Raw genomic sequence first — 57,671 nt, 5'->3', positions numbered from 1 at the left:
CAGCGGGTGCCGGTCGTGGATGCACTTGCCGAGGAACTCCGCGGCCACGTGGCTGGCGATCGCGGCCGAGCCACCGTTGCCCGCGACGAGCAGGGTGCGCCCGGACTGCAGAGCGGCCACGACGACCCGGCCGGCGGCCTCGACCTGCTCGCGCACCGTCGGCTCCGCGACCTGGCGGGCCAGCTCCGCCCAGGCGGCGATGCCCTCGTCGAGCTGCTGCGTCACCAGGGAGGCTGCTGCCTCGGTCGCTGTCATTGCTGTCCCTTCCAGGTCGTCACGCCGTGCTTGGTGAAGGTGAACTCCGAGACCGACAGCCCCAGGGTGATGAGCTCGTCTGCGACGAGGTGCCTCTTCTCGAACTCGCAGATGAAGATCATGTGACCGCCGCCGCCGGCACCGGTCACCTTGCCCCCCAAAGCGCCCCGGGCGAGGGCCCGCTCGACGGCCTCGGAGATCAGAGGGGTCGTGATGCGCGAGGACATCCGCTGCTTCTCCTGCCAGGCCTGCCCGAGCAGGTGGCCGATCTCGTCGACCCGGCCGCGCAGCAGCGCGACGCGCATGGCATCGGCGAGGTCACGCTGGGCGCGCAGGCCCGCTACGGCGTCCTCGTTGCCCGTCTCGTAGCGGGAGACCTGGTCCTCGATGATGTGGTCGCTCACCCGGGTGCGCCCCGTGTACGCGAGCAGCATGTTGTGCTCGAGCTCGTGCACGGTGTCCTGGCGCACGCGCAGCGGGTTGACGACGACGTCGCCGTCCTGGCGGAACTCCATGAAGTTGAAGCCGCCGAAGGCCGCGGCGTACTGGTCCTGGTAACCACCGGGGATCTGCAGGTCCTCCCGCTCCAGGCGGTAGGCGAGCTCGGCGATCTCGTGCGGACCGAGGTCGAGCCCGCAGTGCCGGGCGACGAGGTCGATGACGGCCACCATGACCGCGCTCGAGCTGCCGAGGCCGGACCCAGGCGGTGCGTTGGTGTGCAGGAAGAGGTCGAAGCCGTCGGAGCGGATCGCGCCCTCGAGGGTCATGATGCGCGCGATCGCGGCCTTGGGCAGGTCGAGCGTGCCGTCGAGGACGAAGGGGGTCCCCACGTCGTACCCGATGGAGGTCCCGTAGTCGTGGGACTCGACGGTGATGTGCCCGTCGGTGCGCGGCCGGAGGGTGGCGTAGGCGTAGCTGCCGATGGTGGCACTGAGCACGGCCCCGCCCTCCCGCTGGGGGAAGGGGGCGACGTCGGTGCCGCCACCTGCGAAGCTCACCCGCAGGGGCGCGCGAGCACGCAAGACGGGACGCGCGGTCATGGAAGTCCTCTCCCCGAGTGGATCTCAGCAATTATTACTGCATGGTAGGTGACGAGATGGATGGCGCGAAGGCCCGACCGGGACGGATCCTCGGGCTCGACGCGCTGCGCGCCGTCGCGGCCTGGCTGGTGCTGCTCTCGCACGTCGCCTTCTGGACCGGCGCCGGCGCCGAGGGCATCATCGGTGGGCTGGCGGTGCGGGGCGAGCTCGGCGTCGCGATCTTCTTCGCCCTGTCCGCGTACCTGCTGTCGACCCCCTTCGTCCGGCGGGCACTGGGCGGCCACGTCGAGTGGTCGCTCCCCCGCTACCTCGTGCGGCGGGCGGCGCGGATCCTGCCCGGGTACCTGCTGGCCCTGGCCTTCGTCGTCGCGGTGGCTGCCCTGCTCGGCGGCGCCGCAGCGAGTGCGCTCGACGTGCCCACCGTCCTCGCGCACCTCGTCATCGGCCAGGGCCTGACCGGTGAGACCTTCCAGGCCTTCACCCAGACGTGGAGCCTCACGTCCGAGGTGACCTTCTACCTGCTGCTCCCCCTCGCGGCCCTCGTGGCCGCACCACTGGTCCGCGGGGTGCAGGCGGCCCCGAGCGCGCGCCGACTCCTCGGGCTGTGCGCGGTGGTGGCGCTCGTCGGGATCGGCCAGCAGGGGGTCGCGGCGCTCGTGCCGGACGCACGGTGGGGCGGTCTGCTCGCGACGAGCGCTGCGGGTCATGCCGCGTGGTTCGCCGTCGGTGTCGCCGTCGCCGTCCTCGTCGAGTCCGAGCGGGCCGGCTGCCGCCCCCGGTCGCCCCTCGTGGAGGTGCTGCGCACGAGCCCGGGGACGCTGGCCCTGCTCGCCCTCGTGCTCTGGGTGGTGGCGTCCACCCCCGTGGCAGGACCACGTGGCCTGGAGGCCACGACCGGGTCCGAGGCCGTCGCCGCAGAGGTCCTCTACGGACTCGTCGCCGCGTGCCTGCTCCTGGCGGGCACCTCGCGCGGTCTGACGGAGTCGCTCGCCGCCTCCCCCGTCGCGGGGGTGCTGCGCTGGGCCGGGGACATCTCCTATGCCGTCTTCCTGTGGCACGTCCTTGTGCTCCAGGTCGTCTTCGCGGCCCTCGACCTGCGGCTCTTCTCCGCCCCCTTTGCCTCGGTGCTGCTGCTCGTCACGGTCGTCAGCGTGGGTCTGGGTCACCTGTCGTGGACGCTGCTGGAGCGTCCGGTCCTCGATCGGGCACACCGGACCACGGCCGCACGAGAGCAGCAGCCAGCACCCCGAGCGTGAGTGCGCCCAGGAGCTGGGAGGCGTGCGCGCCGGCCGACTGCCGCTCCGCGACCCCGAGGACGGTGAGCGCCACGCCGGCGCCGACGAGCACGACCGAGACGACCAGGGCGCGGCCGCGCACGGGCACGAGCGCGCCGACGGCTCCCGCCAGGGCGCCCGCCCACCCCGCGACGAGCAGCCCGACGACGGCACCGCAGGCGACCCCGAGCACCCGGACCACCCAGACCGGCGAGGCGGACGCGCTCACGGTCTCGCCCGACCCGGGCTGGGCCACCACGGGCTCCGGCGCGCCCCCCGACACCTCGGGTGGCTCCTCGTCGGTGCCACGACGACGCAGCAGCAGCTCGACGAACCCCCAGAGGAGCAGGAAAACCACGAGTGCGGCGCCCACCGCCAGCGCGGCCCGGTGCTGCGCGTTGGGCACGAAGTCGACCTCGACCCGGGTCGCGGCCCCCTCGGGGAGGACGAAGCCCTGCCGCCAGCCGTCGACCGTCACCGGCTCGAGCTCACGACCGTCCGGGTCGGTGGCGCGCCAGCCGTCGTTGGCCCCCTGATGCAGCACGAGCACCGACTCGTCCCCCGCCCCGACGTCGAGCGTCCACGACCCCGTGTGCGCGCGCTGCGCGGAGACCGTGCGAGAGGGTGCTACCTCGGTCCGGGTCCACCCGACCGGGGTGAGGGTGACGCGCTCGGGCACGAGACCGCCGGCCGCCGCCGCGGTGATCGAGCCGTCACCGTCGGGCAGCTCGCCGCACGGCGTTGCAGGGACCGGCTCGCCCCGCACCAGCGAGCGCCGGGCCGCAGTGAGGGAGAGCCCGATCCGGCCGTCGTCACGCCCGACCTGGCCGGCCTCGTTGCACGCGAGCGTGACCTGCTCCGACAGGGCCGGCCCGCCCGCGAGCGACACCTCGGGCGCGGTCCAGTCCGCCCGACCTGGAGGTCGGCTGAAGGTCAACGACAGCGTCCGGGTCCGCTGCGTCGGGATCGTCAGGGTCCGGCCGGTGGGCAGGACGTACCGCCCGCCGTCGGTGGCCACGGTCACGGGGCCGGCCTCGCGGTCCAGCGTGATCGTCGAGATCTCGGCGGCGGCTCCCAGGTCGAGGGCGAGCACCGGTGCAGCGGCTCCCGCCGAAGGGCGCCAGCGTGTGGCGGGGTCACCGTCGAGCGCGGCGACCGGCCAGCTGGTGAGCCCCGCCGAGGACTCGCTCTCGTCGGGAGGGGTGCTGCCCGTGAGCGACCACGGTGCGGCGGCGGTCTCCTGACCGGAGGCATCGGGACGCACCCGCACCGATGCCGAGACGGTCGTCCGGGGCAGCGGACCGACGCGCCGGACGAGGTCCGCCGGGTCCTCACCGAGGGCGAGGTCGCTGCCTCCTCTGGGGTCGCGCGTCAGGAGGACCGGCCCCGGCCCCGACGGGACCTCCAGACCCGAGCCGGCCCGGGAGGCCCCTTCGAGCTCGACCTCGCGCACACCCACCGGGGACTGCGTCGTGGTCGCGGGGTCATGCGTCCCGGTGAGCTCGATGGTGATGCTGCGTCGCTCCCGCCCGTCGAGCGGGACCCGCCAGGTCATCGTGCCCTCGGGCTTGATGCCGTCACTGCCGTCGACCTCGACGGACGTGAGTGTCGCGAGGTCACCGCCCCATGCCTCGTGGACGACGACCGCATCGGGTCGGGACCCGGCTGGCAGGTCGAGCGTGATCGTCTGCGAGAGCTCGCCGTCGCCGCTGACCCAGGCGGTCCGCGGGTCGCCGTCGACCATCGCCGCCGGCCCGCTGCCGGCACTGCGCCACGCGGACGCGAAGGGGTCGGCAGCGCTCGACCCGACCGAGATCCCGTCGACGCCGCTCCAGAACCGCACCGTGCGGCCGGTCGTGGCACCGCCGGGCTCCAGGTCGCGGGTGCCCACGACGGAGGGCGACGGGTCGTCCCCCGCCACGGTGGGCCCGTGACCCCGGGCCGGGGGCCGGCCCGAGTTGAGCGGCTGCCAACGCAGGGTGTCGGTGCGCACCTCGGCGTCCGCGCCGTCGGCGAGCGTGGTGACGGCGTCGGGGTCGAGGAGCCCGGAGTCGACGAGCGCGAACCACGCCTCCGGTGAGGCGGCGACCGGGACGACCCCGGAGGTCGGAACGGTCGTCGCCGGCACCGCCGACTCGTCCAGCCGCCAGACGCTGATCCGGTCGGGTCCGTCACCCACCGAGGAGACGAGCGTGATGCCGGGGCTGGCTGCCAGGGTCTCGGCCACCTGCTCGGAGTCCACGGCGCCGACATCTGGGTCGAGGCCGCCGCGGACGACCACCCGGCTCACCCCCATGCGGCGCAGGCCGGCGGCGAGCTCGGGTTGACTGCGCCCCGTCGCCGTCATCTCGTCGAGGTGGTCGAGCACCCGGGTGGCGGCGGGGTGCCCCAGCGGGGCGGCCGCTCGGGAGAGCACGGGCGACTCGGCCAGTGCGGAGAGCGGCTCATCGGTGACCCGCCCCCAGGTGAAGTCCGCGGTGCGGGCACCCGGCAGCACGAGCGTCGTCCCGCCGTCGGCGGAGGCGAGGTCGTCGACCTCGGTCGCCACGTCCCGCCAGGCACGCGGCACCCCGTCGGTCGCCCAGGCATCGCCGACCCGGGAGGCCCAGAGCGGCGCCAGCGACCCGACGAGGGCCAGGACCGTCGTCGTCACGACGACCTGTCGGACCACGGGGCCGGCGCCGCGCTCCACACGCGTCGCCCAGTGCGCGACCAGCCCCACCCCGAGCGCGACCGGCAGGCGGACGAGCAGGTCCGCCTTGTGCACGTTGCGGAAGGGGGCCAGCGGCCCGTCAAGCAGGTCCTGCACGAGCGGCGCGAAGGGGCCCGACGAGGCCCCGCTGCGGCCGATCGCCATGGCGACGACCCCGAGGAGGACGAGGGTGATGCCCCAGCGGGTCAGGTGTCGGCCCTCGCCGTCCTCCTCCGCGCTGCCGGCAGCGCGACGCCGCACGAGCCCCGCGAGCCCGAGCCCCGCGATGGTCGTCGTCGCGAGGATGCCGGTGACGGACTGGGCCAGCAGCCACCCGCTCTGCCACGTCGGGTGGTCTCCCGAGGTGAGGATGTAGGCGATCCAGTGGTTGGCCCCGCGCAGGACGTTGGTCACCGAGGCGACCGCGGTGGTGGTCGAGGCCAGCTCGATGTGGTCGAGGAAGGGGTAGGCGTAGCGGCCGAGGACGACGAGCGGCCCGAGCCACCATGCCGACCCGAGTGCGGCCCCCGCGCACCACCACAGGAGGGCTCGTCCCTTGGCCCGACCGCGCGGCGCGAGCACGAGCCAGGCAGCGGCAGGCACCAGGGCGACGAGCGAGACCGTCGCGTTGACCCCACCGAGGCTCGCCGCGAGCAGACCGGTGACGACCGCGGCACGACGTCGGTGCGCTGGCCCGGCACCCGGTGCCACGGCGCGGGCTGCGGCGAGCAGCAGCCACGGCGCGAGGGCCTGCGGCCACACCTCGACCGAGATCTCCGACAGGACGGTGAGCACGCGCGGCGACAGCGCGAAGACCATGCCGACGAGCAGCGCAGGAACTGTCGTCAGCCCGGCCAGCCGCCGCGCCACCCGCTCGGCGCCGACGAAGGAGACGACGAGCAGGAGCATCCACCACACCCGCTGCGTCACCCACGCCGGCATGCCGACGGCGTCCCCGGCGAGGAAGAGCGAGCCCATCGGCCAGAGGTAGCCGTAGGCCTGGTTCTGCAGCTCACCGATCCCGGTGTGGTCGTTCCACGCCCACAGGGCCCGCCCGAGATAGCGCCCGGGCGAGATGATGAGGTCGCTCTTGGTGTCCGGCTGGATCATGCCCGGGGCGATGAGCCACGGCAGGACCGCGACGAGCAGGGTCGCCGTCCACCGCTGCACGCGCTCCCGGACCGCATCGACCCGTACCGGGTCCGGCGCCTGCGTCATCGGCGCCGCAGGATGAGCAGCAGGTTCCAGGTGACGACCTCGCGCAGGCCCGGCACGCGCAGGATGTGGGCCGCGGCGTCCGGCAGGTACCGCGGGCGGGCCGCGAGGACGTCGGCGTCCGCTCCCTTCGCCCACTCCAGCCCCTGGCGCACGCTGACGCGGTAGAGGGTCTCACCGACGCGGTTCTTGGGCGGGTGCCCGTGCTTGCGCTCGTAGCGCGCGATCGCCCGCTCGCCGCCGAGCCAGTGCCACGGCGAGGTCTCGTGACCGCCCCAGGGCGAGAGCCAGTTGGTGTACGACAGGAAGACCAGGCCGCCGGGCCGGGTCACCCGCAGCAGCTCGTCGGCGACCGCCTCCGGGTCGGGCACGTGCTCCCACATGTTGCTCGAGAAGACGACGTCGACGCTGCCGTCGGCCAGGGGCAGGCGAAGGGCGTCGCCCACCACTCCCCCGTCCCGCACCGACGGCACGCTGGCATCGTGGTCGACCGGCACGTACCGCGCGCCCGCCGCACGGAAGGCGTGGGCGAACTCGCTCGGGCCCGCACCGACGTCCAGGACCGTGCGCCCCCGGAGCTCGGTGTGCTCGCGCAGCAGCGCGATCGAGTCCTCCGCGAGCTCCGAGTAGAAGCGCTCGGGATCGCTCTGCTCGACGAGGAAGGCGGAGAAGAGCCGCGCCGACCGGCGCAGGCCACGGCGGGTCGGCAGGTCGGAGGTCATCGGCACGCCCCCCATCATGGACGACGGGCCAGCAGCTGCAGCGTCGGGCGGGAGCGCGGGCTCACCAGACGCTGGGCCACGACGAGCGGGAGGCTCGCGACGGCGCCGGCGAGGACGGGCCGCGCACCGAGCACCCCTCGGGGTCGCGAGCCCGGGCGCAGCGCCCGCGCGATGCTCGCGGCGTCCACGCTCAGGCTGTCGAGGAGCAGGCGACGGACCTCGACGTCGACGAAGCCCGCCTCCCGCGCCGCCCGGGCGAGGGAGGCGGCCGTGAAGAAGCGGATGTGGGTCGGGTCCTCGAGCATCCACCAGGCCGCGCCGTACCGCTCCACGCCGGAGCTGTCGCCCGCAGGCGTGATGAAGCTCGCCCGGCCGCCCGGCCGCAGCAGGTCGTACGAGGCCCGCAGCGCGATGTGCGGGTCCACGACGTGCTCGAGCACGTGGATGCCGTAGACGAGGTCCTGGTCGCCGGGCAGGCGGGAGACGTCCTCGATGCCGCCGGTGCGCAGGTCCCCCTCGGCCCGGACCCGCTCGTCGACGTCGATGCCGAGCTGATCGGGGTCGACGCCGGCCACGCTGGCCCCGTCGTCGAGGAAGCGCCGCAGCATCGAGCCGGCGCCGAAGCCCACCTCGAAGACGCGGTCGGGCACGCCGTCGCGCACGAGCTCGCGGTAGGTGAGGTCCAGCCTGATGCGGTCGAGCGTCGGCTCGCCGCCGTAGGCAAGGTCCCGGTGGTCCGCAGGGCAGCGCTCGAGGTCGCGCAGGAGGTGCCCGCAGGTCTGGCACTTCTCGAGCACGCACCCCCCGCGGATCGCCTGGCCGCGCACGTCGCTGCCGCACACCTCACACACGTTCCGGGGGCCGGCACCTACCGTTGGGTAACTCACAGCGTTAGCCTATCCGTCGGTGCCGCGGGTTCCACGCGGCCGACGAGGAGAGACGATGACGCGCAGCGTGGCCACCCCGAAGGACCGTCTTCGGGTGCTCTACCTGTCTTGGCGTGACCGGGAGAACCCGGAGGCCGGCGGGGCAGAGACCTTCACCGAGCGGACGTCCGAGGTCCTCACCGACCTCGGTCACCAGGTGACCATCTTCACAGCGTCCTTCCCGGGGGCCAGCCCCCGCACCCGGCACGGCGACGTCGACGTCGTGCGCCGCGGCTCGAAGTTCAGCGTCTACCTCCACGGCATGTGGCACGTCCTGCGACACGGCCGTGACTACGACGTCATCCTCGACGTGCAAAACGGCGTGCCCTTCTGGGCCCCCCTCGTCACCAGGGTGCCGGTCGTCAACATCGTCCACCACGTCCACCGCGACCAGTGGGACGCCGTCTTCGGTGCCAAGGTCGCGCGCCTCGGCTGGTTCCTCGAGTCGCGGGTGGCCCCCTTCGTCTACCGGCGCAGCCGCTACGTCACGGTCTCGAAGTCGACCCGCGACGAGCTCGCCACCCTCGGCGTGGACCCCGCGCGCGTCGACCTCGTCTACTCCGGCAACGACCGGCCACGCGACCTCGACACCTACGCGCGCCTCGAGCGCACCGAGGTGCCGACGATGCTCTTCCTCGGCCGGCTCGTGCCGCACAAGCACGTCGAGCAGGCCGTCGACATCCTCGCCTCCCGGGCCGAGACGCACCCCGACCTCGAGCTGCACGTCGTCGGCGGCGGCTACTGGGAGGCCGAGATCGCCGAGCACGCCCGCGCCCGCGGGGTGAGCGACCGCGTCCACCTGCACGGCTTCGTCGAGGAGTCGCGCAAGCACGAGCTCCTCGCCCGCGCTTGGGTCGTCGTCATGCCCTCGCACAAGGAGGGGTGGGGCCTGACGATCGTCGAGGCCGGCCTGCACGCGACACCGGCCGTGGCCTACAGCTTCGCCGGGGGCCCGAGCGAGTCGATCGTCCACGGTCGCACCGGGTTGCTCGCCGACTCCGTCGAGGACTTCGAGGAGCACGTCATCACCCTCGTCGACGACGCCCGGCTGCGGCGCACCCTGGGTCGCACGGCACGCCTGTACGCGAGCTCCTTCGACTGGGTCCGCGCCGGCCACCGGCTCGAGTCCGTCGTGCGCTCCGTGCTCGGTCTGACCGACCGCTACCGGGACGACGTCATCGACCTCGACGCCCTCATCGCCTCGCGCCCGGTCGACGAGCAGGCCACGCCCGAGCTGGAGGCCGTCGCGTCCTGACAGGCCCTGCCCGGGCACGACGAAGGGGGGCCCGCACCGGATCGGTGCGGGCCCCCCTTCGTGCGAGCGCTGGCTCAGCTGTTGTAGTTGATGACCTGCTGGTTTTCCTGCGGCATCGAGGCGCTGCTCTGGACCTGGACGATGCCAAAGATGGCAAGAGCCGCAAGGAGCGCGCCGAGGACGGTCCCGCCGACGTTGTAGGCGATCTTCTTCGAGCCGTTGTTCACTGGGTAGCCCTCCGTGAGCAGATGTCTTTCGCACCACTGTATACCGGCCGGTCACTTGAGGCGAGTCCGTGCGGGGTGTCGTCCACGTCTCACGTGCGGCGGTGGCGCACGACGAGGCCGAGAGCGAGCACGACGGCCAGACCGGTCCCGACGAGACCGAGGCCCCTCAGGCGATCCGGCTCGACGTCGACCTGCTGGGGCGCCCCCAGGTCGGCGACCCGCAGATCACCCACCCGCTGCACGGGGACACCGTCGAGGTCGGGCACGCTCCCGGCAGGGCTGGGCTGATCGGTCTGCACGACGACCCACCGCACCCCGAGGGCCCGGAGCACCGGCACGACGTCGGCCGGGTCCTGCGCAAGTGCCCGGGTGACCTCGTCGCTCGCCCGGTCCTCCCCCGCCACCGTGCGGTCGCGCAGCGGCAGCCGGTCGTCGGAGACGACGGTCTGCGGCAGCAGCCGGTTCCACGGGTCGAGGACCACGCGATCGTCGTTCCACGCGTACCGCCGGTAGGTGGACCACGGGAAGACCGCCACCGGCTCGCCGCTCGCGGCCAGACGTGTGCTCACGTCGCGCAGCTCGGCCGGGTACTCGACGCTCCCCCACGCCCCCGAGTGCCCCCAGGCGAGCGTAGGGAGCGTGGCCACCGGCCACGCGATCGCGACGAGGAGCAGGGGCACGGGCAACGAGACGCTGGCCATCCGGTCGACGAGGTGGGTGAGGGCCACGACGAGGAGCAGAGCCCACAGCGCGGCGAACTTCTGCCCGTCGCGCAGCAGGCCGCCACCGGGCACCCCGGTGACGACCGCCTCGAGCAGGGACCTCCCTCCGGGCAGCGCGGCGAGCGCGGCGAGCACGAGGCCGACCACCCCGGCGACGGTCGCGGCCCGCGTGCGAGGGTCCCGCCACCACTCGCGCCGGGACCACGAGAGCCCGAGGACCACGACAACGGCCACGAGCGCCGCTGCTGACGCGGGCCATGCCGAGCGCTCGACGAACCACGTCCGGTCGTTCCACAGGCCCCCGCCGAGCACGAGCGACCCCAGGATGCCGAAGGGGGTGTCCGCCGCTGCGGCGAAGGCGGTCGCCCCGCCGGGATCGGCGGCTCTGGACGCGGTGCGCAGGAAGGGCCACCACCAGGCTGCGTTGGCCAGCAGCGCGACCCCGACGACGAGGGCCAGGCTGTGCGCGCGCTCGCGGAGCGAGCCGTCGGCGACGAGCACCGCGACGGCGGCGAGCAGCGTGGCGATGACCCCGGGTGTCGAGCCACCGAGCGCGGCCACGGTCAGCGCGGCGACGAGCAGTGCTCGACGACGCGGAGATCTAGGGCCCGTGGCGGCGACGAGGACCCACGGCAGCACCGCGTAGCCGATGAGGTAACCCCAGTGCCCGATCCCCAGGCGCTCCCCCACCCACGGGTTCCAGGTGAGCAGCACCGCACCGGCGGCAGCGCCCGGCAGCGTCCGCGCGAGGGCACCCGCGCCGGCTCCGCCGACGACGAAGCACCCGAGCAGGACGAGCTTGTGCACGAGCCACCCCGGCAGCACCGTGCCGAGGAGGGCGACGACGAGGTCATTGGGGACCGCACGCGGCACGCTGCCGTCGGTCCCGAGGGTGCGGGCGGACAGCGGCAGATCCGGCACGAAGACGAGGTCGTAGTGGAGCGTGTAGCCGGGCGCGAGCGCCGGGCCGAGGACGACGAGGCCGACGAGGGTGCCCACGAGCGACCCGACGACGACCGTACGGCGGGCCCCCTTCGTCGCCGTCACGTCAGGCCCGGTGGAGGGACTCGACCTCGGCGAAGGCCTGCCCCATCGCGACGCACTGCGTCGGCAGGTCGTGGTGGGTCAGGGCGTGCTGCCGGTTGGCCCGGCCGACGTCGGCCCGCAACCCCGGGTCCCGCAGGAAGTGCAGGAGGGAGTCGGCCAGGGCCTCGGCCGAGTCCTCGACGAGCCGGTTGGGCGGCTGGACGGCCTCGTCGTTGGTCCCGCAGCGCGTCGTGACGACGGGCAGGCCGCAGGCGAGGGCCTCGAGGTAGGCCAGGCCGAGCTGCTCGGTCCACTTCCACGTGGGCCGCGGAGCCGTGGTGAAGACCGCTGCGCTGCGCATGAGGTCGGCGACGCCCGCCGTGTCGAGCGAGCCGACGAGCTCGACGCCCCGGGCCGGGTCGTGGGCGGCGGCGCGGACCATGGGCTCGAGCGGGCCACGCCCCGCCACCCGCAGGCGGGCCTCGGGGATCTCGCGGCGCACGAGGGTCATCGCCTCGAGGACCCGGTCGATCCCCTTGTTGTCGGCCAGCGGTGAGGCGAAGACGACGACGGGGTCGGTGACCGGCTCGGCGGCGGGGTGGAAGAGCTCGGTGTCGACGCCCGGCTTGACGACCCGGATCAGCTCGTCGTCGAAGCCATTGGCCAGCAGGTGGTCCCGCGCGGCGTCGACCATGCACAGCAGCAGGTCGGCGTCACGGCAGGAGTTCAGGGCCTGCCGGTAGGGCGGCACCTTGTACAAGGGCTGGTCCGGCAGGTTTTCCCAGGTGATGACCGCCTGCAGCGGCCGACGGGCACCGCCGGCCCGGGCGGCCCGCCGCCACCGCGAGGCCTGCCCCGTGACGAGGGAGCACAGCTCGAGCGAGGTCACCCAGTCGTACTCCGCCGGGTCCTGCTCGTCGAGGCCGCGGACCCACGCCAAGGCACCGGCCTCGATGAAGCGCTTGATCGGTCGCGCGTAGGTGCTCGGGATCCAGTCGAGGTCCCCCACCGGCTCCTGCTGGGCCATGGCGCGCACCCGGGTCCCGGGCATCCGGGACATCCAGTACAGCTCGCGCCGGGCCCGCTGGTCCGGGAGTGAGACCCACAGCATGCGGCGCAGGTCGTCGGTCACGACTGCGCCCGGTCCTTGCGTCCGCGACGAGCACCCAGGGCATATCCGCCGGCCTCGAGGGCGCGCAGGGCCACCATGCCGACGGCGTGGGCCGGGTCCTTGAGCAGGCGGCGGTGGTTGCGCGCGTAGGAGCGCAGGACCGCCTTGCCCTGGGCCCCGACGGCACCGTCGTGCTCGGCGGCGAAGGCGGGGATGCTGCGGCCGTAGTAGTAGCGCTTGCTCAGCACGTCACGGACGGTGAGCCGGCCCTCGTCGTGGTCGATGATGATCGGCGCCAGCTCGATGCCGGCGCCGGAGGCGCGCATCTTCATCCGCAGGTCCGCGTCCTCCGGGCCGGACATGTCGGTGTGGAAGGCCCCGTCACCGAGGAGGTAGTCGCGACGGACCAGACGCGGGTTGTGCAGCCACGGGTCGTCGAGGTAGCACTCGCGCTCGAGCGCCCGGCAGGCCGTCCAGAAGCCCTCACCGATCGTGCGCTCCGGCAGGGCGATCCCCGTGGCGCCGGTGGCCCGGGCCGTGTCGAGCGCCAGGGCCACGGCGCGGGGCGGCAGGATCATGTCGCTGTCGAGCCACAGCACCCACGTGCTCGTCGCCGCGTCGATGCCGGTGTTGCGCTGGGCCGAGCGCTCGGGACCTGCGGTGATCACCCGGTCGGCGAGCCGACGGGCCACGTCCGGGGTGCCGTCGGTGCTGTGGTTGTCCACGACGATGAGCTCGACCGGGTGGGTCTGCTCGGTCACCGAGCGCAGGCAGGCCTCGATCGTGCGGATGTTGTTGCGGGTCGGGACGACGACGGTCACCGAGTCGGGCTCAGGCTGGGCCATGACGCTCCTTGGTCGTGAGGGACTGCAGCTGCTGCTCGGACCTGAGCAGGCCACCGAGGACGGCGAGGACGAGCCCACCCCCGGCAAGTCGGTGCGGCCACATGCTCGCGGAGATGGCGTCGGCGCTGACCTCGCCGCCCGTGTTGCCGGGGCCGACGACGAACCATAGGGCCGCGGCGATGACGAGGACCACGCCGGCGTCGATGAGGCGCTCGGCCCGCACCCCGCGCAGCCGCACGAGGGCCACGGCGATCGCCGCGACGAGCAGGCCCGGCCAGCCGACGAGCAGGCCCGAGCCAAGGACGACGAGCGTCTCGACGAGGGCACGGCGGCGGGGGCGGCCGTGCCGGCCCCCGGTCGCGCTCCGGGCCAGCGGGTCGTTGACCGGGTCCTCCTCGGGCGCGACGACCTCCGTGGTCGTCGTCGCGCGGCGCGCCTCGAGGCCGTCGTCGTGACCGTCGGCGAAGTCCGTGCCCGCGCCCGTCTCGGGGGTCGGGGCCGCGGCCGCCTCCTCGCGACGTCGCTGCCGCAGGGACCACAGGTGGGCACCGACGAGGTAGAAGGCGAGGACGAGCACAGTCGTCGACACGAGCAGGGCGATGGTCGCCGAGCGCTGCGGGGCGAAGGAGATCTCGATCTCGTGCGCCTGCGACGGGTCGTCGATGATCCAGCCGACCGAGTAGCCGTCGAGCTGCACCGGCGTGCCGAGGTCCGTGCCGTCCATCGTCGCCGTCCACCGCGAGTCGTACCCCTGGCCGAGGACGACCGCATAGGACCCCTTGCCGGCACCCGTGCGCACCGTGGCTCCACCACCGGCGTGCTGGTCGATCTGGGAGGTCGGCGCGGATGCGGCAGCCGTGGTCTTCAGCCCGGACGTGTCGCGCATGGTGAGGCTGTCGAGGGTCACGTCGTCGACGGGACGCAGCCGGTGCTCGCCCCAGCTAAGGTCGAGTCGCTCGCAGCCGACCCATGCGGCACCGACCGAGTCGGAGACCGCGACGGCGGAGGCATCCGCGGGCCGCATGCGCACCGGCTTGCCGTCGAGGGTGGCCACCGTGAGGCACCCGCGGGCTGTGCCGGTACGCGCTGCCTGGCCGAGACCGGCGTCGATGGTCGTGAAGCGCGCGTTGGTCGCCTCGTCACCACCACGGGTGTCGGTGACCTCGACGCGGATGCGCTTGCCACGGACCGGACGGTCGAGGGCGACGGTGGAGGTGCCACGGCGCACCGTGCCGGTGCCGGCTGGCTTGCCGTCCACCGTCACCTCGACCTCGCTCGCGAAGCGGGTGTCGTCGGCCGTCGCGCCGAAGCCGTCCGCCTGCGTGATGCGCACCTCGTCGAAGGTCGTCGTGTCGGGGGCGGTGGCCTCCCACCACTCACCCTCCATCCCGCCCCCGGGGACCCACGCCGTCTCCGCGTCGTCGTCGGCAGCACGGGAGGCGCGCAGGTCGGCGTTGTTGAAGAAGACGCTGGCCGAGCGGAAGGTGGGCCCCGTGCTCACGCCACCCAGACGGTCGTAGACCTCCTCCCAGTCGTCGCCGAGGCGCACCTTGGCCGACAGCTGCATCAGCCGGTCGTCGGGGACGGTGAAGTCCCGACGCAGGTCCGACTCGCTGTCGTCGCGGCCGGTGGGGGTGTTGATCACCCGGTTGAGGTAGATGTCGAGGGGCACCTCGCCGAAGGACTGGCGCTCCCGCGGCGTGAGGCGGCTGTACTTCTGGTCGAGGCTGCGCGGCAGCCGGGCCGTGCGCTCGGCGACCTCGTCCGTGCCGAGGTCGATCTCCGAGATGCCGACGAGGTTGAAGCCATCGCCCTTGAGACTCTTGACCTCCAGCCGGGCGGTTCGGGCGTCAACGCCGTCGAGGTCGAGCTGCAGGTCCCCCTTCGCCGGGAAGCGACCCGTCACGGTCCGGCCGCCGGCCGTGAGCTCCACCTCGTCGATGCCCACCGGGCCGAGGTCGGCCTGGCTGATGGTCACGGTGTCGAGACGCTCGGACTGCGGCAGCGTCAGATCCAAGGACATGCCGGGGGCCCGGCGGAAGTCACCGAAGATCCACGACGTGCTCGGATTGCCGTCCACCGCGTTTTCGGCGACGGCACTGGGCATCTCGAAGAAGGTGGCACCCTCCTCGCTGGCCTTCGCGAGGATCCCCGAGCGTCGGAGGACCGTCTGGTCGTCCGGCGTGCCGAGGGCCCGGGTCAGCTCCGGTGTCTCGTCCTCGGTGAGGAGCGGTCCGTTGCCCGACGTCAGGCGGTTGGTGATGGATGCCCTGCGCCGGTTGGTGTCGGTGAGCACGATCCGCCCCGCGTCCTCCACCGCGGTGGCGAAGTCGTCGTCGTCGACATCACTCGTGTAGCGGAAGAGCGGGGTGTCGCGCAGCAGGCCCTCGTCGGTGAGCGGCGGGAGGGCCCATGCGTCCCCGGCGACGAGGAGCGAGCCCTTGGTGGGCGAGACCCGGACCGTCGACACCGGCTCGTCGACGTCGTAGAGCTGCACGGGGTGCAGCAGGCTCTCGCGGTAGTCCTCCGGCGCGATGCTCGGGGGCAGGATGTTGCGCCCTGACTCGCCGAAGTTGGCCTGGCCGAAGAGGCCGGGGTCACCGGCGAGGACCCGGGCCGTCGACCCGGGGCGGGCACCGCCGGCGTCCTCCCACACGATGTCGTGCCGCAGCAGGATCTGGTCGACACCCAGGTAGCGCGCGTAGGTCGACACCGCCGAGTTGACGCTGGTCTCCGACTGGACCGTGTCGTCGAGCGCGTTGAGGAAGTTGGCACCCCCTGCCGAGGTGCTCGACGTCGTCTCGGGGATGACGGTGTCGCGCGTGATGAGCGAGTTGCTCACGTCGTCGGGCCGCTCCTGGCTCCAGCGGTAGTAGGGACGCACCTGCCCCGGCAGCAGGAGCACCCGGTGGTCGCTCGAGGACTCGTTGACCCGGTCCGCCGCCTGGTGCCAGTAGTCCGGGACGTCGAACTCGGAGATGTAGAGGTTGCCGGTGAAGGCAGGGGCCGCCCAGGCGATGACGAGGACGAAGGCTCCCCCGACGGACAGCTGCCGCAGTCCAGGCACCGCGCGGACCCGGGAGGCGATGTGGTGGGCCCCCAGACCGATCGTCAGCGCGAAGGCGAGCGCGAGGACGGCACCGATCTTGTTGGACGTCCGAAAGGCGACTGCGCCCGGGACGTGCTCGAAGGCCCACTCCATGACGGCCCCAGCGGGCGCCGACGGGTCGCCGGGGAAGAGCCCGACCATGATGACCGCGGCGATCGCGACGCTCACGGCCGCGATGCGCGTCACGGTCGGCGGAGTCCACCTCAGCGACCAGAGGGCCAGCGCCGGCCACAGGACCGTGAGCACCACGACGAAGGCCGCGGTGATGTAGATCGCGTACTGGGGCACCCACGGCCCGGCGTCCGAGCGCCCGTAGAGGGTCCACATGCCCAGGCCGCGCAGGACCTCGAGGTAGGAGCTGACGCGGGCGATGCCGTCGAGGGTCTCCGAGCCCCGCACGACCTGGGCCCCGGTGCCCTGCGCGGCGAAGGAGGGGACGAGCCAGTAGAGCGACAGACCGAGGACGAAGGCACCGCACTTCGCCACGACGGAGGCGACCGCCGACCAACGCAGTGACCACGCCCGCCGCAGGACGAGGACCACCGGGATGGCCATGAGGAGCTGGTAGATCGGGACGACAGCGACGTTCATGCCGCTCATCGCGAAGAAGAGCAGGCCGACGCACGCCGGCCAGACCCATGACGTCGGGTCGCGCAGTGCCTTGATGAGCGCCACGAGCATCCACGGCAGGAGGCACATCGGCAGCGCGATCGCCAGGGTCGACCCCCCGGTCACCGCGTAGGGGTTGGCGAGGAAGACGACGCTCGTGACGAAGACCGACCACGGGGAGACCTTGGGCACGAGCTCGCGCAGCAGACGCCCGGCACCCCGGGCGCCGATGACCCAGAGCACGAAGTGGAAGATCTTGAAGGTCAGCTCGGGCGAGAAGCCGACGAGCCGCAGCAGGGCCGTCCACACGAGGACGGGGACGAGACCGACGTTGAAGTTGGCCGCGCCGAGGTAGGGGGTCGTGCTCCAGGAGGAGAGGTACTGCTGGAGCATCCGCCCGGGCGAGACGTAGACCTCGGGCTTGATGTCGGTGTGAAAGTGCCCATAGGCATTGCCGAAGACGACGAGTGCCAACACCGCCAGGGCTGCCAGATGGGCCGCGCGGAGCGCGGTCGATCGAGCGGGCACGGACTCTCCATCGGCAGGGGACATCGGCGGGACCCGGTGGTCCCGTGGCGAGCAGCGTAACGCGAGAGGGCCCCGACCGTACCCACAGGTAGGGTTGCCGCGTCCGCGGAGGAGAGGGGACGGATGTGAGCGCCTCGGCGGAGCCGAGGACGAAGACGGTGGGCTCGAGCGGCTGGCTGCTCGGGGTCTGCATGGGCCTGAGCAATGTCCTCGGCTATGCCTTCGTCCTCCTGGTGTCCCGATCCCTCGGGCCCGCCGACTTCGGCGCCTTCTCGGCGGTGAACAACACGGCGATCTTCCTCTCCCTGCCGGCGAGCGCCTTCCAGGTCGTCGTGGCCGCCCACCAGGCTCGTGGGCACGCCCACCGCTCCGGCATCGGGCTCTCGCTCGTCGTCGGCGGCACCCTCGCCCTCCTCACCGTGGCTCTGGCTCCCTTCGTCGCCCATGCCTTCCACCTCGGCTCCCCCGCCGCGATGGTGCTCGTCGCGCTGATGATGCCGGCGTACACCCTCACGGGGGCCGCCCAGGGGCTGCTCCTCGGGCACCGCCGGTTCGCCGCCCTCGCAGCGGTCTACGTGGCCATCTCGAGCGCGCGCGTGCTCTCGGCCATCGCCGCCGCGGCCACGGGCGCCGGCGTCGTCGGGGTCTTCGGGTGGCTCGTCCTCGCGGCATGGGCACCGGCCCTCATGTCGCTGTGGCTCGCCCGTCGACACGTGCAGCGATGGCGTCGTCTCGAGATGGGCCTCGTGCGCGAGCTGCTCACCTCGAACGGCACCCTTGCGGTCCTCCTCGCCATGACGAGCACCGACGTGCTGCTGGCCCGGCACCTGCTCACCGCGCACGATGCGGGGGCGTACGCCTTCGCCGGCCTCTTCGGCAAGGTCGTCTTCTGGGGCACCCAGTTCGTGGCGCTCACGCTCGTGCCGGTGGCCAGCCGCGGGGCCGGGCGCCGGCCGGTCTTCGCCGCCCTCGGCCTGGTCCTCGGGCTGGGCGCCGTCGGGATCCTGGTCGTCGGGGTCGTGCCCGAGCAGCTCGTCCGCGTCCTCGGCGGCACCGAGTACCTCGATGCGGCCGGGTTGCTGCCCGCCTTCACCGCCCTCGGGACGCTCTGGGCCCTGTGCCAGGTCCTGCTCTTCGCCGAGATGGCCCGCGGTCACCGCGGGTTGACCGTCGTGGCTCTCGCAGGGACCCTCGTGGGCGCCGGCGCCCTGCTGCTCGGCGACGTCACCACGGTCTCCCCGGTCGTCGGCACGTACGCCGGCGTCGCGGCACTCGTCGCCCTCATGGGCAGCGCCCGGCTCGTCCTTCGTGGAGGCGAGCCGGGCGCCGAGGTGGACCGCCCCTGAGAGGCCGGCGAACCCCGAAGGTGTCGGTCAGAAGTCGTCGTCCCGGCGACGGCGGGCGCGTCGCGGCGCCTCGTCCTGGATCTCGTCGTCGAGGAAGTCGTCCCCACGCCGCGTCGACCGCGAGGGCGCAGCCTCGCTGACCTGCTCCTCCCAGTCGTCCGTCGCGCTCGTCCGCGGCTCGTCGCGGGCGCTCGTCCGCGGCTCGTCGTCGACCTCGGCCGCACGGGGCCGGTCCTCGCGCCGGGCGCCTCGCAGCTCGCGCGACTCGGCGCGCTCGGAACGCTCGCTCCGCTCGGAGCGGGCAGCGCGCAGGTCACGTGCACCTCGGTCGCCCCGACGGGAGTCACCGTCGCGACCGAGGTTGATGTCGTCGTCCTCCCAGTCCGACCGGGGCGACCGGAAGACAAGGAAGGCCGCGAGAGCGGTCGCCGCGGCCCCGGCGAGGAGGGCGTAGGTGCGGAACTGGTTGATCACCGCAGTCTTCTGGCAGGCGCCGAACTGGAACCCGTCCTTGTCCGCGCTCGGCGGGTTGGAGGCGCTCCCGCACCCGAAGACGCCCTCCTTCGAGGCCACCTGCACCGGGACGAAGTAGTAGTAGATGGCTGCGATGAGCAGCAGCGCCGCGAGCAGGAGGACGAGACCTCGAGCGACCCGGAGCGGCGAGGGTCCCTGGGGGGTAGTGTCAGTCACCATGCGCCCATGCTACTCACGAGTTGTGTTGTGATTCGTCGAGTGCAGCAGAACGAGACCACCACCCATGAGACTCCCTGACCCCAGAGCGCTGCGGCGCCGGACCTCTCGTGCGCCCGCGCGCCTGCGGCCGACGACCCGGCAGGCGGAAGGACATCTCCGTCTGGCCTACCGACCCGCCATCGACGGCCTGCGGGCCATCGCCGTGGTCGCCGTCGTCGTGGGTCACGTCAACGAGAAGTGGCTGCCGGGCGGGTGGCTCGGCGTCGACATCTTCTTCGTCATCTCGGGCTTCCTCATCACGAGCCTGCTCCTGCGCGAGCGCACGAGCACCGGGCGGGTCGACCTGCTCGGCTTCTGGCTCGCCCGGGCTCGTCGCCTGCTGCCCGCGCTCTTCGTCGTCCTCGCCGCCGTCCTCCTGGCCGCCCGGTTCATCGGTCTGCCGGCGCGCCGTGATGCCGTCGCCGACGACGTGCTCAGCACGATCTTCTACGTGGCCAACTGGCGCATGTACGCCAGCGACGAGGCCTATTTCGCGACCCTCGCGACGCCCTCGCCCCTGCGCCATGCCTGGTCGCTGTCGGTGGAGGAGCAGTTCTACATCCTCTACCCGCTCCTGCTGCTGCTCCTGCTGCGTCTCGTCGGCAAGCGCACCCGGGTGGCGATGGTGCTCGGCGGGCTCGCCCTGGTGTCCGCGGCCCTCATGGCCCTGCTCTACACCCCCGGGCTGGAGCCGTCGCGCGTCTACTACGGCACCGACACCCGCGCCTTCGAGCTGCTCGTCGGAGCGGTCGCCGGCGTGCTCGCGCTCCGCAGCGGCACGGCACGCGCCCCGTCGGCCGTGACGGCCCGCACCGACCGCATCGCGCGCCTGCTCGCTCCCGCCGCGCTGGCGCTCGTGGTCGTCGCCCTCGTCGCCCGCACCCAGGCACCCGCCGTGCTCTTCCGCGGCGGCCTGCTCGTGCTGTGCGTGCTCGTCGCCGTCGTCGTCGTCGCCGCGGCCAGCTGGGAGACCAACCCCGTCCAGAAGCTGCTGTCCTGGGAGCCCCTGCGCCGGGTCGGTCTCATCAGCTACGGCCTCTACCTGTGGCACTGGCCGATCCTCGTCTACTCCAACCAGCTGCTCGTCGACGTCGACCCCCTCGTGCGGGCCTACGTGCAGATCGTGCTCTCCTTCGTCGTCGCCACGCTGTCCTACCTGCTCGTCGAGCAGCCGATCCGCCGGCACGGCCTCAAGGTCCTCGTGCCGCGCTTCCCACGCGTCGGTGCGGCAGCGGGCGCGACAGCTGCGGTGGCGGTCGTCGCAGGCGCCGTGGCGCTGCCGGTCGGCGCCAGCCAGGCGGTCGTCTCGGGCGACGTGACGTCCAACATCGCCTACACCGCTCCCCCGTACATCGCGGGCGACACCACCCAGCGAGCCCTGCTCATCGGCAACTCCATCCCGGCGAGCTACGCGAAGTTCTACCCCAAGGGGACCTACCCGGACCTCACCGTCGGGGACTACACCAACCCCGGCTGCGACCTCTTCCCCGAGGCCCGCTACCGCGGTGACGCCCCCGACCCGATCAACCCCGACTGCGCGGACTGGCGCGAGCAGCTCACCCAGGCCGTCACCGACGACGACCCCGACGTCGTCGTGATCTTCGTCAGCCAGAGCCTGGTCGCGGACCGGGACATCGACGGCTCCCGCCTCGACTTCCGCTCCAGCGCCTACGAGGACTACGTCGAGCGCGGGTACGACCGGCTCCTGCAGGCCATCGACAAGGCCCCGGGCGACCGCCGCGTCGTCATGGTCAACCTCGCCTGCCACCGGGTCCCGGACTTCGGCGTCGACGCGGAGGTCACGCGCTTCAACGACGACATCGCCGTCGAGCGGGTCAACGACCTCTCCCGGGCGTGGGCCGACGACAACGACATCCAGACGATCGACCAGAACTCCTTCCTCTGCGGTGACGGCTACCACGACGGCATCAACGGCACCCCCCTCTACGAGGACTACCTCCACGTCACGCGCGAGTCCGGGCCCCAGGTCTGGTCCTGGCTCGCCCCCCGGGTGCGGGACGCCGCCAACGGCGACCCGCTACCCGAATGACCCCGCCGCGGGCCGCCGTCCTCCTCGTCGGAGGCCTCGGCACCCGCATGCACCCGCTGACCCTGACCCGCCCCAAGCACCTGCTGCCCGTCGCAGGCGTCCCCGTCATCGACCTCCAGCTCCGGCGGCTCGCCGACGCGGGCGTCCGGCACGTCGTCCTCGCGACGGCCACCCACGCCGACCTCGTCCGGGACCACGTCGTGAGCCACCCGGTGGACGGGCTCGACGTGCACACGCACGACGAGGGCACCCCCCTCGGCACCGGCGGCGCCCTGCTCGCCGCCCTCGAGGCGCTCGCCCCCGACCGGGACGAGCAGGTCGTCGTCGCCAACGGCGACCTCCTCACCGGCCACGACCTGGCGCTCCAGTGCGCTGCGGGGCACGACGGAACCGACGTGGTGCTCCACGTGCGCGCGGCCGACGACCCCGCTCCCTTCGGCACGGTCGACGTCGCTGACGACGGCCGGCGGGTCGTCGGCTTCCGCGAAAAGGTCCCGGGACCGCCCGGGACCCTGGTCAACGCCGGGACCTACGTCGTGCGGCCGCGGGTGCTCGAAGGACTCGCCACCGGGGGCGTGCAGTCGTGGGAGCGCGACCTGCTCCCCGCGCTCATCGGGGACGGTGCCCTGGTCGTCGCCCACCGGGCCGAGGCGTGGTTCGCCGACATCGGCTCCCCCACGGCGCTGCTCGGCGCCCACCTCGCCCTGCTCGACGGGACCGCGGCCGGCGTGGTGCCCTCCGGGACGAGCATCGACCCGGTCTCACCCGGGACGCTGATCGCCGACGGCGCCGAGGTCGTCCGGTCGTCGACCGGAGCCGGCGTGCGGGTGGGAGCCGGGGCCAGGGTCGTCGACAGCATCCTTCTCGACGACGTCGTGGTCGGGGACGGAGCGCTGGTGCGCGACAGCGTCGTCGGCGCCGGGGTCGTCGTGGCTGACCGGAGGAGCCTGCGGGGCCGTGCCGTCGCCGACGGCACCCATGTCACCACCGACGACACACCTGATGACGAAGGGAGCGCCCTATGACCGCGTCCACCCCCCGGACACGCTGGGGCAAGGCGGCCCTGTGGGTCCGCTTCTACGTGGGCCGCTCCGTCGCCCTCGACCGCGAGACCCTGCATCTCCACCGGTGGGGGGCGCGAGAGCGGGCGGCCTTCCTCGCGAGCAAGGCCGCAGCGCTGCCCGCACTCCAGGCCGGGCGCACCGCGACGGTCCGGGCCGGCGACGTGCACTTCCGCGCGACGAGTCCTCTCGACCTCGGCACCTTCCAGACCTGCCTGCTCGACGTCCACGATGTCGTCGTCGTGCCGGCCGTCCTCGACGGGACCCCTGCCCCCGTCGTCGTCGACGTGGGAGCCAACGTCGGGCAGTTCGCCGCGGCGACCCGCGCCTTCGTCCCCGACGCGCAGATCGTCTCCGTCGAGCCGGACCCGGACACGCACGCCAAGCTCCGGCACAACCTTGCCGGTTTCCCCGTCGCGCGCTCCCACCAGGTGGCCGTCGGGGAGGAGCGGGCGGTGATGACCCTGCACCGCCACCACGTCAGCGTCATGGCGACCCTGCGACCCGGTGAGGTGGAGGACTACGACCCGGAGCTGACCGTCGATGTGGACGTCCTGACGCTCGACGAGATCACCGCCGACCTCCCCCGCATCGACCTGCTCAAGATCGACGTGGAGGGCTTCGAGGTCGAGGCCCTGCGCGGCGCCCGCGAGACGCTCGCGCGCAGCCGGTACCTGCTCCTCGAGGTCGGGCTCGGCCGCGAGTCCTCGGGCGCCAACCTCGAGGCCCTCGCGCTCGTCCGCTCGATCGTGCCGGGCGCCCGCATCGTGCGCTTCGGCCGCCCGCTCGGTGGAGCCGATGCCCCCATCTGCCAGGACGTGCTCATCGCCCTCGGCTGAGCGGACGGCGACCACGACGGCCGCACCGGGGTCAGGTCAGTGGGCGGCGTCGTGCCAGCTGCGTCCCCGACCGACCGACACGTCCAGCGGGACGTCCATGTCGACGGCGCGCCCCATCTCCTCGCGCACGAGTGCCTCGACCGCCGCGTCCTCGCCGGCGGCCACCTCGATGACGAGCTCGTCGTGCACCTGCAGGAGCACGCGTGAGCTGAGCTCTCCCTCGCCGAGGGCCCGGTCGACCCGGAGCATCGCCAGCTTCATGATGTCGGCCGCCGAGCCCTGGATCGGTGCGTTGAGCGCCATCCGCTCGGCCATCTGACGTCGCTGCCGGTTGTCGCTGGTCAGGTCGGGCAGGTAGCGGCGACGACCGAGCATCGTCTCGGTGTAGCCGGTCGCCCGAGCCCGGTCGACGACCTCCTCGAGGTAGTCGCGCACGCCTCCGAAGCGCTCGAAGTACTCGTCCATGAGGTCGGTCGCCTCGCCCGTGGAGATGCCCAGCTGCTTGGACAGGCCGAAGGCGCTCAGCCCGTAGGCCAGGCCGTAGGACATGGCCTTGACCTTGCTGCGCATCTCGGCCGTCACGCCATCGGGCTCCACGCCGAAGACCCGCGCGCCGACGAAGCGGTGGAGGTCCTCACCGGTGCGGAAGGCCTCGATGAGCCCCTCGTCGCCGGACAGGTGGGCCATGACCCGCATCTCGATCTGGCTGTAGTCGGCCGACATCAGCGACTCGTGGCCGGGTCCGACGACGAAGACCTCGCGGATGCGCCGGCCCTCCTCGGTCCGGATCGGGATGTTTTGCAGGTTGGGGTCGGTCGACGACAGCCGGCCGGTCGCGGCGATCGTCTGCTGGTACGTCGTGTGGATGCGCCCGTCGTCGGCGACCGACTTGATGAGCCCCTCGACGGTCACCCGCAGCCGCGTCGCATCGCGGTGGCGCAGGAGCGCCTCGAGGAAGGGGTGCTCGGTCTTGGCGTGGAGATCTGCCAGCGCGTCCGCGTCGGTCGTGTACCCCGTCTTGGTCTTGCGGGTCTTGGGCAGGCCGAGGGTGTCGAAGAGGACGGCCTGCAGCTGCTTGGGCGAGCCGAGGTTGATCTGCTCGTCCCCGATGGCCGCCCACGCGTCCGCCTGGGCCGTCGCGACCTTGTCGGCGAACTGCGCCTCGAGGTCGGTCAGCGCCTCGGAGTCGACCGCGATGCCCGCCGTCTCCATGGCGGCGAGCACCCCCACGACGGGCAGCTCCACCTCGCGCATGAGCCGGCTGCCGCCGGTCTCCTCCACCTGGGCCTCGAGGAGCGGCGCGAGCTCGACCGCGGCCGCCGCGCGCACCATGGCCTCACGACCGGCCGAGGAGTCGTCGGTCGCGAAGTCGAGCATCCCCTGGTCGACCTCCGCGTCGTCTCCCCCGAGATCGCGACCGAGGTGTCGCACCGCGAGGTCGGCGAGGTCGTAGGAGCGCTGGTCCGGCCGGACGAGGTAGGCCGCGATCGCGGTGTCGACCGCGAGGCCCGCCAGCGGCAGACCGGCCGTGGCCAGTGCGAGCATCGGGCCCTTGGCGTCGTGCAGGACCTTGGGCCGGTCGGCGTCGGCGAGCCAGTCGCGCAGCGCAGCCTCGTCCTGGCCGCTGATCTCGACGACGTCGACGTAGGCGGCCTCCCCTTCGGCCGTGGCCAGGGCCAGACCGCGGACGTCACCCCGGCCGCGCCCCCAGTCACCGACGACGTCGAGCCCGAGCCGCTCACCCGCGTGCTCGTCGAGCCACGTGCGCACCTCGCCGGCAGCGAGCGCCCGCCCGTCGACCTCGACGCCGCCACTGACCTCGGACTCGGCGGTGTCGAAGGTCGTGAAGAGCCGGTCGCGCAGCACCCGGAACTCGAGGCTGTCGAAGAGCGTGTGGACCTGCTCGCGGTCCCACCCGCGTCGGACGACGTCGTCCACGCCGACCGGCAGGTCGACGTCGCGCAGCAGGGCGTTGAGCCGGCGGTTGCGCAGGACCTGGTCGAGGTGGTCGCGCAGCGACTGGCCGGCCTTGCCGCCGATCTGGTCGACCGAGGCGACGATGCCCTGCAGGTCGCCGTGGGCGTTGATCCACTTTGCCGCCGTCTTGGGGCCGACGCCGGGGACACCGGGCAGGTTGTCGCTCGTCTCGCCGACGAGCGCGGCGAGATCGCTGTAGCGATCGGGGCCGACCCCGTACTTGTCGGTGACCGCCTCGGGCGTCATCCGCACGAGGTCGGAGACACCCTTGCGCGGGTAGAGGACCGTCGTGCGCTCGTCGACGAGCTGGAGCGTGTCGCGGTCACCGGAGCAGATGAGCACGTCCATGCCGGCCTCGCGCCCCTGGGTGGCCAGCGTCGCGATGATGTCGTCCGCCTCGAAGCCCTCGAGCTCGACGTACGTGATGTTGAGCGCGTCGAGCACCTCCTTGAGCAGCGGGATCTGCCCGGAGAAGGCGTCGGGGGTCGCGCTGCGGCCGGCCTTGTACTCCGCGTACTCCTCGCTGCGGAAGGTCGCCCGGGAGACGTCGAAGGCCACCGCGACGTGGGTGGGGTCCTCGTCCCGCAGCACATTGATGAGCATCGCGACGAAGCCGTACACACCGTTGGTGTGCTGCCCCGTGCTCGTCGAGAAGTTTTCGGCAGGGAGCGCGAAGAAGGCGCGGTAGGCCAGGGAGTGTCCGTCTAGCAGCAGTAGTCGACTCACGCGCCCAGACTAGGTGCTTGGCCCGACACCCCGTCGCCGTGGCAGGCTGGGCCGACACCCCTTCGACATCTGCAGGAGAGTTGATGACCGACCGACAGTCCCCCTCTGCCGAGGAGCTCAACGCCCACCGGGGAGCGCTGGCCGAGCGCATGGGGATCGAGATCCTCGAGGCGACGACGGACCGGATCGTGGCCCGGATGCCCGTCGAGGGCAACACCCAGCCCTACGGGCTCCTCCACGGCGGCGCGAGCGTCGTCCTCGCCGAGACCCTCGGCTCGATCGGTTCCGCCGTGCACGCGCACTCCCTCGGCAAGATCGCCGTCGGCCTCGACATCAACGCCACGCACCACCGGGCGGCCCGATCCGGCTGGGTGACCGGCACCGCCATACCGGTCACCCTCGGTGGCAGCGTCGCCTGCTACGAGGTGACGATCACCGACGACGAGGGCCGGCGCACCTGCACCTCGCGCATCACCTGCATCCTGCGCGACCTGCCGCCCGGCGCCTGAGTGGCCCCCCGCTCCTCCGGTCGGCGCGGTCCCGCCCTGCGCGCACGCGTCCGCCGCATCGACCCCCACCGGCTCGACCCCCGCCGCTGGACGACGACCGACCGCCTCGTCGCCCTGGCCGTCGTCGCCGTGCTGCTCGCGCCCACCTTCGCCGTCGTCGAGGCGCTGACCCACGGCTGGCAGCCCAACGGAGACGACGCGACGATCGCGCTGCGCACGGCCGGCATCCTCGACGGGCAGCTGCCGGTCACCGGCATGCGCAGCACGTCCGGTGACGGGATCGACGTCAACCTGTCGACGCACCACCTCGGACCGCTGCAGTTCTACCTCCTGGCCCTCCCGCTGGCCCTCGCCGGCGGCTCCGCGGCCGGCATCGCCGTGGGTGGTGGGCTCATCGCCGCCACGGCATCGGTCCTCACCGTCACCTGGGCCCGTCGACTCGGCGGCGCGCTCGGTGTGGCCGTCTTCACCTGCGGGGTCCTGCTCACCCAGTGGGCCATCGGCACGGACGCCCTCTTCCGGCCCTTCAACCCCTTCGCCCCTCTCCTGCCGACCTTCCTCGCCCTGGTCCTCCTGTGGGCACTGGCTCGCGACGACCGGCGGGCCCTGCCTCCCTTCGTCGTGGCGGTCTCGCTCATCGCCCAGTCCAACCTCGCCTTCCTGCCCCTCGCCGGCGTGCTCGCCGTCGTCGCGGCGGCGCTGCTGCTGTGGCCCCGACTCACCCACACCCGCCGCGTCCGCGCGGCCACCGACGGCCGCAACCACCGGTGGGCGCTCGGCCTGGGCGTCGTCGTGTGGCTGCCGAGCATCGCCGAGCTCTTCGTGCACCACCCCAACAACCTCACCCAGATCGTGCGCTGGGCCACCTCGGGCACCGGTGATCCGATCGGCTTCACCGAGGGCGCGACATACCTCAACCTCATCGCCCCGGCACCCGGAGGCTTCCGGCGGTCGACGGAGGACCTCCTCGTCGACGGCACCGGGCCGGCCACCGTGCTCGGCATCGGCCTGGTCCTGCTGCTCGCGGTCATCGCCACCGGCTACCGCGTGCCCAAGGGGCGCGCGAGCAGCGCCTGGCCCGCCCGCGTGGCGCTCGCTGCCAACATCGGGATGCTCCTCACCGCGTCCCGGCTGCCTGAGTGGCCGCTCGCGCCCTACTGGGTCATCACCTGGCTGCCCGTGGCCGCCTTCACGTGGTGCGCACTCGTCTGGCGTGGCCTGGCCTACCTCGACAACGCGACACCGCACCTGCGCCCCCGGGTCGCCCTCCCCCTCGGAGGTGGGCTGGTCGCCGGCGGCGTCGCGGCAACCGCCCTGGCCCTGCCGCCCGCCTGGGCGGAGATCGACTCGATGACCGCCGTGGCGCAGGCGGCCGGGGACGACCTCGGTGACGGGCAGGGGCGGCACGTGCAGATCAACGGGCTGGGTTTCACGCCCACGCTCGGGGCGTCACCCGCGATCGCCTGGCAGGTCCACCGGCAGGGCTGGCAGCCGCACTTCCTCACGTCGTGGCCCTTCCCGGAGGACGCGGACCACCTGTGGATCGAGAGCGCGCCCGAGGGGTCCGACCGGCTCTACGTCACCGACAGCACGCAGCCTGAGCTCATCAAGGACATCTCCGCCTCGGCACAGCGCGTCGCGATGGTCCCGATGCAGCACCGCGAGGGCGAACTGGGCATCTACCGCGACCGCGGCGACTGACGGGAGCCCGCACCCATGGACTTCATCGGGGCCGGGACGGCGCTCAACGTCCTGACCGTCGTGGCCGGGGCCCTCCTCGGCATGGCCGTGGGCGGCCGCCTCCCGGAGCACACACGTGACGTCGTCACCGACTGCCTGGGGCTCGTCACGCTGCTCATGGCCGGCCTGTCGGCGATCGACGTGACCTCCCCGGCCCTCGCCGACGCCCTCGGCTCCGGCGCGCCGGTGCTCATCGTCCTCGGCTCACTGCTCATCGGCAGCGTGGCCGGCTCACTCCTGGGGATCGAGCGTCGGCTCGGGACCCTCGCCGGCCGCGTCCAGTCCCTCGCCGGCCGCCGCCGCGCCGACGCCGCCGGCCGGCAGCGCTTCGTCGAAGGCTGGCTGACGGCCAGCCTGCTCTTCTGCGTGGGGCCGCTCACCATCCTCGGGTCACTCGACGACGGGCTCGGGCGCGGCATCGACAAGCTGGCGCTCAAGTCCGTGCTCGACGGCTTCGCCGCGCTGGCCTTCGCCTCGACCTTCGGCGTCGGGGTGCTCTTCTCTGCCGTGAGCGTCGCCGTCGTCCAGGGCTCGCTGACCCTCGTCGGCATGGCGCTCGGAGCGATCCTGCCGGAGGCCCCCATCGCAGCACTCACCGCCACGGGTGGTCTGATCCTCGTCGGGATCTCGCTGCGGCTGCTGCAGATCCGTCAGGTGCCCGTCGGCGACATGCTGCCGGCGCTCGTCGTGGCGCCGCTGCTCACCCAGCTCGTCGTCGCCCTGAGCTGAGCCCGGGGCTTAGGCCTTGTCCATCCCGGCGACGACGGCGTCGGCGACCTCGCGCATGCCGAGGCGACGGTCCATAGCCGTCTTCTGGATCCAGCGGAAGGCCTCCGCCTCGCTGATCTTCAGCTTCTTCATCAGCACGCCCTTGGCCTTCTCGACGGCCTTGCGGGTCTCCAGCCGCTCGCCGAGGTCCGCGACCTCCGACTCGAGCGCCTTGAGCTCGGCCCAGCGCGACGTCGCGACCTCGATCGCCGGGGTGACGTCGGAGACGGTGAAGGGCTTGACGATGTAGGCCATGACCCCCGCGTCGCGGGCCCGCTCGACGAGCTCCTTCTGCGAAAAGGCGGTGAGCATGATGACGGGGCAGATCCGCTTCTCACCGATCGTCTCGGCCGCCGTCAAGCCGTCCATGACGGGCATCTTGACGTCCATGATGATCAGGTCCGGCTGGAGCGAGTCCGCGAGCGAGACGGCCTCCTCGCCGTTGCTCGCCTGTCCGACGACCTCGTAGCCGGCATCGGTGAGCATCTCGGCCAGGTCGAGCCGGATGAGCGCCTCGTCCTCCGCGAGCAGTACCCGCAGGCCCTGCTGGCTCTCGGTGTCCACCGTCATGGTTGATCCTCCGTGGGTTGGTCTCGAACTGGTGCCGAGGGCGGGACTTGAACCCGCACGCCCTTGCGGGCAAAGCATTTTGAGTGCTCCGTGTCTGCCATTCCACCACCCCGGCCGGAGTGCGCCGCAAGCATACCGACCGCAGGGGGTCCCTCCCGACTCAGCCCATCCCGCCGGGGAGTGCGCCGGCGCTCCCTTCGGGCACGCCGTCCTCGCCGGCCCGGTAGGCCACCGTCGTCTTGTTGCGGGCGTCGCCGATGCGGTGCACCCGCAGCGCATTGGTCGAGCCCGGCACCCCGGGCGGCGAGCCGGCCACGATGACGACCCGGTCGCCCTCCTCGACCCAGCCGAGGTCGAGCAGCTGCTCGTCGACCATCAGCGCGTACTGGTCGGTGTGCGTGACCGGAGGGGTGAGGAAGGTCTGCATGCCCCACACGAGCGAGAGCTGCGAGCGGGTGTCCTGCACCGGGGAGAAGGCCAACATGGGCAGACCCGAGCGCACCTGTGCCAGGCGTCGCGCCGACCCGCCGAGCTGGGTGAAGGCGATGAGGTACTTCACCCCCAGGGCCTCCCCCGTCTCGGCTGCTGCGGCGGCGATGACGCCCCCCTGGGAGGTCGGCGGCGCCATGAGGTCCCGCATGCGGCTCAGGCCCTGCTCCTCCGTCGTCTCGATGATCTTGGACATCGTCTTGACGACCTCGATGGGGAACTTCCCGACGGCGGTCTCCCCCGAGAGCATCAGGGCGTCGGCGCCGTCGAGGACCGCGTTGGCGGCATCGGAGGCCTCCGCCCGGGTCGGGCGCGAGTTGTCGATCATCGACTCGAGGACCTGGGTGGCGACGATGACCGGCTTGGCCTTCTGCCGGCACAGCTCGACGGCCCGCTTCTGCACGAGGGGCACCTGCTCCAGAGGCAGCTCGACGCCGAGGTCACCGCGGGCGACCATGATCCCGTCGAAGGCGTCGATGATCTCCTCGAGAGCCTCGACCGCCTGCGGCTTCTCGATCTTCGCGATGACGGGCAGCCGCACGCCCACCTCGTCCATGATCTCGTGGACGCGGGTGATGTCCGCCGACGAGCGGACGAAGCTCAGCGCGATGTAGTCGGCGCGCAGCCCCAGGGCCCAGCGCAGGTCGTCCTCGTCCTTGTCCGACAGGGCCGGAGCGCTCACCGCGGCGCCGGGCAGATTGATCCCCTTGTTGTCCGACAGCGGGCCCCCGTAGACGACGACGCAGCGCACGTCGGTCTCGTCGACGTCGTGGACGGCGAGGGTGATCTTGCCGTCGTCGACGAGGATCGTGTCACCCGCGCGCACGTCCCCGGCCAGACCGGGATAGGTCGTGCCGACGACCTGCTGGTCGCCCGGCACGTCTCGCGTGGTGATGGTGAAGTGGTCGCCGGCCGCGAGGACGATCGGGCCGTCGGCGAAGCGCCCGGTGCGGATCTTGGGGCCCTGCAGGTCGACGAGCACACCGACGGCGCGACCGACGTCGTCGCTCGCCTCGCGCACGCTGCGGTAGTTGGCCTCGTGGACGGCGTGCTCACCGTGCGAGAGGTTGAGCCGGGCGACGTCCATGCCAGCCGAGACCAGCTCACGGATGCGCTCGGGGGTGGATGTCGAGGGACCGAGGGTGGACACGATCTTGGCGCGACGCATGTCACCACCCTATGACCGTGACGCCACCACGGACGAAGGGGGATGACCGCCGACACGGTCATCCCCCTTCGTCGGGCCGTGCCGGCTCAGACGACGAGCGGACGGTCCGTGGGGTTGATCGGGCGCGGCAGCTGCGAGCGGCCCATGAGATAGGTGTCCACACCGTTGGCCGCGGCGCGGCCCTCGGCGATCGCCCACACGATGAGCGACTGCCCGCGGCCGGCGTCACCGGCGACGAAGACGCCCGGGACACCGGTCTGGTAGTCCTTGCCGCGCACGATGTTGGAGCGCTCGTCGGTCTCGAGCCCGAGCTGCGCCACCACACCCTCGGGGTCCGGGCCGAGGAAGCCCATGGCGAGCAGGACGAGCTGGGCCGGCAGGACCCGCTCGGTGCCCTCGACCGGCTCGAAGCCCTGGTCCGTGCGCTCGACCTCGGTCAGGCGCAGGCCGGAGACCTTGCCCTCGTCGTCGCCGATGATCTCCGTCGTCGAGACGGCGTACACGCGGTCGCCACCCTCCTCGTGCGCCGAGGCGACGCGGAAGAGCATCGGGTAGGTCGGCCAGGGCTGGTTGGCGGGACGGTCCTCGCCGGGCTGCGGCATGATCTCGAGGCTCGTCACGGACCTGGCGCCCTGACGGATCGAGGTGCCGATGCAGTCGGCGCCGGTGTCGCCGCCGCCGATGATGATGACGTCCTTGCCCTCGGCCGTCACCTGGCCCTCGACCTCCTCGCCGACCGCGACGCGGTTGGCGGGGGGCAGGAAGTCCATGGCCTGCATGACGCCGTCGAGTTCGCTACCGGGGACCGGCAGGGCGCGCGGGACCGTGGCGCCGATCGCGAGGACGACCGCGTCGTAGCGGTCACGCAGCTGCTGGCCGGTGATCTCGTCACCGATGGCGACACCGGAGCGGAAGCGCGTGCCCTCGGACTTCATCTGCTGGATGCGGCGGTCAAGGATCCGCTTCTCCATCTTGAACTCCGGGATGCCGTAGCGCAGGAGCCCGCCCGGTGCGTCGGCGCGCTCGTAGACGGCGACGGTGTGCCCGGCGCGGGTCAGCTGCTGCGCAGCGGCCAGGCCCGCCGGGCCGGATCCGACGACGGCGACGGTCTTGCCGGTGAGCCGGTCCGGGATCTGCGGCGGGACGTCACCACGACCGAAGGCCTCCTCGATCGTCGTCACCTCGATCTGCTTGATCGTCACGGCCGGCTGGTTGATGCCGAGGACGCAGGCGGTCTCGCAGGGGGCCGGGCAGAGCCGACCGGTGAACTCCGGGAAGTTGTTCGTCGCGTGCAGCCGCTCGATGGCGTCGTGCCAGTCGCCGCGCCACGCGAGGTCGTTCCACTCGGGGATGAGGTTGCCGAGCGGGCAGCCGGAGTGGCAGAAGGGGATGCCGCAGTCCATGCAGCGTCCGGCCTGCCGCTGGAGCTGACCGGCCTGCTGCTCCTCGTAGACCTCCTTCCAGTCACGGATGCGCACGTCTACCGGTCGGCGGACGGGCAGCTCGCGCTCGCGGGTGTTCAGGAATCCATGCGGGTCAGCCACGGGAAGCCTCCATGATCCGGTCCCAGACCTCGGCACCGTCGACGTCGAGGCCCTCGGCCTCGGCCTCGGCGCGGACGTCCAGGACACGCTGGTAGTCGCGGGGCAGGACGAGCGAGAAGCGGTCGAGACCGGCCTCCCCCTCGTCGAGCAGTCGTTGGGCCACGGCCGAGCCGGTGTGCTCGAGGTGCTCGGCGAGCAGTCGGCTCACCACCTCGCGGTCCCCGTGGCGAAGGGGGGTGATGTCGACGAGCTCGGGGTTGACGAGCGACTCGTCGAGATCGAGCACGAAGGCATTGCCCCCGGACATGCCGGCCGCGAAGTTGCGGCCGGTCGGCCCGAGGACGAGGACCGTGCCACCGGTCATGTACTCGCAGCCGTGGTCGCCGACGCCCTCGACGACGGCGGTGGCGCCGGAGTTGCGGACGCAGAAGCGCTCGCCGACGACACCACGCAGGAAGATCTCACCCGAGGTGGCGCCGTAGCCGATGACGTTGCCGGCGATGACGTTGTCCTCGGCGACGTACTTCGCGTCCTCCGGGGGCCGCACGATGATGCGACCACCGGACAGGCCCTTGCCGACGTAGTCGTTGGCATCGCCGACCATCGTCACGGTGATGCCTGCGGGCAGGAAGGCGCCGAGGCTCTGACCGGCCGAGCCGGTGAGGGTCAGCTCGATCGTGCCGTTGGGCAGGCCCTCCGGGTGCCGCTTGGTCACCTCGTGGCCGAGCATCGTCCCGAGCGTGCGGTTGACGTTGCGCACCGCGAACTCCGCCGCGACGTGCTCGCCACCCTCGAGTGCCGGCTGCGCCACCGCGATGAACCGGTGGTCCAGGGCGGCCTCGAGTCCGTGCTCCTGCGCCTTGGCGTGCCGGACACCCGAACCGTCGAAGGAGCTGACCTTGGCGAAGATCGGACCGAGGTCCAGGCCAGAGGCCTTCCAGTGGTCGACCGCCTTGCGCGTGTCGAGCAGGTCGACGCGACCGATCGCCTCGTCGAGGGTGCGGAAGCCGAGCTCGGCGAGCAGCTCGCGCACCTCCTCGGCGATGTACTCGAAGAAGGTCTCGACGAACTCCGGCTGGCCGGAGTAGCGCGAACGCAGCTCGGGGTTCTGGGTCGCGATGCCCACCGGGCAGGTGTCGAGGTGGCACACCCTCATGAGGATGCAGCCACTGACGACGAGCGGGGCGGTGGCGAAGCCGAACTCCTCCGCGCCGAGCAGGGCACCGATGATGACATCGCGGCCGGTCTTGATCTGGCCGTCGACCTGGACGACGATCCGGTCTCGCAGACCGTTGAGCACGAGAGTCTGCTGGGTAGAGGCCAGACCGAGCTCCCAGGGGCCACCCGCGTGCTTGAGCGAGGTGAGCGGGGAGGCACCCGTTCCGCCGTCGTGGCCGGAGATCAGCACGACATCGGCGTGCGCCTTGCTGACGCCGGCCGCCACGGTGCCGACGCCGATCTCGCTCACGAGCTTGACGTGCACCCGCGCCGAGGGGTTGGCGTTCTTCAGGTCGTGGATCAGCTGCGCCAGGTCCTCGATCGAGTAGATGTCGTGGTGCGGCGGCGGGCTGATCAGGCCGACGCCGGGCGTCGAGTGACGGGTGCTCGCGACCCACGGGTAGACCTTGTGGCCCGGGAGCTGCCCCCCTTCGCCGGGCTTGGCTCCCTGCGCCATCTTGATCTGGATGTCGTCGCTGTTGGTCAGGTAGGTCGACGTGACGCCGAAGCGTCCCGAGGCGACCTGCTTGATCGAGCTGCGGCGCTCGGGGTCCATCAGGCGGTCGAGGTCCTCGCCGCCCTCCCCCGTGTTGGAGCGGGCGCCGAGACGGTTCATCGCGATGGCGAGCGTCTCGTGCGCCTCCTTGCTGATCGAGCCATAGCTCATGGCACCCGTGGAGAAGCGCTTGACGATCTCGCTCACCGGCTCGACCTCGTCGATCGGGATCGACGCCCGGTCCTCGTCGAGGGCGAAGAGGCCACGCAGGGTCATCAGCCGCTCGGACTGCTCGTTGACCCGGTCGGTGTACTGCTTGAAGATGTCGTAGCGCCGCGCCCGCGTCGAGTGCTGGAGACGGAAGACGGTCTCCGGGTCGAAGAGGTGCGGCTCGCCCTCACGACGCCACTTGTACTCGCCACCGACCTCGAGGACCCGGTGCGGCGGGCGCATGCCCTCCGGCGGGTAGGCCCGCGCGTGCCGGGCCGCGGTCTCGGCTGCGATGACGTCGAGGCCGATGCCGCCGAGCTGGCTCACCGTGCCGGTGAAGTACTCGTCGACGAGCTCCTGGCTCAGGCCGAGCGCCTCGAAGACCTGTGCGCCGCGGTAGGAGGCCACGGTGGAGATGCCCATCTTCGACATCACCTTCAGCACGCCCTTGCCGAGCGCCTTGATGAGGTTGCCGACCGCGGTCTCCTCGTCGACCGCGGTGATGACCCCGCGACGGACCATGTCCTCGACGGACTCCATGGCCAGGTAGGGGTTGACCGCGGCGGCGCCGTAGCCGATGAGCAGCGCGACGTGGTGCACCTCGCGGACGTCACCCGTCTCGACGATCAGACCGACCTGGGTGCGCGTGCGCTCCCGGATGAGGTGGTGGTGCACGGCCGAGGTGAGCAGCAGCGACGGGATCGGCGCGAGGTCACGACCGGAGTCGCGGTCGGACAGCACGATGAACCGGGCGCCCTCGGCGATCGCGTCGGAGACCTCGGTGCAGATGCGGGTCAGGGTGGCGCGCAGCGCCTCCTCTCCCCCGGTCACGTCGTAGAGACCGCGCACGACGTGCGTCACCTTGCCGGGCAGCTCGCCGTCGGCGTCGATGTGGACGATCTTGGCCAGCTCGTCGTTGTCGATGACGGGGAAGGGCAGGACGAGCTGGCGGGCGTGGTCGGGGTCGGCGTCCAGGACATTGCCCTCCGGGCCGATCGCCGTGCCGAGCGCCGTGACGAGCTCCTCGCGGATCGCGTCGAGCGGCGGGTTGGTCACCTGGGCGAACATCTGGGTGAAGTAGTCGAAGATCAGCCGTGGCCTCTCCGACAGGACCGCCACCGGGGTGTCGGTGCCCATCGAGCCGAGCGCCTCCATGGCCTTCTCCGCCATGGGCATGAGCAGGATCTTCAGCTCCTCCTGCGTGTAGCCGAAGGTCTGCTGGCGGCGGGCGACGGACGCCGGCGTGTGCATGATGTGCTCGCGCGGCGGCAGGTCGCCGAGCATGATCCGGCCCTCGTCCAGCCACTGCCCGTAGGGGCGCTCGGCGGCGAGCTGGCCCTTGATCTCCTCGTCCTCGATGATCCGCCCGGCGGCGGTGTCGACGAGGAACATGCGGCCCGGCGTCAGGCGCCCCTTCTGCACGACGTGCTCGGGCTCGAGGTCGAGCACTCCCGACTCGGAGGCGAGGACGACCAGGCCGTCGTCGGTGACCCAGTAACGACCGGGACGCAGGCCGTTGCGGTCGAGGACGGCACCGACGAGCGTGCCGTCGGTGAAGGTCACGCAGGCGGGGCCGTCCCACGGCTCCATGAACATCGAGTGGAACTCGTAGAAGTCCTTGAGCTCCTGCGGCATGGTCGCGTGGTTCTCCCACGCCTCGGGGATCATCATCAGCACGGCGTGCGGCAGCGAGCGGCCACCGAGATGGAGCAGCTCGAGCACCTCGTCGAAGGACGCCGAGTCCGACGCCTCCGGAGCGCAGATCGGCATGATCCGCTGCAGGTCACCGGGGATGATGTCGCTGCTCAGCAGGGACTCGCGCGCCCGCATCCAGTTGCGGTTGCCCTTGACCGTGTTGATCTCGCCGTTGTGCGCGATGAACCGGAAGGGGTGGCTGAGCGGCCAGCTGGGGAAGGTGTTGGTCGAGAAGCGCTGGTGGACGAGCGCGAGCTCGCTCTCGAAACGCTCGTCGGACAGGTCGGGGTAGAAGGGCTCGAGCTGCGCAGTGGTCAGCATCCCCTTGTAGGCGATCGTGCGGGCCGACAGCGAGGAGAAGTAGACGCCGGTCTCGCGCTCGGCGCGCTTGCGGGCGACGAAGGCCAGTCGCTCGAGGGTCAGGCCGGAGACCTCGCCGCCGGGTGCGGCGACGAAGAGCTGCCAGAAGTCGGGCATGCAGTCGCGAGCCATCTGGCCGACGATGTCGCGCTGGACGGGCACATGGCGCCAGCCGAGGACCGTCAGGCCCTCCTCGCGGACGATCTCGTCGATGCGCTGGGTCATCGTCTCGCGCTCGCTCGCGTCCGTCGGGACGTAGGCGATGCCGACGGCGTAGTGGCCGGCCTCTGGCAGCTCGAAGTCGACGACCTCACGGAGGAACCGGTCGGGGACCTGGCTGAGGATGCCGGCGCCGTCCCCGACGAGCGGGTCGGCACCGGTGGCGCCGCGGTGGTCGAGGTTGGCCAGGGCGAGCAGGGCGTGGTCGATGATGTCGTGACCGGCGTGACCACGCATCGTGGCGACCATGGCGACGCCGCAGGCGTCCTTCTCCAGGTCGCGGCGGTAGAGACCGTCGTCAGGAGGGAGTGCCGACCAGCGCTCGTAAGGGGAGAAGGACACAGGGGTCACGTCGGTCACCGTCCTCGGTGGTGGTCGGGGACGTCCCCGGCGCTCGCTCGGGCGCAGCGTCGGGCACGTCTGGGATCAGGGGGCGTGCGGACGTCGGCGGCCGCGGTGAGTTGAAGTGTAACAGCGGATTGTCTTACCTAGTGAGAGATGATTTCTCACTATCTGAGACCTTGGTCTCGCTGCCAGGGTCGTCGCGTCGACCGCAGACGACGTAGATGACCACACCCAGGACGAAGACGACGATGCTCGTCCAGATGTTGACCCGCAGCCCGAGGATCGTGTTGGCCGCGTCGGTGCGCATCATCTCGATGATGATGCGGCCCACGGGGTACCCGGCCACGTAGAGGCCGAGCACCTGACCGGGGGCGAGACGCCGCCGACGGTCCACGACGAGCAGGAGGATCGCCAGGGCGAGGAGGAAGAGCGACTCGTAGAGGAAGGTCGGGTGGAAGGTCCCGAGGACGACCGGCTCCCCCGCCGCATCGACGACGGCCCGACCCGCCGAGCTGTCCCAGCGGTGGATCTCCAGCGCCCACGGCAGGTCGGTCTCCTGGCCGTGGATCTCGTTGTTGAACCAGTTGCCCCATCGGCCGATGGCCTGCGCGACGACGACACCCGGCGCGACGGCGTCGGCGAAGGTGAGGAACCCCACGCCCTCCTTGCGCAGCCCGAGCCAGGCGCCGAGCGCACCGAGGGCGATCGCGCCCCAGATCCCGAGACCCCCCTGCCAGATCTTCAGCGCGTCGACGGGGTGGCCCCCGTCGCCGAAGTACGGCTGGGGCGTGGTGATGACGTGGTAGAGGCGGCCACCGACGATGCCGAAGGGGACGGCCCACATGGCGACGTCGAGGACGAGACCGGGCTCGCCGCCGCGGTCACGCATGCGACGGTCACCGATCCAGATCGCCGCGGCGATCCCGGCGAGGATGCACAGGGCGTAGGCGTGCAGGGTGAGCGGGCCGAGCTCGATGACCCCGACCGTCGGCGAAGGGAGTGTCGCCGGGATCACGGGGTCTCCTCCAGCTCGGACGGGACCTCGCCGCTGGTGAGGATCTCCTCGAGCCGCGCGGTGTCCATCCGCCCGGTGGCCTCGTCGACCAGGCCGCCCCACTGCAGACGGGTGCCGTCGACGGTGAGCGCCGGGGTGCCCTTGAAGCCGGCCTTGAACGAGGCCTCGTCGACGCTGCGCACGTAGTCGACATAGGTCCCGTCGTCGGTGCACTGCTGCCACGCGTCGAGGGCGTCCCCCTCGAGCCCGGCCTCCTTGGCTGCCTCGGTGTAGGCGTCGGTCGGGAAGCCCTCGGCGGTCTCCTGCTGCGGCTGCCGGGCGAAGAGCGCCTCGTGGTAGGGCTCCCAGGCGCCCTCGTCGGCGGCGCACACCGCGCTCGACCCGGCGACCGCGGACGAGTCACCACCCGTGTTGCTGTCGATGACCGTCTTGAGGTGCACGCGCAGCCGGATCTTGCCGTCCTTGGCCAGGTCGGTGATCGTCGCGCCCGCAGCCTGCTCGAAGACCGCGCACACCGGGCAGCGGAAGTCCTCGTAGAGGTCGACGACGGGGGCGTCCTTCGGCGGCTTGGCGGCGGCGAAGGGCTCGATGGGCTCCCCCTTCGTCACGCCGTCGGGCAGCTGGCTCGTGCCGGTGGTCGACGCACCGTCGTCACGGCTGGCCCAGATCACGCCGCCGACGACGAGGGCCATCGCGAGGACGATGACGATCCCCGCCACGACGATGACATTGGCCCCGCGACCGGTGGTGCCGGCGGCCGCCTGGGCCTTGGCCTTGCGGTCCTGGGTGCTCATGCGTGCTCCTTGGTGGGCCCGAAGAGAGCCCGGTCGAGGCTGAGGGTCGAGGCCGGTCGCAGGACGAGCCAGACGCCGCACAGGGCGAGGGCGAGGTCGCGGGCGATCTCGCGGCCGTACCGCGTCTCGTCGGTCGCGACCTGACCGCCACCGCCGAAGCAACCGCAGTCGATGGTCAGGCCCCGTGCCCACGCCTGGCCGATCCCGATGACGAAGGCGAGCATGAGCACCGCGCCGAGGACGGCACTCACGCGGGTGAAGAGGCCCAGGACGAGCAGCAGCCCGACGACGACCTCGACCCAGGGCAGGGCGTAGCCGACCCAACGGGCCAGCTCGAAGGGGAGGACCTCGTAGGCCTGCACGGCGCGGGCCGCGCCGAGCGGGTTGCCGACCTTGAGGCCGCCGGCGAGGAGCAGGACCGCCCCGAGCACGAGGCGGAGGAGCAGACCGAGGTGGTCGCGCAGGCGGGCCGTCACGCCCGGCCCCGCACGCCCTCGGCGAGCTCGGCCGTGAGGGTGCGCAGCGCGTCGAGGCCGGCCTCGCGCTCGCGGTCGAGGAGGGTCGCGACGAGGGCCGACCCGACGATGACGCCGTCGGCGAAGGAGGCCACCTCGGCGGCCTGGGCACCGTTGCTCACGCCCAGGCCCACGCACAGGGGCAGGTCCGTGGCCTGGCGAACCCGGGCCACGAGCTCGGGGGCGCTGCTGCCGACGCTGCCGCGGGTGCCGGTGACGCCCATGGTCGAGGCGGTGTAGACGAAGCCGGAGCAGGCCGCGGTCACGGTCGCGATGCGCTCGGGCGTCGAGCTGGGGGCGACGAGGAAGATCCGGTCGAGGCCGTGGCGCTCGCTGGCCTCCCGCCACTCCCCCGCTTCGTCGGGGATGAGGTCGGGGGTGATCATGCCGGCGCCACCGGCGGCGGCGAGGTCGGCCGCGTAGCGGTCGACACCGCGACGGAGCACGAGGTTCCAGTAGGACATGACGACCGGGACCGCACCCGCGTCACGTGCGGCGGCCGTCGCCCGGAAGACGTCGTCGACGTGCACCCCTCCCGCGAGGGCCTCGGTCGCGGCCCGCTGGATCACGGGGCCGTCCATCACCGGGTCGCTGTAGGGCATGCCGACCTCGATGATGTCGGCACCGGCCTCGGCGAGGGCCGTGACGGCGGCCAGCGAGCCCTCGACGTCCGGGTAGCCGACGGGCAGGTAGCCGATGAGCGCTGCCCGGCCCTCGGCCCGGCAACGGGCGAAGACGTCGGTCAGTGCACTCGTCGCGCCGCTCATGACTGGGTCCCTTCGTCGACCAGGCCGAACCACTGGGCGGCGGTGTGCATGTCCTTGTCGCCCCGGCCGGAAAGGTTGACGAGGATCAACGCGTCCGGCCCGAGCTCCCGGCCGACCTCGAGGGTCGTCGCGAGCGCATGCGCGGACTCGAGCGCGGGGATGATGCCCTCGGTGCGGCAGAGGAGCTGGAAGGCGTGCATGACCTGCTCGTCCGTGGCGTAGCGGTACTCGGCCCGCCCGGTATCACGCAGGTGCGAGTGCTCGGGTCCGACGCTCGGGTAGTCCAGCCCCGCCGAGACGGAGTGGGTCTCGAGCGTCTGCCCCTCGTCGTCCTGCATGAGGTAGCTCATCGCCCCGTGGAGGACCCCTGGCTCGGCGGTCGCGAAGCGGGCCGCGTGACGGCCGCTCTCGATGCCCTCGCCGCCGGCCTCGACGCCGATGAGCCGGACCCCGTCGTCGGTGACGAAGCGGTGGAAGATGCCCATGGCGTTGGACCCGCCGCCGACGCAGGCGATGACGGCGTCGGGCAGGCGCCCGGTGAGCTCGAGCACCTGCTCGCGGGCCTCCTCGCCGATGATCCTGTGGAAGTCGCGGACCATCTCCGGGAAGGGGTGGGGGCCGGTCACGGTGCCGAGGACGTAGTGGGTGTGGTCGACGTGGGTCACCCAGTCGCGCATGGCCTCGTTGATGGCGTCCTTGAGAGTCGCGCTGCCGTGCTCGACCGCGACGACGGTGGCACCGAGGATCTTCATCCGGGCGACGTTGAGCGCCTGGCGCTCGGTGTCGACCTTGCCCATGTAGATCGTGCACTCGAGCCCCATGAGGGCGGCCGCGGTCGCGGTCGCGACGCCGTGCTGGCCCGCGCCGGTCTCAGCGATGACCCGCCGCTTGCCCATTCGCTTGGTGAGCAGGGCCTGGGCGAGGACGTTGTTGATCTTGTGGCTGCCGGTGTGGTTGAGGTCCTCGCGCTTGAGGACGATGCGCGCTCCACCGGCGTGCTCGGCGAAGCGGGGCACCTCGGTGATGATGCTCGGCCGGCCGGTGTACGTGCGGTGCAGCGCCGCGAGCTCCTCGATGAAGTCGGGGTCGACGGCCGCCTTGCGGCGGGCCTCGTCGAGCTCCTCGAGGGCGGGCACCAGCGCCTCGGGCACGTACCGGCCCCCGAAGGCACCGAACCTCCCCGGCGTCGACCCTGCCGGCTCGTGCTGCACGTCGTCCATCCCGTCCTCCGTCATCGTCGGGCCGCCGCGTCGATCATCGACCGGACACCGTCCACGGGGTCGCCCCCGACCACGAGGGCCTCGCCGACGAGGATCGCGTCGGCGCCGGCCCGCGCGAAGAGCGCAGCCTCCTCGGGTCCGCGGACGCCGGACTCGGCCACCCGGACGCACGAAGGGGGGATGAGCGGCGCGAGCCGGGCGAAGGTGTCGATGTCGACGTCGAGCGTCTTGAGGTTGCGGTTGTTGACGCCGATGACCGTGGCGCCCAGGTCGACGGCGCGCGTCGCCTCGGCCTCGTCGTGGACCTCGACGAGGCAGGTCATGCCGAGGGTGCCGGCCAGGGCCATGAGCTCGGCCAGTCGGCGGTCGTCGAGCGCTGCGACGATGAGCAGGATGATGTCGGCACCGTGGGCCCGGGCCTCCCAGATCTGGTACTCGCTCACCATGAAGTCCTTGCGCAGGACGGGCACGTCGACGGCGGCGCGGACCGCGTCGAGGTCGGCGAGGCTGCCGCCGAAGCGCCGCTCCTCGGTGAGTACCGAGATCGCGGTGGCGCCGCCCTCGGCGTACGCGGAGGCTAGCGCCGCGGGGTCGGGGATGTCCGACAGGGCGCCCTTGCTCGGGCTGGCCCGCTTGACCTCGGCGATGACCGAGAGGCCCGGGCGCCGCAGCAGGGCCTCGGCGTCCCGTGGTGCCGGCATGCCGTCGCACTGGCGCTGCAGCCGCTCGAGCGAGGTGACCGCCTCGCGTCCGGAGAGGTCGTCGCGGACCCCGTCGATGATCTGGTCGAGGACGCTGGGCATGTCCACAGGCTAGTCGACGCTCGGGTCGTCCCCGAGGGTGACCCGGTCCCAGTCGGAGTCGACCCGCTCACCTCGAGCGCCGCTGACGGAGTGCGCCTCCGTCTCGGCGCCGGGGCGCTCGTACTTGCTCCCGAGGCCGCCCCACCGACGACCGCCCGAGATGCCTCCGACGAGGGCGACGAGCAGGAGGCCTGCGGCAACCATCGCCACCCAGGGCCAGGCCGTGGCCGACCCGGTGGCCTCGAGGGTGCCGGTACCCCCGGAGTGGGTCGCGGCCACCGAGCCGAGGACGTCGGGAGCCGCGACGACGCAGCGCACCGACAGGGCCACGACGCCGGCGGCGACGAGGCCGAGGACCCCGAGGCAGATCCACCGGGCGACCCGGCCCGACGTCGTCGCGGCGATGGCTGCGGCCATGGCGACGAGCGCGATGCCGGCCAGGCCCGGCGCGGCCTCGGTCCCGACGGCGGCCGTGCGCACCGGGCCCGCGACGCCGTCGACGGTGCCGGTCACCCAGTCGGCACGCCCAGCGGCGAGCAGGACGATGCCGGCCGCGACCGAGAGCAGGACGACGACGAGCTTGCGGCCGAGGAAGGTCATGACGGGCCCCCTGCCGGGCGCAGGGCACGGGCGGCCGCGACGGCCGCGAGGGCGGCGCCCGCCTTGTGCACCGTCTCCTCCTGCTCGAGGCTCGGGACGGAGTCGGCGACGATCCCTGCGCCGGCCTGCACGTGCGCGACGCCGTCCTTGACGAGGGCGGTGCGGATCGCGATCGCCATGTCCATGTCGCCGTGGAAGTCGAGGTAGCCCACGACCCCACCGTAGACACCGCGGCGGGAGCGCTCGTAGCGCTCGACGAGCTCCAGCGCCCGGGGCTTCGGCGCGCCGGAGAGCGTGCCGGCCGGGAAGGTGGCGACGAGGACGTCGAAGGCATTGACCCCCTTCGCCATCTCGCCCACGACCGTGGACTCGAGGTGGATCACGTGGCTGTAGCGCCGCAGGTTCATGAACTCGACGCAGTCGACGGTGCCGGCGTCGCAGACCCGCTGCAGGTCGTTGCGCCCGAGGTCGACGAGCATGACGTGCTCGGACCGCTCCTTGGGGTCGGCGAGGAGGTCCTCCTCCAGCGCGAGGTCGTGCTCGGGCGTCTTGCCACGAGGGCGCGTCCCGGCGATGGGGTGGGTGATGGCGCGCCGACCGGTGACCTTGACGAGCGCCTCCGGCGAGGAGCCGACGACCTCGTAGACGGACCCGTCCGGGTGCGGCAGGCGCACGAAGTACATGTACGGGCTCGGGTTGCTCCGCCGCAGCGCACGATAGACCTCGAGGGCGTCGACCGGGCAGGGCGTCGAAAACCGCTGCGACAGCACGACCTGGAAGACCTCACCGGCGCGGATGTCCTCCTTGGCCAGCTCGACGATCTCCTCGAAGCGCTTGGCGGTGACATCGCTCGTGACGTCACCGCGGGCCGCCTCGGCCACCTCCGGGTCGACGGTGGCCACAGTGCTCGGCGCCGGGGCGGCCAAGCGCTCGGTCATGGCGTCGAGACGCTCGACGGCGTCCCGCCAAGCCTCCTCGACCCGCTCGTCGGTCGCGTCGTAGTTGATGGCATTGGCCACGAGCAGCAGCGTGCCGTCGCTGTGGTCGAGGACGGCGACGTCGGTCGCGAGCACCATGCCGAGCTCGGGGACGCCGAGGACGTCCGGCAGCTCGGCGGGCACCTTTTCCCAGCGCCGGACGGCGTCGTAGGTGATCGCCCCGACCATCCCGCCGGTGAGGGGCGGCAGGCCCTCGATCGGGTCGGTCGACAGGGCCTCGAGCGTCGCCCGCAGGGCGGCCGTGGGGTCTCCGTCCGTGGGGACGCCGGTCGGCGGCTCGCCGATCCAGTGCGCCTGGCCGTCCCGCTCGGTGAGCGTGGCCCGGCTCTGGGCACCGATGATCGACCACCGGGACCACACCCCGCCGTGCTCGGCGGACTCGAGCAGGAAGGTGCCGGGGGCGTCGCCGGCGAGCTTGCGGTAGACGCCCACCGGTGTCTCGCCGTCGGCGACGAGGCGCCGGACGACCGGCACGACCCGACGGTCGCGGGCCAGGACGGTGAAGGTGTCCAGCTCGGGCCACGTCCGGCCGGGCGTCAGATCGGGGACCTCGGCTCCGGGGGCCGTCATGCCCGCTCCCCCACGACCGCGCCGAGGTCACCGGCGTCAAAGCAGGTCCGGTCGCCGGTGTGGCACGCGGCGCCCACCTGGTCGACCTGCACGAGGAGGGCGTCACCGTCGCAGTCCAGGGCCACCGACTGCACGTGCTGCACGTGCCCGGAGGTGTCGCCCTTGCGCCAGTACTCCTGCCGGCTCCTCGACCAGAAGGTCACCCGTCCGCTCGTGAGCGTCCGGTGCAGGGCCTCGTCGTCCATCCAGCCGAGCATGAGCACCTCGCCGGTGTCGTGCTGCTGGACGATCGCCGCGACGAGGCCGGCGGGGTCGCGTCGTAGCCGGGTCGCGATGGGCTCGGGCAGGGGCGTGGTCGAAGGGAGGGACACGCTCGTCATTGTGCACCGCGTCGACATCGCAGCACGCGGCCGCCCGGGGTTACCCTCGAACCTGCCCCTGACGCCGACACCCACCCCGGAGGCACGATGACCCGCCACGCACTCGCCGAGCGCGCAGCCCTGTGCGACACCCTCGAGCGCGTGGGCCCCGATGCCGCGACTCTCTGCGGCACGTGGACGACGGCGGAGCTGCTGGCCCACCTCATCGTGCGCGAGGGTCGCCCCGACCAGGCGGCGGGGATCCTCGCCCCGCCCCTGGCCGGGCGGACCGAGAAGGCCATGGCGCGGCTGCTCGCCGACCACGACTACCCCACGCTCGTCGAGCGGCTGCGGCAGGGACCGCCGCGCTGGCACCCGACGAGCGTGCCGGCCGTCGACGAGAAGGCCAACCTCGTCGAGATGTTCGTCCACCACGAGGACGTCCTGCGGGCCGGTCTGGGCGCGCCCCGGCGCTCGCTCTCACCCGAGATGATCTCCGCGCTCGGTGACCGGCTCAACCTGATGGCCAAGGTCCTCTTCCGCCGCACCCGCGGTGCCGACATCGAGCTCGTCACGGCCAAGCGCCGCACCCGGGTGGGCTCCGGATCGGGGCCGCTCGTCGAGATCCACGGCCGCCCGGGCGAGATCCTGCTCTTCGGCTTCGGCCGTCAGGCAGTCGCCGAGGTCGAGCTCACCGGTCCCCCGGAGGCCGTCGAGATCGTCCGGACCACCCGCTACGGCCTCTGATCAGTCCGCGCGACCCCGCCGCACCGGGTGGCCGGCGGCGTCCAGCGCGTCCTTGACCTCGCCGATCGTCACCTCACCGAAGTGGAAGATGCTCGCGGCGAGCACCGCGTCCGCTCCGGCCGCCACGGCCGGTGGCATGTGCTCGGCCGCTCCCGCTCCCCCGCTCGCGATGACCGGGACCGCCACCTCCGCCCGCACGGCGGAGATGAGCTCGAGGTCGAAGCCGGCCTTGGTCCCGTCGGCGTCCATGGAGTTGAGGAGGATCTCGCCGGCTCCGAGCTCGGCGGCCCGCGCGCACCACTCGATCGCGTCGATCCCCGTGCGCCGGCGCCCGCCGTGCGTGGTCACCTCGAAGCCCCCGACCGGTGAGCCGTCCTCACCCGTGCGGCGCCGCACGTCCGCCGACAGCACGAGCACCTGCGCGCCGAAGCGGTCGGCCACCTCGCTGATGAGCTCGGGACGGGCGATCGCCGCCGTGTTGACCCCCACCTTGTCCGCGCCGCAGCGCAGGAGCCGGTCGACGTCCTCGACCGCACGCACGCCGCCGCCGACGGTCAGGGGGATGAAGACCTCCTCGGCGGTGCGGGTCACGACGTCGTAGGTCGTCGCCCGGTCGGCGCTGCTCGCCGTGACGTCGAGGAAGGTCAGCTCGTCGGCGCCCTGCTGCCCGTACCTGCGGGCGAGCTCGACCGGGTCGCCGGCATCACGCAGGTTGGCGAAGTTGACGCCCTTGACGACCCGTCCGGCGTCGACGTCGAGGCACGGGATGACACGCACGGCGAGAGACACGCGGGGCAGCCTACCCAGCAGGGCGAAGGGAGGACCGCCGCCGGCCACGTGGTGGGCCCGGCCGGCCGCTACGCTCCGTGCGGTGTCCGCCCTTCGCCAGGTCCTCGACCATGCCGCCACCGCACCACCGTCGTGCGGCCGGGTGCACGTCGTGGCCATCGACGGCCGCAGCGGCTCGGGCAAAACCTCGCTCGGGCGCCGGGTCGCCACCGCGTGGGGCGCCCCGCTGGTGTCGATGGACTCGATCTACCCCGGCTGGTCGGGGCTCGCGGCCGGCACCGACCTGCTCGTCGAGCACGTCCTCGAGCCACTCTCCCGCGGCGCCGGGCCCGTCGTCCCGACATGGGACTGGCTCGCCGAGCGGCCCGGACCGGTGCTGCCCCTGACCGTAGACGACCGACTCGTCGTCGAGGGCTGCGGCGCGAGCGTGGGGGCGGCTGCCCCCTTCGCCGGGACGCGGGTGTGGCTCGACGCGCCCGCCGGGCTGCGTCGGGAGCGGGCCATCGCCCGGGATGGTGCGCTCTTCGCGGACCACTGGGACATGTGGGCCGCCCAGGAGGAGGCCGTCTTCGGGGCCGACGGGACCGCGTCGCGGGCACACCTGGTCCTGGGCGGAGCGGACCCGTCCGACGAGGTCAGCGACCGATGAGGTCGGCCAGCCGCTGGGCCTCGTCGACGGACTGCGGCCCGTCGGAGCGTTGGATCGCCATGACGGCGACGTCGAGATCGTCACCGAGGTCGATGCGCGGCCACGGCATCCCCTGCGAGAAGCGGACCGCGGTCATGGACTCCCAGGGGACGAGCTCCCCCGGGCCGAGGTTGCGGACGTACAGACCCTCGGCGGTCGGGCGGGCGTGGATCGTCGCGAAGCGACTCATGAAGACCGCCACCGCGACCCCGATGCCCGCGCAGGTCAGCCGGTCCATGATCCCGAAGCGCTCCGGCAGCGACGCCGCCAGGGCGATGGCCCCGACGAGTGTCACGACGCCGATGACGGCCGAGACGACCCGCCCACGGCTGGGCCTGAAGGCGGCGGCGGTGGCGCGGTCGGGCGCGGTCACAGCCGGCACGCGCTGATCTCGGTGACGAGGATGGCGCGGGCGCCGAGGTCGTAGAGCTCGTCCATGATCCGGTTGGTCCGCCCGCGCGGGACCATCGAGCGCACGGCGCACCACCGCTCGTCGTGCAGGGTGCTGACCGTCGGCGACTCGAGACCGGGGGTCAGCTGGACCGCCTGCTCGACGAGCTCGGCCGGGCAGTCGTAGTCGAGGAGCACGTACTCACGGGCGGTGACGACTCCGGTCAGGCGGCGGTGGAGGACGTCGATGCCCGACTCGCTGGCGTCGCTGCGGCGGATGAGCACGGCCTCGCTGCGCAGGATCGGTTCGCCGAAGACCTCCAGGCCCTGCTGCCGCAGGGTCGTCCCGGTCTCGACGACGTCGGCGATGGCATCGGCGACCCCGAGGGTGATCGCGGTCTCGACGGCGCCGTCCAGGCGCACGACGTCCGCGGTGATCCCCTGCGCCGCGAGGTGGTCACGCACGAGGCCGGCATAGGACGTGGCGACCCGACGGCCGCCGAGGTCGGCGGCTCCGCTCGCCTCGCCGGGGCGCCCGGCGAAACGGAAGGTCGAGCCACCGAAGCCCAGACCCATGACCTCGGTCGCGGTCGAGCCGGAGTCGAGCAGCAGGTCGCGGCCGGTGATGCCGGCGTCGACCTGGCCCTTGCCGACGTAGAGCGCGACGTCGCGGGGGCGCAGGTAGAAGAACTCGACGTCGTTGTCCGGGTCGGCGACGATGAGCTCCTTGATGTCGCGGCGGACCCGGTAGCCCGCCTCGCGGAGCATCTCGACGGCAGGTTCGGACAGGGAGCCCTTGTTGGGCACGGCGATGCGCACAGCGGTCCTCTCAGAGGTGGGTGTAGACGTCGTCGACGGTGAGCCCGCCGTCGATCATGAGCACCTGCAGGTGGTAGAGCAGCTGACTGATCTCCTCGGCCAGCTCCTCCTTGCTCTCGTACTCGGCGGCCATCCACACCTCGGCGGCCTCCTCGACGATCTTCTTGCCGATCGCATGGGTCCCGGCATCGAGCTGCGCCACGGTGCCCGAGCCCGCGGGCCGCTCGGCGGCCTTGCGGGAGAGTTCGTCGAAGAGGGTCTCGAAGGTCTTCACGGGAGACCAGCCTAGTTCGCCGCAGGCCGCAGCTAGGTCGCGGGTTCAGCGTCCGGACGCTCGCTGCGCGAGGCGCGCAGCCACACGACGAAGCCGTAGAGGACGAAGGCGGCGTAGAGCACCGCCGTCGGCAGGTAGCCGCTGTGCCACAGCAGGGGCACGCCGACGAGGTCGACCCCGATCCAGATGAGCCAGAACTCGTTCCAGCCGCGCGCCATGGCGTAGGTCGCGAGCAGGGAGCCCATGAAGATCCAGGCGTCCGCGACGTGGTACCAGCGCGGGGCGGGCCAACCGGCACCGAGCATCGTGAAGACCTGCTGGGCGACGGCCACGCCGAGCACCATGGTGACCACGAGCCCCGCGCGCTCGCCCCAGGTGGCCCAGCGGGGGGTGATCGCGTGGGCGTCACCCGTGTGCTGCTCGCGCTTGACCTGCCGCCAGCGCCACCACCCGTAGAGCGAGGTGATGATGAAGAAGATCTGCCGGGCCGACTGCCCGAAGAGGGGCGCCTTGTCGTCGACTCCCATCGTGATGCCGATGTAGACGAAGAAGAGGATGACGTTGCCGACGATCCCGATGGGCCAGGCCCACACCTTGCGGAGCATCCCCCCGACGGCGGAGGCCAGGCCGAAGCCGATGCCGATGACCTCCATGAGGGAGAGCCGGTAGTCGGCGATGTCGACGCCGGCCGCGTAGATCCATTCGATGATGGACATGGGTGATCCGATCCGCACGCGCCGCTCTCGTCCGGACTGTCACCGTCGGCCCCGGGGTTCTTGACCGGAGTTCACCGCCTGCCGGAGCAGTCGGGTCGCGGGCTCTCACCGCCGGTGCGGATTTTCACCGCGTCACGTGGCACGTGCACGACCATTGTGCGAAGGGAGCCCACCGCTCGGCAATTCGGTGGCCGCGTGAGTCGGGCCACGGATCCGCCGGCCGCACCTCATGCGGGCGGTCGCGGACGCGGTGCAGCTGCTGTGCGCTGCTCGACAACGAGGTCGCCGACCGGCTGGAGTACGACGAGGAGGGGTCCTCCTTCGTCCCGGAGCGCGGGTACCCGCAGGCTCACGACGTCGCGCTCGACGTGGCCACGGGCATCTGCGTCGAGATCCACGCCGTATAGCGACGAGCTCTTCGCCGAGCGCGGCCGCTGGCAATCTCGCGCCGCAGGGCTTCGGAGGCGCTGACTCGCCCGCGGCCACAGCGTCTCGACGGGAGGTGGTGGCGTTGATGTCACCCGACGGCAGTGGTGCCGCCTGGTTGCCCGGAGGAGGGGGACCAGGTGGCACCGACGCTCCCAACTGCGCAGAGCCCTGCCCGTCCACCGCCGTCCGCTCCACCACCCGAGTGACGGTTGCGGGCCGGACACCAGGTCAGTGCTGGTGCCCCCGGGCGAGCTCGCGCAGCTCGTCGACGGCGGCGGCGGCCGACTCGGCGCCGTAGACGGCCGACCCCGCGACGAAGACGTCGGCACCCGCCTCGGCGCACTGCTCGATGGTCTTCGCCGAGACGCCCCCGTCGACCTGCACCCAGATGTCGCCGCCGTGCCTGCGCACGGCCTCACGCACCTGCGCGACCTTGGGCATCTGGTCGGCCATGAAGGACTGCCCGCCGAAACCCGGCTCGACGGTCATGACGAGCACCATGTCGAGCTCGGGCAGCAGTTCCTCGTAGGGCGCGAAGGGGGTCCCCGGCTTGATCGCCATCGACGCACGCGCCCCCTGGGCTCGGATGTCGCGGGCGAGCGTCACCGGGTCCGCGGCGGCCTCGATGTGGAAGGTGACGCTCTGGGCACCGGCCTCGGCGTACGGCGGGGCCCACCGGTCGGGGTCCTCGATCATCAGGTGGCAGTCGATCGGGATCGGGCTCACCTTGAGCAGCGACTCGACGATCGGCAGGCCGAGGGTGAGGTTGGGGACGAAGTGGGCGTCCATGACGTCGACGTGCGCCCAGTCGGCGTTGCCGATCGCGCCCAGCTCGGACTCGAGGTTGGCGAAGTCTGCGGACAGGATGCTCGGGGAGATCTGCACGGGGGTCCTCGTGGTGGTGGGTCAGGCCTGGTGGATGGACAGGATGTTGCCGACGCCGTCCTCGATCTGGAAGTGCAGTCCGATGACGTCCTGGGTCAGCTCTTCGCGGACGACGACGTCGCCACGGTCACGCAGCCGGTGGTACTCGCGCTCGACGTCGTCGACGGCGAGCATGAGCGCGGCGAGCCCGGCGCGCAGCTGGTGCTCGGACCAGGCCCGGGTCGCGTCGTCCTCGATCGGCTCGAGGTTGATCTGCGCACCCATCTCCCACCCGCTGCTCGGGCCGAGGATGCACAGGTCGTGCGCGGGCACGACGAGGACCTCGCGCAGCCCGAGCACCTGCGTGTAGAAGGCGTGGGCCCGCCGGACGTCGGTGACGTGGAGACCGGTGACGAGGACGCGCACGTCAGGCCCGCTTGCGCAGCATCGCGAGGAACATGCCGTCGGTGCCGTGCACGTGCGGCCACAGCTGCGCGTGCGGGCCGTCGCCGAGGCCGGTCAGCTCGGCACGCGCCGTGCCGGCGAGCAGCTCCCGGGCGTCGAGCACCTCGACGTCGTCGCGCTTCTTGAGCACGTCGCGGACGACGAAGGTCGTCTCCGACAGGTGCGGGCTGCACGTCGCGTAGGCGATGACGCCGCCGGGACGGGTCGCCTCGATGCCGGCACGCAGGAGGTCCCTCTGGAGCGGACCCAGCCCGGCGAGGTCACCGGGCTGACGGCGCCACCTGGCCTCGGGCCGGCGGCGCAGCGCCCCCAGGCCGGTGCACGGGGCGTCGACGAGCACCCGGTCGTAGGTCTCGGGCTCGTCGGTGCCGACCTCACGCCCGTCACCGGTCCGCACGACGATCTCGCGGCCGGCCCCACCGGCAGCGGCGAGCGCCGGGCGCAGGCTCTGCCGCACCAGCTCGGTGCGGTGCTCGCTCACCTCGTTGGCGACGAGGTCGGCTCCCTGACGCAGCGCGAGGGCGGCGAGCAGGCCGGCCTTGCCGCCGGGGCCGGCGCACAGGTCGAGCCACCGCTCCGGTGCGCCGTCGTCGCGCGGGGTGACCGGCGCGGCAGCCAGGGCCAGGGCGAGCAGCTGGCTCCCTTCGTCCTGGACGGCCGCGCGGCCCTCGCGGACGGCGTCGAGATCACCGGGCGCGCCGGACTCCAGCTCTGCGGCGAAGGGGGACCACCGCGCGGGCTGCGCACCTGCGGCGAGCAGCTCGTCGACCTCGGCGAGTCCGGGGCGGGCGACGAGCGACACGTCGGCCGGCACGTTGTGCGCGGCGAGCAGCTCCTCGACCTCGGCGTCCGCGCCGTCGGGCGTCGTCACCCCGTGACCGATGAGGGCCTGCCGCAGCGCCTTGACGACCCACACGGGGTGCGACTGGGCGATGGCCAACCGCTCGGCGACCGGCTCGGCCGGGACGACGACCTCGAGCCACTCGTCGCGGCTGCGCTCGCCGATGCGCCGCATGACGGCGTTGACGAGACCGGCGGCCCCCTGACCGGCGACCGATCGGGCCAGCGCCACCGACTGGTCGGCAGCGGCGTGCTCGGGCACCCGCATGCCGAGCACCTGGTGGGCGCCCATGCGCAGCACGTCGAGGACTCCCCCGTCGAGCTTGTCGACCGGGCGCTGCGCCGCCTCGGCGATGATCGCGTCGTAGAGCCCCTGCATCCGCAGGGTGCCGTACGTGAGCTCGGTGGCGAAGCCGGCGTCGCGACCACTCAGGCGCGCTCGCCGCAGCGCCCGGGGCAGCTCGAGGTTGGCGTAGGCACCGTCGTGGGAGACGGCCCGCAGGACACCCAGGGCGGTGCTGCGCGGCAGGTCGCCCTGACGGGAGCGTGCCGAGGGTGCGGTCCGGGACTTCTGGCGGGGCCCGCGGTGGCCACCTTGGCCGCGCTGCTCGCGCCCGCCGTCTCGTCGCTCGCTCATGCCGACTCCTCCCCGAGGCGCTCGCCGTCGTCGATCCGTACCCCGCGGGCCCAGTCGGCCGCCGGCATGGGCTTCTTGCCCAGGGGTGTCACCTCGCCGAGCCGGACCGCCCGGTCGGCGGTCCCCACGAGGACCTCGCGCTTGCGTGCCTCGATGGTGCCGGCGGGCAGGCTCTCGTCGGTGACCGTCACGGGTCCGACCTTGAGCCGCTCCCCGCGGAAGGTCGTCCAGGCCCCCGGTGCCGGCGTGCAGCCGCGCACGAGCCGGTCGACGGCCAGAGCCGGGTGGGTGAAGTCGATCCGGGCGTCGTCCACGGTGAGCTTCGCCGCGTGGCTGATGCCGTCGCCCGACTGCGTCTGCGGCTCGAGGTCGCCGGAGGCGATGCCGTCCATCGTCGCGACGAGCAGGGCTGCGCCGGCGTCGGCGAGCCGGTCGAGGAGGGTCCCGGAGGTGTCGTCGGGGCGGATCCGCTCGGTCATCGTGCCGAAGACCGGGCCGGTGTCGAGGCCGGCCTCGATGAGGAAGGTGCTGGCCCCGGTGATCTCGTCGCCGGCGATGAGGGCGCGCTGCGCGGGGGCCGCGCCACGCCATGCGGGCAGCAGCGAGAAGTGGAGGTTGACCCAGCCGTGCCTCGGGATGTCGAGGACCTCGGCGGGCAGCAGCGCACCGTAGGCGACGACCGGGCAGCAGTCGGGCGCGAGCTCGGTGAGCCGGGCGACGAAGTCCTCGTCGGTCGGCCTGGTCGGCGTGAGCACCTCGAGGCCGGCCTCCTCGGCGACGACTCGGACCGGGGAGGGCTCGAGGCGCCGGCCCCGTCCGACCCGGGCATCGGGCCGGGTGACGACGGCGACGACCTCGTGGTCGGAGTCGAGCAGGGCACGGAGAGAGGGGACGGCGACCTCGGGGGTCCCGGCAAAGATCAGTCGCACCCGGGGCAGTCTAGATGCCCGGTCGCGCCCGTCCACGTCGCCCGGCTCACCCTGTGGTGAGGTGCCCGACCTTGACCGACGTCAGCTCGTCCGCCTTGCGGGCGCTCTCCCCCGCGCGCACGTCCTTGAGGGCCGCAGCGACGAGCGGCCCGTCGGCGAAGGGCGCGGTGATAACGAGCCGGCGCCGGTCCTCGGAGCCGGTGACCGGCAGCGGGCCGAGCAGCTGGGCGGCAGGCGCTGCGGCACGCACCGCGTGCTCGATCGGCTCGATGCGGCGGCGGTCGGTCACCACCTCGGCGGTCCACGTCGTCGGCGGCAGCGACAGCTCCACCCGCTCGGCGATCTCGCGGGCCGCAAACCACTCGGGGTCCCAGCGCACGAGGGCCTCGACGGCTGGGATCGTCGCGTGCGTCGGCGCCCCGCAGAGCACGACGACCCCGCCGTCGGTCCACGGGCGGGCCAGTGCCGCGGCCGTGATCCAGCGGCGCACCGCCTCCTCCCCCGCCCGCAGGTCGGGTCGGTCGAGGCTCGCCCAGGCGTCGAGCAGCAGCACCGCGGTGTAGCCCCCGTCGGCGACGGGCTCCGCGCCCGGCGTGGCGACGACGATGGCGGGCTCGGCGCCGACCCCCTCCTGCACCTCCCCCGCGCCCGAGGTGATGACCCGGGTACCGGGGAAGGACCGTCCGATCTCCTCCGCCGTCCGCCGGGCACCGATGATCCCGGCGCGCAGCCGGTCGCCGTCGCAGTGCGGGCACTCGAATCCGCGTGCACTCTTGCCGCACCACCCGCACCGGGGCGCCTGGTCGGGGGCGGGCAGGGCGAGCGGTCCACGGCACTCGGGGCACCGTGCGGGTGCCCGGCAGGTCGCGCACGACATCGCGGGCAGGTAGCCGCGGCGCGGCACCTGCAGGAGCACCGGCCCGTGCTGCAGCCCGGCCGAGGCGGCGCGGTGGGCCGACGATGGGATGTGGGCCCGGGCTCCCGGCCCGTCGCGTTCCTCGTCGAGGCCCTCTCCCGCGACGACGACGCGTGGCGCCTCGCGTCGCGGGGTCGACCCACCGACGAGGTGCACCCGCCCGGCGTCGACGAGCGCCGCCACGTCGGTGGACATGGCGAGGCCACCACCGAGCACGGCGCAGCCCTCGACGTCGGCCCGGGTGAGCAGGACGTCGCGGACGTGGGCGTACGGGGCCCGGGGCTCCTCGTGGAGGTCGTCACCGTCGTCCCACCACGCGACGAGCCCGAGGTCGCGCACGGGGGCGTAGGCAGCGGCACGGGTGCCGACGACGACCCGGACGTGCCCGCGCAGCACCTTGAGCCACGAGGTGTAGCGCGCCTGCGGCCCCTGGTCGGCGGTCAGCCGGACGTGCTGGTCGCGTCCGAGCACCTCCGTCAGGGCCGCGTCGACGCGCGCGACGTCCCGCTGGTCGGGAACGACCAGGACCGCGCCCCGGTCGGACAGGAGGGCGGCACGGGCGGCCTCGGCGAGGGCCCGGGGCCAGTCGGTCTCCGTGGGCCGCGAGGGCGCGGCGAGCCAGGCCGCCCGCGGTGACTCCCCCGTCGCGACGCGTGACCACCACGCCGCACCGGCGCGGTAGCCGGCCCACACCCCGGGCACCTCTGCGGGCGAAGGGGGGATGCCCCCTTCGTCGCGCGGGTCCGCCAGCGGCTCGAGGGGCAGCGCCTTTTCGGCTCGGGCGTGCCGCGGCGGGATGGCCAGCCGCAGCACGTCCATCACCGTGCCGGCCTGGTGGCGGGAGACCCGCCGGGCCAGCTCGAGGACCTCGGGGGTGAGGACCTGCTCCGGCGAGACGACGGTGCGGATCGGGGCGAGTCGCCCCGTGTGCTCGGCGACGTCGCTGCGCTCGACGACGTAGCCGGCCAGATCGCGACCGGCGAAGCGGACCTTGACCCGCACGCCGGGCTGGGCGGTCTCGTCGAGGTCCTCGGGCACGAGGTACTCGAAGGGCCGGTCGAGATGGACCAGCCCCGAGTCGACGAGGACCTGGGCGACGCGCACGCGGACAAACCTAACCGGGCGGGGTGTCAGCGACACCCCGCCCGGCCGGTGGCCGTGGATCAGGCTCGAGCAGCGGCCTGCAGGGCCTCGACCTTGGTCGTCTGCTCCCACGGGAAGGGGTTGTCGTAGCCGGCGGCCTCGGTGCGACCGAAGTGGCCGTAGGCGGCGGTCGGCGCGTAGATCGGGCGAAGCAGGTCGAGCTCCTCGACGATCGCGAGCGGACGCAGGTCGAAGACGGAGTTGACCGCGGCCTGGATCTTGTCGACCGGCACCGTCTCCGTGCCGAAGGTCTCGATGTAGAGGCCGACCGGCTGGGCCGCACCGATCGCGTAGGCGACCTGGACCTCGCAGCGACCGGCGAGGCCGGCGGCGACGACGTTCTTGGCGACCCAGCGCATGGCGTAGGCGGCCGAGCGGTCGACCTTCGACGGGTCCTTGCCGGAGAAGGCGCCGCCACCGTGGCGGGCCATGCCGCCGTAGGTGTCGACGATGATCTTGCGACCGGTCAGACCGGCGTCGCCCATGGGGCCGCCGATGACGAACTTGCCCGTGGGGTTGATCAGCGTCCGGTAGCTGCTCGTGTCGAGCTCGACGCCGGAGTCCTTGAGCGCGGCCATGACCGGCTCGAAGACGTGCGCCTTGATGTCGGCCGGCAGCTGCGTCTCGTGGTCGATCTCGGCGGAGTGCTGGGTCGACAGGACGACGGTGTCGAGGCGCACGGCCCGGTCGCCGTCGTAGTCGATGGTCACCTGGGTCTTGCCGTCGGGGCGCAGGTAGTCGAGCTCGCCCGACTTGCGCACCTCGGTGAGCCGCTGCGAGAGCCGGTGCGCGAGGAAGATCGGCAGCGGCATGAGTTCGGGGGTGTCCTGGCAGGCGTAGCCGAACATCAGGCCCTGGTCGCCGGCGCCCTGCTTGTCCTTGGGGTCGACGCCGCCCGTGCGGTTTTCGTACGCCGTGTCGACGCCCTGGGCGATGTCGGGGCTCTGCGCGCCGATGGAGATGGAGACGCCGCAGGAGCGGCCGTCGAAGCCCTTGTCGGAGGAGTCGTAGCCGACGCCCTCGGCGATGACCTTGCGCACGAGCTGCGGGATCTCGACGTAGGACTCGGTCGAGACCTCACCGGCGATGTGCACGAGACCGGTGGTCACCATGGTCTCGACGGCGACCCGGCTGCGCGGATCCTGCTCGAGCATCGCGTCGAGGATCGAGTCGGAGATCTGGTCGCAGATCTTGTCGGGGTGACCCTCGGTCACCGACTCGGAGGTGAAGAGACGTCCGGACACGCAGAACTCCCAAGTTCGTCGAGGGACGGCCACATGACCGTCCGGTAGGGCCCGGCCAGTCTAAGCACCCGGGCTCAGTCGGCGACGACGGATCCCACGATGACGTCCCAGATGCCGTGCGACACCTCGGTCTTGCTCGCCGGACCGATGTCGACGACGTCGTCGCTGCCCCGGCGGAGCACATGGACCGTCGTGTCGTCGGCACCGAAGGTCTTGTCGACCCCCACCTCGTTGACGACGAGCAGGTCGCACCCCTTGCGGGCGAGCTTGGCGCGGCCCAGCTCGAGCACCGACCCGGTGGCGTCGCCGGTCTCGGCGGCGAAGCCGACGATGACGGGCGAGGTCGCGCAGCCGCGCGCCTCGACGAGCCCGGCGAGGACGTCCGGGTTGCGGACGAGCTGGATCGTCGGTGCCGCGTCGGGGTCGGCCGGGTCGTGCGTCTTCTTGATCTTGCTCGCGGCGTACTCGGCGGGGCGGAAGTCGGCGACGGCGGCCACCATGACGACGACGTCGTGGTCGGGG

49 protein-coding genes, 1 tRNA gene and 1 riboswitch (2 of these 51 cut by a window edge) are annotated in these 57,671 nt (G+C 72.5%); of the genes, 12 read left to right on the top strand and 38 right to left on the bottom strand.

What is annotated here, in order from left to right; genetic code table 11:
- A protein-coding gene (locus CWN80_RS14705) for a D-sedoheptulose-7-phosphate isomerase (protein ID WP_007928405.1) crosses the window boundary here: on the bottom strand, positions 1-255 show its 5' portion. 354 nt of this gene lie to the left of the window's left edge; the window shows 255 of its 609 coding nt (coding positions 1-255); the start codon lies at positions 253-255; its stop codon lies beyond the left edge, outside the window.
- Positions 252-1,295 (bottom strand): GHMP family kinase ATP-binding protein, encoded by a 1,044-nt coding sequence (locus CWN80_RS14700; RefSeq protein WP_007928402.1) that lies wholly within the window; start codon positions 1,293-1,295, stop codon positions 252-254. The genes CWN80_RS14705 and CWN80_RS14700 overlap by 4 nt, the downstream gene beginning before the upstream one ends.
- 56 nt (positions 1,296-1,351) lie before the next feature.
- Between CWN80_RS14700 and CWN80_RS14695 the strand changes: the two genes are divergently transcribed.
- Positions 1,352-2,551: an acyltransferase family protein gene (locus CWN80_RS14695; RefSeq protein ID WP_157986939.1), complete on the top strand. Its 1,200-nt coding sequence runs from the start codon at positions 1,352-1,354 to the stop codon at positions 2,549-2,551.
- Here CWN80_RS14695 and CWN80_RS14690 read toward each other — a convergent pair.
- Genes CWN80_RS14690 through CWN80_RS14680 form a run of 3 tightly spaced genes read right to left on the bottom strand, consistent with a single transcriptional unit; the run spans position 2,442 to position 8,040 of the window.
- A complete protein-coding gene (locus tag CWN80_RS14690; protein WP_128277479.1) occupies positions 2,442-6,479 on the bottom strand; it encodes an alpha-(1->3)-arabinofuranosyltransferase domain-containing protein in 4,038 nt (1,345 codons plus the stop codon). The genes CWN80_RS14695 and CWN80_RS14690 overlap by 110 nt on opposite strands.
- A complete protein-coding gene (locus CWN80_RS14685) occupies positions 6,476-7,198 on the bottom strand; it encodes a class I SAM-dependent methyltransferase (protein WP_040881396.1) in 723 nt (240 codons plus the stop codon). Before CWN80_RS14685 ends, CWN80_RS14690 begins: the two co-directional genes overlap by 4 nt.
- Before the next feature lie 14 nt (positions 7,199-7,212).
- Positions 7,213-8,040 carry a class I SAM-dependent methyltransferase gene (locus CWN80_RS14680; protein ID WP_007928380.1) on the bottom strand — a complete coding sequence of 276 codons (828 nt, stop codon included), beginning with the start codon at positions 8,038-8,040 and terminating at the stop codon, positions 7,213-7,215.
- Between the two features lie 100 nt (positions 8,041-8,140).
- Between CWN80_RS14680 and CWN80_RS14675 the strand changes: the two genes are divergently transcribed.
- Entirely contained in the window at positions 8,141-9,379 is a 1,239-nt protein-coding gene (locus CWN80_RS14675; RefSeq protein ID WP_007928378.1) for a glycosyltransferase family 4 protein, read from the top strand.
- Positions 9,380-9,453: 74 nt separating this feature from the next.
- Here the strand turns inward: CWN80_RS14675 and CWN80_RS14670 are convergent, their stop codons facing one another.
- The 5 genes from CWN80_RS14670 to CWN80_RS14650 form a co-directional block, all read right to left on the bottom strand.
- Positions 9,454-9,606 carry a DUF2613 family protein gene (locus CWN80_RS14670; protein ID WP_157986938.1) on the bottom strand — a complete coding sequence of 51 codons (153 nt, stop codon included), beginning with the start codon at positions 9,604-9,606 and terminating at the stop codon, positions 9,454-9,456.
- Between the two features lie 89 nt (positions 9,607-9,695).
- On the bottom strand, positions 9,696-11,375 hold the full coding sequence (locus CWN80_RS14665; RefSeq protein WP_007928376.1) for an MmpA family trehalose lipid delivery protein: 1,680 nt from the start codon (positions 11,373-11,375) through the stop codon (positions 9,696-9,698).
- A 1-nt stretch (position 11,376) separates the two neighbouring features.
- Positions 11,377-12,486 carry a glycosyltransferase family 4 protein gene (locus CWN80_RS14660; RefSeq protein ID WP_007928374.1) on the bottom strand — a complete coding sequence of 370 codons (1,110 nt, stop codon included), beginning with the start codon at positions 12,484-12,486 and terminating at the stop codon, positions 11,377-11,379.
- Complete coding sequence (locus CWN80_RS14655; protein WP_007928372.1) at positions 12,483-13,310, bottom strand: glycosyltransferase family 2 protein; 828 nt, start codon at positions 13,308-13,310, stop codon at positions 12,483-12,485. Before CWN80_RS14655 ends, CWN80_RS14660 begins: the two co-directional genes overlap by 4 nt.
- Entirely contained in the window at positions 13,297-17,556 is a 4,260-nt protein-coding gene (locus CWN80_RS14650) for an alpha-(1->3)-arabinofuranosyltransferase domain-containing protein (protein WP_007928370.1), read from the bottom strand. Before CWN80_RS14650 ends, CWN80_RS14655 begins: the two co-directional genes overlap by 14 nt.
- 125 nt (positions 17,557-17,681) lie before the next feature.
- On the opposite strand from CWN80_RS14650, the gene CWN80_RS14645 reads away from it, so the two are divergent.
- On the top strand, positions 17,682-18,902 hold the full coding sequence (locus tag CWN80_RS14645; protein ID WP_128277477.1) for an MATE family efflux transporter: 1,221 nt from the start codon (positions 17,682-17,684) through the stop codon (positions 18,900-18,902).
- A 27-nt stretch (positions 18,903-18,929) separates the two neighbouring features.
- Here the strand turns inward: CWN80_RS14645 and CWN80_RS14640 are convergent, their stop codons facing one another.
- Positions 18,930-19,595 carry a hypothetical protein gene (locus tag CWN80_RS14640; RefSeq protein ID WP_007928366.1) on the bottom strand — a complete coding sequence of 222 codons (666 nt, stop codon included), beginning with the start codon at positions 19,593-19,595 and terminating at the stop codon, positions 18,930-18,932.
- A 64-nt stretch (positions 19,596-19,659) separates the two neighbouring features.
- On the opposite strand from CWN80_RS14640, the gene CWN80_RS14635 reads away from it, so the two are divergent.
- The 3 genes from CWN80_RS14635 to CWN80_RS14625 are packed head-to-tail and all read left to right on the top strand — an operon-like array spanning position 19,660 to position 23,584.
- Positions 19,660-21,684 carry an acyltransferase family protein gene (locus tag CWN80_RS14635; RefSeq protein WP_083853752.1) on the top strand — a complete coding sequence of 675 codons (2,025 nt, stop codon included), beginning with the start codon at positions 19,660-19,662 and terminating at the stop codon, positions 21,682-21,684.
- Positions 21,681-22,709 carry a nucleotidyltransferase family protein gene (locus tag CWN80_RS14630; RefSeq protein ID WP_007928362.1) on the top strand — a complete coding sequence of 343 codons (1,029 nt, stop codon included), beginning with the start codon at positions 21,681-21,683 and terminating at the stop codon, positions 22,707-22,709. The genes CWN80_RS14635 and CWN80_RS14630 overlap by 4 nt, the downstream gene beginning before the upstream one ends.
- Positions 22,706-23,584, top strand: a complete 879-nt coding sequence (locus CWN80_RS14625) for an FkbM family methyltransferase (RefSeq protein ID WP_007928360.1) — start codon at positions 22,706-22,708, stop codon at positions 23,582-23,584. Before CWN80_RS14630 ends, CWN80_RS14625 begins: the two co-directional genes overlap by 4 nt.
- 36 nt (positions 23,585-23,620) lie before the next feature.
- Here CWN80_RS14625 and polA read toward each other — a convergent pair whose 3' ends face one another.
- Positions 23,621-26,287, bottom strand: a complete 2,667-nt coding sequence (polA, locus tag CWN80_RS14620; protein ID WP_007928358.1) for a DNA polymerase I — start codon at positions 26,285-26,287, stop codon at positions 23,621-23,623.
- Between the two features lie 83 nt (positions 26,288-26,370).
- On the opposite strand from polA, the gene CWN80_RS14615 reads away from it, so the two are divergent.
- Genes CWN80_RS14615 through CWN80_RS14605 form a run of 3 tightly spaced genes read left to right on the top strand, consistent with a single transcriptional unit; the run spans position 26,371 to position 29,265 of the window.
- A complete protein-coding gene (locus CWN80_RS14615; protein ID WP_007928356.1) occupies positions 26,371-26,796 on the top strand; it encodes a PaaI family thioesterase in 426 nt (141 codons plus the stop codon).
- A complete protein-coding gene (locus CWN80_RS14610) occupies positions 26,797-28,497 on the top strand; it encodes a hypothetical protein (RefSeq protein WP_007928354.1) in 1,701 nt (566 codons plus the stop codon).
- Positions 28,498-28,512: 15 nt separating this feature from the next.
- Positions 28,513-29,265 carry a DUF554 domain-containing protein gene (locus CWN80_RS14605; protein WP_007928352.1) on the top strand — a complete coding sequence of 251 codons (753 nt, stop codon included), beginning with the start codon at positions 28,513-28,515 and terminating at the stop codon, positions 29,263-29,265.
- A 9-nt stretch (positions 29,266-29,274) separates the two neighbouring features.
- On the opposite strand, the gene CWN80_RS14600 is transcribed toward CWN80_RS14605, so the two are convergent.
- The 14 genes from CWN80_RS14600 to hisI form a co-directional block, all read right to left on the bottom strand.
- Complete coding sequence (locus tag CWN80_RS14600; protein WP_007928351.1) at positions 29,275-29,874, bottom strand: ANTAR domain-containing response regulator; 600 nt, start codon at positions 29,872-29,874, stop codon at positions 29,275-29,277.
- 29 nt (positions 29,875-29,903) lie between these two features.
- Positions 29,904-29,989 (bottom strand) — tRNA-Leu (locus CWN80_RS14595).
- Positions 29,990-30,034: 45 nt separating this feature from the next.
- The gene (pyk, locus tag CWN80_RS14590) at positions 30,035-31,531 is read right to left on the bottom strand and encodes a pyruvate kinase (protein ID WP_128277476.1); all 1,497 of its coding nucleotides are present in this window, start codon (positions 31,529-31,531) and stop codon (positions 30,035-30,037) included.
- An 86-nt stretch (positions 31,532-31,617) separates the two neighbouring features.
- Positions 31,618-33,075 (bottom strand): glutamate synthase subunit beta, encoded by a 1,458-nt coding sequence (locus CWN80_RS14585; protein ID WP_007928347.1) that lies wholly within the window; start codon positions 33,073-33,075, stop codon positions 31,618-31,620.
- Positions 33,068-37,633 (bottom strand): glutamate synthase large subunit, encoded by a 4,566-nt coding sequence (gene gltB / locus CWN80_RS14580; RefSeq protein WP_007928345.1) that lies wholly within the window; start codon positions 37,631-37,633, stop codon positions 33,068-33,070. Before gltB ends, CWN80_RS14585 begins: the two co-directional genes overlap by 8 nt.
- Positions 37,634-37,757: 124 nt before the next feature.
- Positions 37,758-38,633: a prolipoprotein diacylglyceryl transferase gene (gene lgt / locus CWN80_RS14575; protein ID WP_007928343.1), complete on the bottom strand. Its 876-nt coding sequence runs from the start codon at positions 38,631-38,633 to the stop codon at positions 37,758-37,760.
- Entirely contained in the window at positions 38,630-39,427 is a 798-nt protein-coding gene (locus tag CWN80_RS14570; RefSeq protein ID WP_128277475.1) for a DsbA family protein, read from the bottom strand. The genes lgt and CWN80_RS14570 overlap by 4 nt, the downstream gene beginning before the upstream one ends.
- Positions 39,424-39,903 (bottom strand): MauE/DoxX family redox-associated membrane protein, encoded by a 480-nt coding sequence (locus tag CWN80_RS14565; RefSeq protein WP_040881362.1) that lies wholly within the window; start codon positions 39,901-39,903, stop codon positions 39,424-39,426. The genes CWN80_RS14570 and CWN80_RS14565 overlap by 4 nt, the downstream gene beginning before the upstream one ends.
- Complete coding sequence (trpA, locus tag CWN80_RS14560) at positions 39,900-40,709, bottom strand: tryptophan synthase subunit alpha (protein ID WP_128277474.1); 810 nt, start codon at positions 40,707-40,709, stop codon at positions 39,900-39,902. The genes CWN80_RS14565 and trpA overlap by 4 nt, the downstream gene beginning before the upstream one ends.
- Entirely contained in the window at positions 40,706-41,929 is a 1,224-nt protein-coding gene (gene trpB / locus CWN80_RS14555; protein WP_007928337.1) for a tryptophan synthase subunit beta, read from the bottom strand. The genes trpA and trpB overlap by 4 nt, the downstream gene beginning before the upstream one ends.
- An 11-nt stretch (positions 41,930-41,940) precedes the next feature.
- Positions 41,941-42,732, bottom strand: a complete 792-nt coding sequence (gene trpC, locus CWN80_RS14550) for an indole-3-glycerol phosphate synthase TrpC (protein WP_040881383.1) — start codon at positions 42,730-42,732, stop codon at positions 41,941-41,943.
- Positions 42,733-42,741: 9 nt separating this feature from the next.
- Positions 42,742-43,332 carry a Trp biosynthesis-associated membrane protein gene (locus CWN80_RS14545; RefSeq protein ID WP_007928333.1) on the bottom strand — a complete coding sequence of 197 codons (591 nt, stop codon included), beginning with the start codon at positions 43,330-43,332 and terminating at the stop codon, positions 42,742-42,744.
- Entirely contained in the window at positions 43,329-44,900 is a 1,572-nt protein-coding gene (locus CWN80_RS14540; protein ID WP_007928331.1) for an anthranilate synthase component I, read from the bottom strand. The genes CWN80_RS14545 and CWN80_RS14540 overlap by 4 nt, the downstream gene beginning before the upstream one ends.
- On the bottom strand, positions 44,897-45,280 hold the full coding sequence (gene hisI / locus CWN80_RS14535; protein ID WP_007928329.1) for a phosphoribosyl-AMP cyclohydrolase: 384 nt from the start codon (positions 45,278-45,280) through the stop codon (positions 44,897-44,899). Before hisI ends, CWN80_RS14540 begins: the two co-directional genes overlap by 4 nt.
- Positions 45,281-45,367: 87 nt before the next feature.
- Here hisI and CWN80_RS14530 point away from each other — a divergent pair, with 87 nt between their 5' ends.
- Positions 45,368-46,006, top strand: a complete 639-nt coding sequence (locus CWN80_RS14530; protein WP_007928327.1) for a TIGR03085 family metal-binding protein — start codon at positions 45,368-45,370, stop codon at positions 46,004-46,006.
- On the opposite strand, the gene hisF is transcribed toward CWN80_RS14530, so the two are convergent.
- On the bottom strand, positions 46,007-46,795 hold the full coding sequence (gene hisF, locus CWN80_RS14525) for an imidazole glycerol phosphate synthase subunit HisF (protein WP_007928326.1): 789 nt from the start codon (positions 46,793-46,795) through the stop codon (positions 46,007-46,009).
- Positions 46,796-46,877: 82 nt separating this feature from the next.
- Here hisF and CWN80_RS14520 point away from each other — a divergent pair, with 82 nt between their 5' ends.
- Positions 46,878-47,444, top strand: a complete 567-nt coding sequence (locus CWN80_RS14520; protein ID WP_083853751.1) for a nucleoside/nucleotide kinase family protein — start codon at positions 46,878-46,880, stop codon at positions 47,442-47,444.
- On the opposite strand, the gene CWN80_RS14515 is transcribed toward CWN80_RS14520, so the two are convergent.
- From CWN80_RS14515 to CWN80_RS14500, 4 genes are read right to left on the bottom strand one after another with little or no spacing between them, the layout of a single operon-like run.
- The gene (locus CWN80_RS14515) at positions 47,431-47,865 is read right to left on the bottom strand and encodes a PH domain-containing protein (RefSeq protein WP_051988021.1); all 435 of its coding nucleotides are present in this window, start codon (positions 47,863-47,865) and stop codon (positions 47,431-47,433) included. The genes CWN80_RS14520 and CWN80_RS14515 overlap by 14 nt on opposite strands.
- On the bottom strand, positions 47,853-48,692 hold the full coding sequence (gene hisG / locus CWN80_RS14510) for an ATP phosphoribosyltransferase (protein ID WP_007928315.1): 840 nt from the start codon (positions 48,690-48,692) through the stop codon (positions 47,853-47,855). Before hisG ends, CWN80_RS14515 begins: the two co-directional genes overlap by 13 nt.
- 10 nt (positions 48,693-48,702) lie before the next feature.
- On the bottom strand, positions 48,703-48,966 hold the full coding sequence (locus tag CWN80_RS14505) for a phosphoribosyl-ATP diphosphatase (RefSeq protein ID WP_007928313.1): 264 nt from the start codon (positions 48,964-48,966) through the stop codon (positions 48,703-48,705).
- A gap of 32 nt (positions 48,967-48,998) precedes the next feature.
- The gene (locus tag CWN80_RS14500; protein ID WP_128277472.1) at positions 48,999-49,682 is read right to left on the bottom strand and encodes a nicotinamide mononucleotide transporter family protein; all 684 of its coding nucleotides are present in this window, start codon (positions 49,680-49,682) and stop codon (positions 48,999-49,001) included.
- Positions 49,683-49,697: 15 nt separating this feature from the next.
- Positions 49,698-49,828, bottom strand: a riboswitch (FMN riboswitch).
- On the opposite strand from CWN80_RS14500, the gene CWN80_RS14495 reads away from it, so the two are divergent.
- Entirely contained in the window at positions 49,826-50,089 is a 264-nt protein-coding gene (locus CWN80_RS14495) for a hypothetical protein (RefSeq protein WP_007928310.1), read from the top strand. It overlaps the preceding riboswitch by 3 nt.
- Before the next feature lie 250 nt (positions 50,090-50,339).
- On the opposite strand, the gene rpe is transcribed toward CWN80_RS14495, so the two are convergent.
- The 7 genes from rpe to coaBC all read right to left on the bottom strand — a co-directional run.
- The gene (gene rpe / locus CWN80_RS14490; RefSeq protein ID WP_007928309.1) at positions 50,340-50,996 is read right to left on the bottom strand and encodes a ribulose-phosphate 3-epimerase; all 657 of its coding nucleotides are present in this window, start codon (positions 50,994-50,996) and stop codon (positions 50,340-50,342) included.
- Between the two features lie 21 nt (positions 50,997-51,017).
- On the bottom strand, positions 51,018-51,401 hold the full coding sequence (locus tag CWN80_RS14485; protein WP_007928308.1) for a VOC family protein: 384 nt from the start codon (positions 51,399-51,401) through the stop codon (positions 51,018-51,020).
- 1 nt (position 51,402) lies between these two features.
- Positions 51,403-52,917, bottom strand: a complete 1,515-nt coding sequence (locus tag CWN80_RS14480) for an RsmB/NOP family class I SAM-dependent RNA methyltransferase (protein ID WP_007928307.1) — start codon at positions 52,915-52,917, stop codon at positions 51,403-51,405.
- Complete coding sequence (gene fmt / locus CWN80_RS14475) at positions 52,914-53,846, bottom strand: methionyl-tRNA formyltransferase (RefSeq protein ID WP_128277471.1); 933 nt, start codon at positions 53,844-53,846, stop codon at positions 52,914-52,916. The genes CWN80_RS14480 and fmt overlap by 4 nt, the downstream gene beginning before the upstream one ends.
- Before the next feature lie 46 nt (positions 53,847-53,892).
- Entirely contained in the window at positions 53,893-55,866 is a 1,974-nt protein-coding gene (locus CWN80_RS14470; protein ID WP_007928304.1) for a primosomal protein N', read from the bottom strand.
- Between the two features lie 59 nt (positions 55,867-55,925).
- Positions 55,926-57,149, bottom strand: coding sequence for a methionine adenosyltransferase (gene metK / locus CWN80_RS14465; RefSeq protein WP_007928302.1), 1,224 nt, complete (start codon positions 57,147-57,149; stop codon positions 55,926-55,928).
- 74 nt (positions 57,150-57,223) lie between these two features.
- On the bottom strand, positions 57,224-57,671 hold the 3' end of the coding sequence (gene coaBC / locus CWN80_RS14460) for a bifunctional phosphopantothenoylcysteine decarboxylase/phosphopantothenate--cysteine ligase CoaBC (RefSeq protein WP_007928300.1). It continues 806 nt past the right edge of the window; 448 of the gene's 1,254 nt are visible here — the last part of the coding sequence; the start codon falls outside the window, past its right edge — the gene reads right to left on this strand; it ends in the stop codon at positions 57,224-57,226.

Origin of the sequence: Janibacter hoylei PVAS-1 (assembly GCF_004025845.1) — a bacterium.
GTDB classification, from domain to species: domain Bacteria; phylum Actinomycetota; class Actinomycetes; order Actinomycetales; family Dermatophilaceae; genus Janibacter; species Janibacter hoylei.
This window is presented reverse-complemented; position numbering and strand designations above follow the sequence as displayed.

What these genes read in the sequence shown, in the direction of transcription:
- CWN80_RS14700 (WP_007928402.1), bottom strand. Translation starts at nt 1,295, where the DNA reads ATGACCGCGCGTCCCGTCTTGCGTGCTCGCGCGCCCCTGCGGGTGAGC.
- CWN80_RS14695 (WP_157986939.1), top strand. Translation starts at nt 1,352, where the DNA reads ATGGATGGCGCGAAGGCCCGACCGGGACGGATCCTCGGGCTCGACGCG.
- CWN80_RS14690 (WP_128277479.1), bottom strand. Translation starts at nt 6,479, where the DNA reads ATGACGCAGGCGCCGGACCCGGTACGGGTCGATGCGGTCCGGGAGCGC.
- CWN80_RS14685 (WP_040881396.1), bottom strand. Translation starts at nt 7,198, where the DNA reads ATGACCTCCGACCTGCCGACCCGCCGTGGCCTGCGCCGGTCGGCGCGG.
- CWN80_RS14675 (WP_007928378.1), top strand. Translation starts at nt 8,141, where the DNA reads ATGACGCGCAGCGTGGCCACCCCGAAGGACCGTCTTCGGGTGCTCTAC.
- CWN80_RS14655 (WP_007928372.1), bottom strand. Translation starts at nt 13,310, where the DNA reads ATGGCCCAGCCTGAGCCCGACTCGGTGACCGTCGTCGTCCCGACCCGC.
- CWN80_RS14640 (WP_007928366.1), bottom strand. Translation starts at nt 19,595, where the DNA reads ATGGTGACTGACACTACCCCCCAGGGACCCTCGCCGCTCCGGGTCGCT.
- CWN80_RS14635 (WP_083853752.1), top strand. Translation starts at nt 19,660, where the DNA reads ATGAGACTCCCTGACCCCAGAGCGCTGCGGCGCCGGACCTCTCGTGCG.
- CWN80_RS14630 (WP_007928362.1), top strand. Translation starts at nt 21,681, where the DNA reads ATGACCCCGCCGCGGGCCGCCGTCCTCCTCGTCGGAGGCCTCGGCACC.
- CWN80_RS14625 (WP_007928360.1), top strand. Translation starts at nt 22,706, where the DNA reads ATGACCGCGTCCACCCCCCGGACACGCTGGGGCAAGGCGGCCCTGTGG.
- CWN80_RS14615 (WP_007928356.1), top strand. Translation starts at nt 26,371, where the DNA reads ATGACCGACCGACAGTCCCCCTCTGCCGAGGAGCTCAACGCCCACCGG.
- CWN80_RS14605 (WP_007928352.1), top strand. Translation starts at nt 28,513, where the DNA reads ATGGACTTCATCGGGGCCGGGACGGCGCTCAACGTCCTGACCGTCGTG.
- CWN80_RS14600 (WP_007928351.1), bottom strand. Translation starts at nt 29,874, where the DNA reads ATGACGGTGGACACCGAGAGCCAGCAGGGCCTGCGGGTACTGCTCGCG.
- pyk (WP_128277476.1), bottom strand. Translation starts at nt 31,531, where the DNA reads ATGCGTCGCGCCAAGATCGTGTCCACCCTCGGTCCCTCGACATCCACC.
- CWN80_RS14570 (WP_128277475.1), bottom strand. Translation starts at nt 39,427, where the DNA reads ATGAGCACCCAGGACCGCAAGGCCAAGGCCCAGGCGGCCGCCGGCACC.
- trpA (WP_128277474.1), bottom strand. Translation starts at nt 40,709, where the DNA reads ATGAGCGGCGCGACGAGTGCACTGACCGACGTCTTCGCCCGTTGCCGG.
- trpB (WP_007928337.1), bottom strand. Translation starts at nt 41,929, where the DNA reads ATGGACGACGTGCAGCACGAGCCGGCAGGGTCGACGCCGGGGAGGTTC.
- trpC (WP_040881383.1), bottom strand. Translation starts at nt 42,732, where the DNA reads ATGCCCAGCGTCCTCGACCAGATCATCGACGGGGTCCGCGACGACCTC.
- CWN80_RS14545 (WP_007928333.1), bottom strand. Translation starts at nt 43,332, where the DNA reads ATGACCTTCCTCGGCCGCAAGCTCGTCGTCGTCCTGCTCTCGGTCGCG.
- CWN80_RS14540 (WP_007928331.1), bottom strand. Translation starts at nt 44,900, where the DNA reads ATGACGGCCCCCGGAGCCGAGGTCCCCGATCTGACGCCCGGCCGGACG.
- hisI (WP_007928329.1), bottom strand. Translation starts at nt 45,280, where the DNA reads ATGACGAGCGTGTCCCTCCCTTCGACCACGCCCCTGCCCGAGCCCATC.
- CWN80_RS14530 (WP_007928327.1), top strand. Translation starts at nt 45,368, where the DNA reads ATGACCCGCCACGCACTCGCCGAGCGCGCAGCCCTGTGCGACACCCTC.
- CWN80_RS14500 (WP_128277472.1), bottom strand. Translation starts at nt 49,682, where the DNA reads ATGTCCATCATCGAATGGATCTACGCGGCCGGCGTCGACATCGCCGAC.
- CWN80_RS14480 (WP_007928307.1), bottom strand. Translation starts at nt 52,917, where the DNA reads ATGAGCGAGCGACGAGACGGCGGGCGCGAGCAGCGCGGCCAAGGTGGC.